43 protein-coding genes (2 of these 43 only partly in view) are annotated in these 57,671 nt (G+C 68.0%); 26 read left to right on the top strand and 17 right to left on the bottom strand.

The window, feature by feature from the left end:
- Nucleotides 1-535, top strand: partial view of an L-idonate 5-dehydrogenase gene (locus ACN9MV_RS24690; protein WP_093058588.1) — the 3' portion only. Its footprint begins 539 nt before the window's first position; only the last 535 of its 1,074 coding nucleotides appear in the window; the start codon falls outside the window, past its left edge; it ends in the stop codon at nucleotides 533-535.
- A 26-nt stretch (nucleotides 536-561) separates the two neighbouring features.
- Here the strand turns inward: ACN9MV_RS24690 and ACN9MV_RS24685 are convergent, their stop codons facing one another.
- Nucleotides 562-2,889 carry an ATP-binding protein gene (locus ACN9MV_RS24685; protein WP_426389920.1) on the bottom strand — a complete coding sequence of 776 codons (2,328 nt, stop codon included), beginning with the start codon at nucleotides 2,887-2,889 and terminating at the stop codon, nucleotides 562-564.
- Between the two features lie 18 nt (nucleotides 2,890-2,907).
- Entirely contained in the window at nucleotides 2,908-3,759 is an 852-nt protein-coding gene (locus ACN9MV_RS24680; RefSeq protein WP_426389918.1) for a helix-turn-helix domain-containing protein, read from the bottom strand.
- Between the two features lie 224 nt (nucleotides 3,760-3,983).
- Between ACN9MV_RS24680 and ACN9MV_RS24675 the strand changes: the two genes are divergently transcribed.
- From ACN9MV_RS24675 to ACN9MV_RS24665, 3 genes are read left to right on the top strand one after another with little or no spacing between them, the layout of a single operon-like run.
- Nucleotides 3,984-12,050 carry an SdrD B-like domain-containing protein gene (locus tag ACN9MV_RS24675; RefSeq protein ID WP_426389917.1) on the top strand — a complete coding sequence of 2,689 codons (8,067 nt, stop codon included), beginning with the start codon at nucleotides 3,984-3,986 and terminating at the stop codon, nucleotides 12,048-12,050.
- Nucleotides 12,047-16,321: an OmpA family protein gene (locus ACN9MV_RS24670; protein ID WP_426389916.1), complete on the top strand. Its 4,275-nt coding sequence runs from the start codon at nucleotides 12,047-12,049 to the stop codon at nucleotides 16,319-16,321. The genes ACN9MV_RS24675 and ACN9MV_RS24670 overlap by 4 nt, the downstream gene beginning before the upstream one ends.
- A 13-nt stretch (nucleotides 16,322-16,334) precedes the next feature.
- Nucleotides 16,335-16,637 carry a hypothetical protein gene (locus ACN9MV_RS24665; protein ID WP_093058593.1) on the top strand — a complete coding sequence of 101 codons (303 nt, stop codon included), beginning with the start codon at nucleotides 16,335-16,337 and terminating at the stop codon, nucleotides 16,635-16,637.
- 19 nt (nucleotides 16,638-16,656) lie between these two features.
- Here ACN9MV_RS24665 and ACN9MV_RS24660 read toward each other — a convergent pair whose 3' ends face one another.
- The gene (locus ACN9MV_RS24660; RefSeq protein ID WP_093077247.1) at nucleotides 16,657-17,667 is read right to left on the bottom strand and encodes a LacI family DNA-binding transcriptional regulator; all 1,011 of its coding nucleotides are present in this window, start codon (nucleotides 17,665-17,667) and stop codon (nucleotides 16,657-16,659) included.
- A 278-nt stretch (nucleotides 17,668-17,945) separates the two neighbouring features.
- Between ACN9MV_RS24660 and ACN9MV_RS24655 the strand changes: the two genes are divergently transcribed.
- The 4 genes from ACN9MV_RS24655 to ACN9MV_RS24640 are packed head-to-tail and all read left to right on the top strand — an operon-like array spanning nucleotide 17,946 to nucleotide 22,621.
- The gene (locus ACN9MV_RS24655; protein WP_426389914.1) at nucleotides 17,946-18,869 is read left to right on the top strand and encodes an SMP-30/gluconolactonase/LRE family protein; all 924 of its coding nucleotides are present in this window, start codon (nucleotides 17,946-17,948) and stop codon (nucleotides 18,867-18,869) included.
- Nucleotides 18,866-20,392, top strand: a complete 1,527-nt coding sequence (locus ACN9MV_RS24650; RefSeq protein WP_426389912.1) for a sugar ABC transporter ATP-binding protein — start codon at nucleotides 18,866-18,868, stop codon at nucleotides 20,390-20,392. The genes ACN9MV_RS24655 and ACN9MV_RS24650 overlap by 4 nt, the downstream gene beginning before the upstream one ends.
- Complete coding sequence (locus tag ACN9MV_RS24645) at nucleotides 20,389-21,477, top strand: ABC transporter permease (protein ID WP_426389911.1); 1,089 nt, start codon at nucleotides 20,389-20,391, stop codon at nucleotides 21,475-21,477. The genes ACN9MV_RS24650 and ACN9MV_RS24645 overlap by 4 nt, the downstream gene beginning before the upstream one ends.
- 28 nt (nucleotides 21,478-21,505) lie before the next feature.
- Nucleotides 21,506-22,621, top strand: a complete 1,116-nt coding sequence (locus tag ACN9MV_RS24640) for an ABC transporter substrate-binding protein (protein ID WP_093077244.1) — start codon at nucleotides 21,506-21,508, stop codon at nucleotides 22,619-22,621.
- Nucleotides 22,622-22,657: 36 nt separating this feature from the next.
- Here ACN9MV_RS24640 and ACN9MV_RS24635 read toward each other — a convergent pair whose 3' ends face one another.
- From ACN9MV_RS24635 to ACN9MV_RS24625, 3 genes are all read right to left on the bottom strand, one after another.
- Nucleotides 22,658-23,602, bottom strand: coding sequence for an alkaline phosphatase D family protein (locus ACN9MV_RS24635; protein WP_093077243.1), 945 nt, complete (start codon nucleotides 23,600-23,602; stop codon nucleotides 22,658-22,660).
- A gap of 117 nt (nucleotides 23,603-23,719) precedes the next feature.
- Nucleotides 23,720-24,121 (bottom strand): phage holin family protein, encoded by a 402-nt coding sequence (locus ACN9MV_RS24630; protein ID WP_093058600.1) that lies wholly within the window; start codon nucleotides 24,119-24,121, stop codon nucleotides 23,720-23,722.
- Entirely contained in the window at nucleotides 24,115-24,513 is a 399-nt protein-coding gene (locus ACN9MV_RS24625; RefSeq protein WP_093077241.1) for a VOC family protein, read from the bottom strand. The genes ACN9MV_RS24630 and ACN9MV_RS24625 overlap by 7 nt, the downstream gene beginning before the upstream one ends.
- Before the next feature lie 101 nt (nucleotides 24,514-24,614).
- On the opposite strand from ACN9MV_RS24625, the gene shkS reads away from it, so the two are divergent.
- Nucleotides 24,615-26,030, top strand: a complete 1,416-nt coding sequence (shkS, locus tag ACN9MV_RS24620; RefSeq protein ID WP_093058602.1) for a surface-behavior sensor histidine kinase ShkS — start codon at nucleotides 24,615-24,617, stop codon at nucleotides 26,028-26,030.
- 148 nt (nucleotides 26,031-26,178) lie between these two features.
- On the opposite strand, the gene ACN9MV_RS24615 is transcribed toward shkS, so the two are convergent.
- The 8 genes from ACN9MV_RS24615 to ACN9MV_RS24580 all read right to left on the bottom strand — a co-directional run bounded on the left by ACN9MV_RS24615 (nucleotide 26,179) and on the right by ACN9MV_RS24580 (nucleotide 34,193).
- Nucleotides 26,179-26,781, bottom strand: coding sequence for a LuxR C-terminal-related transcriptional regulator (locus ACN9MV_RS24615; protein WP_093058637.1), 603 nt, complete (start codon nucleotides 26,779-26,781; stop codon nucleotides 26,179-26,181).
- A 74-nt stretch (nucleotides 26,782-26,855) separates the two neighbouring features.
- Nucleotides 26,856-28,187, bottom strand: coding sequence for a tryptophan--tRNA ligase (locus ACN9MV_RS24610; RefSeq protein ID WP_093058603.1), 1,332 nt, complete (start codon nucleotides 28,185-28,187; stop codon nucleotides 26,856-26,858).
- A gap of 18 nt (nucleotides 28,188-28,205) precedes the next feature.
- On the bottom strand, nucleotides 28,206-28,877 hold the full coding sequence (locus tag ACN9MV_RS24605) for a site-2 protease family protein (protein WP_093077238.1): 672 nt from the start codon (nucleotides 28,875-28,877) through the stop codon (nucleotides 28,206-28,208).
- Nucleotides 28,878-28,918: 41 nt separating this feature from the next.
- Nucleotides 28,919-29,554 carry an L-threonylcarbamoyladenylate synthase gene (locus ACN9MV_RS24600; protein WP_093058605.1) on the bottom strand — a complete coding sequence of 212 codons (636 nt, stop codon included), beginning with the start codon at nucleotides 29,552-29,554 and terminating at the stop codon, nucleotides 28,919-28,921.
- Nucleotides 29,555-29,570: 16 nt separating this feature from the next.
- Nucleotides 29,571-30,548: a DMT family transporter gene (locus ACN9MV_RS24595; protein ID WP_097198390.1), complete on the bottom strand. Its 978-nt coding sequence runs from the start codon at nucleotides 30,546-30,548 to the stop codon at nucleotides 29,571-29,573.
- Nucleotides 30,545-31,402: a 3',5'-nucleoside bisphosphate phosphatase gene (locus ACN9MV_RS24590; protein WP_093058607.1), complete on the bottom strand. Its 858-nt coding sequence runs from the start codon at nucleotides 31,400-31,402 to the stop codon at nucleotides 30,545-30,547. Before ACN9MV_RS24590 ends, ACN9MV_RS24595 begins: the two co-directional genes overlap by 4 nt.
- Nucleotides 31,403-31,499: 97 nt before the next feature.
- Complete coding sequence (locus tag ACN9MV_RS24585; protein ID WP_093077234.1) at nucleotides 31,500-32,552, bottom strand: transporter; 1,053 nt, start codon at nucleotides 32,550-32,552, stop codon at nucleotides 31,500-31,502.
- Nucleotides 32,553-32,561: 9 nt separating this feature from the next.
- On the bottom strand, nucleotides 32,562-34,193 hold the full coding sequence (locus ACN9MV_RS24580) for an inorganic phosphate transporter (protein ID WP_093077232.1): 1,632 nt from the start codon (nucleotides 34,191-34,193) through the stop codon (nucleotides 32,562-32,564).
- Between the two features lie 146 nt (nucleotides 34,194-34,339).
- On the opposite strand from ACN9MV_RS24580, the gene ppk2 reads away from it, so the two are divergent.
- Both ppk2 and ACN9MV_RS24570 read left to right on the top strand, forming a co-directional pair.
- A complete protein-coding gene (ppk2, locus tag ACN9MV_RS24575; RefSeq protein WP_093077231.1) occupies nucleotides 34,340-35,266 on the top strand; it encodes a polyphosphate kinase 2 in 927 nt (308 codons plus the stop codon).
- A gap of 77 nt (nucleotides 35,267-35,343) precedes the next feature.
- A complete protein-coding gene (locus ACN9MV_RS24570; protein WP_426389909.1) occupies nucleotides 35,344-36,387 on the top strand; it encodes an extracellular catalytic domain type 1 short-chain-length polyhydroxyalkanoate depolymerase in 1,044 nt (347 codons plus the stop codon).
- Nucleotides 36,388-36,399: 12 nt separating this feature from the next.
- Here the strand turns inward: ACN9MV_RS24570 and ACN9MV_RS24565 are convergent, their stop codons facing one another.
- On the bottom strand, nucleotides 36,400-37,329 hold the full coding sequence (locus tag ACN9MV_RS24565; protein ID WP_093058612.1) for an AraC family transcriptional regulator: 930 nt from the start codon (nucleotides 37,327-37,329) through the stop codon (nucleotides 36,400-36,402).
- Nucleotides 37,330-37,453: 124 nt separating this feature from the next.
- Here ACN9MV_RS24565 and ACN9MV_RS24560 point away from each other — a divergent pair, with 124 nt between their 5' ends.
- The 9 genes from ACN9MV_RS24560 to ACN9MV_RS24520 all read left to right on the top strand — a co-directional run bounded on the left by ACN9MV_RS24560 (nucleotide 37,454) and on the right by ACN9MV_RS24520 (nucleotide 46,957).
- Nucleotides 37,454-37,840: a hypothetical protein gene (locus ACN9MV_RS24560; RefSeq protein WP_426389908.1), complete on the top strand. Its 387-nt coding sequence runs from the start codon at nucleotides 37,454-37,456 to the stop codon at nucleotides 37,838-37,840.
- Between the two features lie 64 nt (nucleotides 37,841-37,904).
- A complete protein-coding gene (locus ACN9MV_RS24555) occupies nucleotides 37,905-39,368 on the top strand; it encodes an MFS transporter (protein WP_426389907.1) in 1,464 nt (487 codons plus the stop codon).
- A gap of 53 nt (nucleotides 39,369-39,421) precedes the next feature.
- Nucleotides 39,422-39,745, top strand: a complete 324-nt coding sequence (locus ACN9MV_RS24550) for a nucleotide pyrophosphohydrolase (protein WP_426389906.1) — start codon at nucleotides 39,422-39,424, stop codon at nucleotides 39,743-39,745.
- A 123-nt stretch (nucleotides 39,746-39,868) separates the two neighbouring features.
- Nucleotides 39,869-41,137 (top strand): urea ABC transporter substrate-binding protein, encoded by a 1,269-nt coding sequence (gene urtA, locus ACN9MV_RS24545; protein ID WP_093058616.1) that lies wholly within the window; start codon nucleotides 39,869-39,871, stop codon nucleotides 41,135-41,137.
- Between the two features lie 92 nt (nucleotides 41,138-41,229).
- A complete protein-coding gene (gene urtB, locus ACN9MV_RS24540) occupies nucleotides 41,230-42,777 on the top strand; it encodes an urea ABC transporter permease subunit UrtB (RefSeq protein ID WP_093077223.1) in 1,548 nt (515 codons plus the stop codon).
- The gene (gene urtC / locus ACN9MV_RS24535) at nucleotides 42,774-43,997 is read left to right on the top strand and encodes an urea ABC transporter permease subunit UrtC (RefSeq protein ID WP_426389905.1); all 1,224 of its coding nucleotides are present in this window, start codon (nucleotides 42,774-42,776) and stop codon (nucleotides 43,995-43,997) included. The genes urtB and urtC overlap by 4 nt, the downstream gene beginning before the upstream one ends.
- Nucleotides 43,994-44,872, top strand: a complete 879-nt coding sequence (urtD, locus tag ACN9MV_RS24530; protein ID WP_093058619.1) for an urea ABC transporter ATP-binding protein UrtD — start codon at nucleotides 43,994-43,996, stop codon at nucleotides 44,870-44,872. The genes urtC and urtD overlap by 4 nt, the downstream gene beginning before the upstream one ends.
- Before the next feature lie 12 nt (nucleotides 44,873-44,884).
- Complete coding sequence (urtE, locus tag ACN9MV_RS24525) at nucleotides 44,885-45,577, top strand: urea ABC transporter ATP-binding subunit UrtE (RefSeq protein WP_015866784.1); 693 nt, start codon at nucleotides 44,885-44,887, stop codon at nucleotides 45,575-45,577.
- Nucleotides 45,578-45,709: 132 nt separating this feature from the next.
- A complete protein-coding gene (locus ACN9MV_RS24520; protein WP_093178114.1) occupies nucleotides 45,710-46,957 on the top strand; it encodes an MFS transporter in 1,248 nt (415 codons plus the stop codon).
- Here ACN9MV_RS24520 and ACN9MV_RS24515 read toward each other — a convergent pair.
- Together ACN9MV_RS24515 and ACN9MV_RS24510 are read right to left on the bottom strand one after the other, a co-directional pair.
- Entirely contained in the window at nucleotides 46,947-47,615 is a 669-nt protein-coding gene (locus tag ACN9MV_RS24515) for an anti-sigma factor family protein (protein ID WP_426389903.1), read from the bottom strand. The genes ACN9MV_RS24520 and ACN9MV_RS24515 overlap by 11 nt on opposite strands.
- On the bottom strand, nucleotides 47,602-48,183 hold the full coding sequence (locus ACN9MV_RS24510; RefSeq protein ID WP_426389902.1) for a sigma-70 family RNA polymerase sigma factor: 582 nt from the start codon (nucleotides 48,181-48,183) through the stop codon (nucleotides 47,602-47,604). The genes ACN9MV_RS24515 and ACN9MV_RS24510 overlap by 14 nt, the downstream gene beginning before the upstream one ends.
- Before the next feature lie 147 nt (nucleotides 48,184-48,330).
- Here ACN9MV_RS24510 and ACN9MV_RS24505 point away from each other — a divergent pair, with 147 nt between their 5' ends.
- The 6 genes from ACN9MV_RS24505 to ACN9MV_RS24480 all read left to right on the top strand — a co-directional run.
- Nucleotides 48,331-49,587, top strand: a complete 1,257-nt coding sequence (locus ACN9MV_RS24505) for a plastocyanin/azurin family copper-binding protein (RefSeq protein WP_426389901.1) — start codon at nucleotides 48,331-48,333, stop codon at nucleotides 49,585-49,587.
- A 60-nt stretch (nucleotides 49,588-49,647) separates the two neighbouring features.
- Nucleotides 49,648-51,207: an alkaline phosphatase D family protein gene (locus ACN9MV_RS24500; RefSeq protein ID WP_426389900.1), complete on the top strand. Its 1,560-nt coding sequence runs from the start codon at nucleotides 49,648-49,650 to the stop codon at nucleotides 51,205-51,207.
- Between the two features lie 112 nt (nucleotides 51,208-51,319).
- Nucleotides 51,320-52,330 carry an aldo/keto reductase gene (locus tag ACN9MV_RS24495; protein WP_426389899.1) on the top strand — a complete coding sequence of 337 codons (1,011 nt, stop codon included), beginning with the start codon at nucleotides 51,320-51,322 and terminating at the stop codon, nucleotides 52,328-52,330.
- Nucleotides 52,331-52,402: 72 nt separating this feature from the next.
- Entirely contained in the window at nucleotides 52,403-53,887 is a 1,485-nt protein-coding gene (locus ACN9MV_RS24490) for an efflux transporter outer membrane subunit (protein WP_426389898.1), read from the top strand.
- Between the two features lie 4 nt (nucleotides 53,888-53,891).
- A complete protein-coding gene (locus tag ACN9MV_RS24485) occupies nucleotides 53,892-55,118 on the top strand; it encodes an efflux RND transporter periplasmic adaptor subunit (RefSeq protein WP_093077211.1) in 1,227 nt (408 codons plus the stop codon).
- Nucleotides 55,115-57,671, top strand: partial view of an efflux RND transporter permease subunit gene (locus ACN9MV_RS24480; protein WP_093058626.1) — the 5' portion only. 614 nt of this gene lie beyond the right edge of the window; 2,557 of the gene's 3,171 nt are visible here — the first part of the coding sequence; its start codon is at nucleotides 55,115-55,117; the stop codon falls past the right edge of the window. Before ACN9MV_RS24485 ends, ACN9MV_RS24480 begins: the two co-directional genes overlap by 4 nt.

Genomic DNA, 57,671 nt, shown 5'->3' with positions numbered 1-57,671 from the left:
CTGCGGACCCATCGGCGTGCTGGCCATTGCGGCGGCGCGCGCGCATGGCGCGGCAGAGATCACCGCCACCGATGTGGTCGACGAGCCGCTGGCCATCGCGCGTGCCATGGGCGCCGACAACGTCATCAACGTCGCGCAGGACAAGACCTGGGTGTCGCGCTATTCGGCCGACAAGGGCACCTTCGACGTGATGCTCGAATGCTCCGGCAACGAGCGCGCACTGCGCGACGGGCTGGAGGTGATGCGCCCGCGCGGCGTGGTCGTGCAACTGGGCCTGGGCGGCGACGTGAGCATTCCGCAGAACATGGTGGTGGCGAAAGAGCTCAGCATCTGCGGCTCGTTCCGCTTCCACGCGGAGTTCGCGCTCGCGGTGCGGCTCATCAACGAAGGGCGTGTGGATCTGTCGCCCGTGGTGACGCACACCTTCCCGATGCTGCAGGCGCGGCAGGCCTTCGAGCTGGCGAGCGACCGTCAGAAGGCGATGAAGGTGCTGATCGACTTCGCGGATGTGGGCGCGGAGGCTGTTGCGGCCTGACGGGTTTTCCGCAGACGCCCGCAGCGTCATTGGCTCGCGTTAGGCGTTGCGCGCGCCAGCAGGCGGATGTGTTCGAAGTCCAGCATGTCCAGCGCATGCCGCACCGCGTCGACCAGCGCCCCGTGGCGCGCGTCGGCCGCGAGCCGGTCGGCCCATTCGTGCAGGTCGCTCCAACGGCCGTCGCGCGCGAGCGTTTCGAGTTCGTCGCGCACCGATGCGGGTAGCGGCGCGATCGCGGGCACCGGTGGACGTCTCACCCTGTGGCCCGGTACGGGCACGGGCGGTGCATGGCGCGGCTGCTGCGGCTGCTGTGACTTGGTGGCCAGGGGCAGCAATTCTTTCGGCGCGTCCTTCACGATCACCGAGAAGTGCACACGCGTTCCCAGGTTGCGGTGGCTCTCCAGCAGCAGGCGCCCGCCCATGTGCTGCACGATGCGCCGCGCGATCGCCAGCCCGAGCCCGTGGCCGTTGGCGCTGGGCGCGCCCTGCGCGATGGCCTGGACGATGCGGGCCTGCTCTTCCTTGCCGATGCCGATGCCGCTGTCCCACACGTCGAACCTGAGCCGCCACGAGTCCGCGCGCGGCCGGGCCTGCACGCGCAGGCCGATCTTGCCGTCGCGCGTGAACTTCGCGGCGTTCGACAGCAAGTTCAGCAGCAGTTGCTGGAAGCGCTTGCTGTCGAGGTACACCGCGACCGGCAGTGCGCCCAGCACCTCCAGCTCGAACCGGTTGTGCTGCCGTTGCGCGAGCGTGTCTGCGTACTGCGCGATGTCGTCGATCAGCGCGCGCAGGTGCACCGGCCGGGGCTCGAAGGCGAAGGGCAGCAGCTCGCTCTTCGCGTAGTCGAGCAGGTCGTCGATCAGCGCGAGCTGGTAGGCCACGCTGCGCTCGATGGCCTGCAGCCGCTCGGGCGGCGGCGAGCTGTCGCCATGCAGCAGGCGCGCGTTGCCGATGATGGTCGACAGCGGTGCGCGCAGGTCGTGGCTGATGTAGGCCAGCAGCTGTGTCTGCTCGCGCGCCTGGTGCTCGGCCTGCTCCAGCGCCGCGTTCAGCGCGTGCGTCTTGCGCTTCACTTCTTCCTGCAGCCGTTGCTGTTCCTCGGCCTGCCAGTGCACCAGCGTGCGCTGCGCGACGCGCTGCTGCCGCGACAGGTGGTGCGCCCACGCCGCCAGCGCCACCAGGCCGACCAGCATGCCCGGGAAGCCCAGCGCATAGGCGTCGAAGCCGGGGATCGTGTGCGCCGGCATCGCGAGTTCGGTGAGCCGCAGGCACACCCCGACGGTGACGATGCTCATCACCGGAAAGGCCAGCCGCCCGCCCGGCCCCGCGCGCCGCATGTAGATGAAGGTGCCGACGGTCAATGCGAGAACCACCACCGGCGCGCTCAGCGTGCCGGCCAGCGCGAAAGGCGCGTACGGCCCCAGCAGCGTGCCCAGCACCACGACGCATTGCCCTGCCGCGAGCACCGCGAAGAGCGACAGTCCGGGCGCGCGCACCGGGCTGCGCCGCGACACCGCGTACAGGTAGAACATCAGCGAGAGCACGCAGCAGCCCGCGGTGACGCCGGCCGCGCGGTAGCTCCATTCGAGGCTGTCGGGCCACAGCGCCAGCCGTGCATGGCCGCGGTAGGCGCCCTCGTAGAGTGCCACGAGCGCGAAGCCCAGGCTCTGCAGCGCCGTTGCCAGGTCGCGCGAGATGAACCACAGCGCCAGCGAATACACGGAGAGCACCAGCAGCCCGCCGATCAGCAGGCCGTCGAGCAGTGCATGGCCGCTTTCTGCTTCGCGCCAGGCGTCGGCCGAATACAGCGCCGGCGCGAGCTTGACGCTGCTGTTCGTCTGAACCCGCACCAGCACGCGAGCCTGCTCGCCGGGCTGCAGGTCGAGGGCCAGCGTCGGTACGCGCTCGCGGTCCCGTCCGGTGCGTGATCGCACCGACACGCCGGTTTGCTCATGTGTCCACGTGGCCCAGCCCGCCAGCTCGCGGCGCGCATGGAAATCAACGTGCTGCAGCCACGTGGCGTCGAGCACCAGCCGAAGCGGCTGGATCGCGCCGGTGTCGTTCACCAGCGTGAGCCGCAGCCAGAAGGCCGAACGCGAAAAGCCCGGCCGCATGCGCGCTGCGTTGCCGGGCTGGAAGCCGCCGGTCACGCCGCTTTCCAGGGCATCGATTTCGTCGAGCGACAGCCGTGTGCTGGTGTCTTCGAACACCTCGGCGCGCGTGTCGAGCGCCACCGGCCAGCGGGTCGCGTCGTCGACGCGCAGCATGCCCGCCTGCGCTGTGGCCGACCCCGCCAGCCAGAAGGCGCAGCACAGCAGCAACGTGCGGATGCCGCGCAGGGCCGGGGTGGTCACCGCCTTCTCAACGCCGCATCAGGCCGACGGCACCGATGGCGGAGAGGTCGAGGCGGCAGGCGCCTGGCGAAACGCCGTGGGCGTGCGGCCGAAGCGCTCGCGGAACGCGGTCGAGAAGTTGGCCGCGCTGGAGAAGCCCACGGCCAGCGCGACTTCTTCCACGCTGAGCGCCGACTCCGCGAGCAGCCGCTGCGCCTCGGCGAGGCGCGCCTCGCGTGCGAACTCGAAGACCGTGCGGCCCGTCTGTTCGCGGAACACGCGCGACAACCGCTTTTCGTGCGTGCCCACGCGCGCCGCCAATTCGGGCAGGGTGGGCACGTTCGCCAGGTCGGCGCGCACCAGGCGCTCGACGGCCTGCGCGAGCACGCGGTCGGTGTGGTCGGCGCCCGGGGTGTTGGTGCCGCGTTCCCGTTTCGCGTTTTCCACTGCGCTCTCGGCCTGCGCGATGCAGGCCTGCGCCTGCTGCCGGCTGCTTGACAGCGCAAGGTGCACTGCCACGCGCGCCAGTACTTCCGCGGGCTCGAAGGGCTTCAGGATGTAGTCGACCGCGCCTTCGCGCAGGCCGGTGAGCCGCTCTTGCACCGAACTCGACGAGGTCACGAAGATCACCGGGATGCGTGTCGTCGCGCGGTCGGCCTTCAGCAGCCGGCAGGTCGCGAAGCCGTCGGTGGCACCCATGCGCACGTCCAGCAGTATCAGGTCGGGCTGCAGCGCCGTGGCCCTGCGGTAGCCCTCCAGCGCGTTGAACGCCAGGCTGATGCGGTGCCCGGCTTCGCGCAGTACTCCCAGCAGCAACTGCAGTTCTTCGACGTTGTCGTCGATGACGAGGATGTGCGCGCGCCGGGGTGGCGTGGTCGACCAGTAAGACATGGACGTCGAGCGTAGGAGTGCGTCGCCGAAACGCTGTGTGATTTAGTTCACATTATGTTGCATTCGTAAACAAATGTCATTAACAGCAAAGCTTTTGTCCTGAATGCCAAAAGTGCACCGGTGAGTGGGGTCCAAGAATCGCGCCCTTTCCGGAGCACCCCGCCGCATCGAGCGGCGACAAAAGAAACGGTGCCCGGTCCATCAGAGCAATCACGAGGGACGGGATGTTCAGGACCCCAACGAATCTGTCGCACGCGTCGGCGCGTCGCGACGTGCCTTCCAACGCCGCGCGCTTGCGCCGCTGCCTGACGCGCGTGGCCGCGCCTCTGGCGGGGCTGCTGTTCGCCGCGGCCGCGCATGCCGTGCCGCAGGTGTCGAGCCTTGTTCATTCGCCCGACATCCTTCCCGCCGGCGGCACGGTGACCAGCACCATCACCATCGCCGAGACCGACAGCCTGCCGATCGGTGCGCCGGGCGCCTCCTTCACCTACACGATCCCCCTGAACACCATCTACATGGGTACCGGCACGGTTCCCGTGGGCAGCTGTTCGGCCGACGTGGTTGTAGGCGCAGCCGGCCCGGGCACGCTGACCTGCTCGGGCATCACGTTGGGTGCGAACCAGTTGCGCGATTTCCAGGTACTGCTGCGCACCACCGTCCAGGGCACGCTGAGCGTCACCGCCGCGATCAGCGGGGGCAGCTCGAGCGAAACCAAGATCATCACGGTGAACCAGGGCGCCGACGTGTCGGTGGCCATCAACGCACCGGCCACCGCGCCGAGCGGCAGCACGGTGCCGATCGTCTTCACGCTCACCAACAACGGCCCCGACACCAGCTCGGGCTCGACGCTGACCTATTCCATTCCCACGGGGTTGTCGGTCTCGGGCTCCGGCCTGCCTTCGGGCTGCTCGATCAGCGGCAGCCTGCTGACCTGCAACGTGCCGGCCACGCCGGCCACCACGGGCAGCAACACGCGCACCTTCACCGTCAACGGCGTGGTCACCGCGGGCGCGGGCTCCACCATCACGCACCAGCCGGCCGTGGTGTCGGCGGGTTCGATCGGCGATGGCGTTTCCACCAACAACAGCGCCACCGCCAACACCACCGTGACGGCGGGCTACGTGCTCGCGCTCGCCAAGAGCCATGACGGCGGCCAGCTGCTGGTGGGGCAGCGCTTCAACTTCCGCCTGAGCCCGAGCTTCAGCGGCACCGCTCCCACGGGCGTCACGCTGAGCGACACGCTGCCGGCCAACTTCACGATCCAGCCGTTCTCCGCGGGCGGCGGCTGGACCTGCTCGGTCGCCGGCCAGACGGTCAGCTGCACGCGCACCGACATCGGCGGCACCGGCGGCGCCAACGTGGCGCTCGGCGACATCCTCATCCCCGTGATCGCCTCGTCTGCCGGCACCGGCGTCGTCAACCAGGCCACCGTGAGCGCGACCGGGCCCATCGCCAACTCCGCCACGGGCAGCGTGCCCGCCGACGTGGCGGTCTCCGCCACCGACTTCCGCGCCGACAAGCGACGCGGCTGGCCGCAGAACAACGTGCCGCTGGGCCAGGCCTTCGACTACCAGGTCGGCAGCACCAACCTCGGCAGCACGCGCCTGCTGGCGGGCAGCACCATCCAGCTGGTGGACGACCTGCCGGCCGGCGTGCAGATCAACAGCGTCACGCAGCGCGACGGCTACACCTGCACGGTGACCCAGGGCGGCACCACCGTCGTCCCGACGCCCGCCACGCCGGTGCCCGGCCCCGCGACCGTGACCTGCACGCGCACGCTCGCCGCCGACATCGATGTCGACCTGTCGAACGGTGCCAGCGCGCGCAACGGCGGCTACATCATCGTGAACGCCACCATCCCGGCGCTGCCGTCGGGCGGCGGCCAGATCGTCAACAGGATGTGCGTGAACGTGGCGTTGCCCGCGAGCGCGCCCACGCTCGGCACCGACCCGGACGCCAACACCGGCAACGACTGCGTGAACCTCGGCACCGGCGTGGACGACGTCGCCACCGCCGCTGACGTGAAAGTGCTCAAGCGCGTGGTGGGCATCGGCGACAGCGCCGGCAACCGCCAGATCGCGGGCCAGCCCGTCACGTGGGAAATCGAGGTGGTCAACACCGGTCCTTCCGAAGCGCAGAACGTGGTCGTCACCGACGCCTTCGCGCAGGTGATCGGCGCCGGCAACGTCACGCAGACCGCCAACGGCGGCACCTTCGCAGGCTCCTGCGCGCTGCCGGCCAACGGAGGCGGCTTCGGCCAGGCATCGCTGTCCAACTGCACGCTGTCGACCCTGCCGGTATGCCGCGCGAGCACCGACGCCGCCAGCGCGCTGCCGCTGTGCCCGGTGATACGCGTCGTTGCGTCGCACTACGGCGACGGCCGCTCGGCCACCGACCACGGCTTCGAGATCAACAACACGGCGAACGCACTGGCGGTCACGCCGGCCGACCCGAACCTGGCCAACAACGACGGCAGCACCATTGCCTACCTCGTGGCGCGCAGCGACGTGACGGTCACCAAGTCGGCCAGCCCGGCCTCGGTGCCGGTCGGCCAGCTGCTCACCTACACACTGACCGTCGTCAACCGGAACGTACCGGACAGCCTGAGCCGTGCATACGCCGTGAGCGTGACCGACACGTTGCCGGCCAACCTGATGTTCCTCACGGCCGTCGCCTCCGGCGGAGGCACTTGCGGTACGACACCGGTCACCACGCAGCCCACGGGCACCGGCACCACCAACAACCAACTCGTGTGCAGCTGGAGCTCGCTCAACCGCAACGTGCAGCAGACCGTCACGGTGCGCGTGCGGCCGCTGTACGCGCTCAACGGCACCGCGGTGACCAACGGCGCGCACGTTGCCACCGACACGCCCGAGCTGCTCAGCACCAACAACGACGCCGCCGTGCCCGCGACCGTCACCGCGCCGGTGTACGACCTGGTCGTGACCAAGCGCGACGACGCCGACCCGGTGAACGTGGGCGACGACGTGGGCTACACCATCACCGTGTCGAACAACAGCGCGTCGACGGCGGAAGACGTGCGCCTGATCGACACGCTGCCGCTGCCCGGTCCCGGCGGCGAGACACCGCCCACGCTGGTGTCGGTGAGTATTCCGTCGAATGCCCCGACGGGCACCAGCTTCGCGCTGGCCGGCGGCGCAGCCATCGGCTCGGCCGGCGGGCAGATCGTGTTCACCATCCCGACGCTGGGCGGCACGGGCCCCACGTCCACCGGCGAGCTCAGTTCGCTGCAGTTCCGCGTGGTGCTCAGGGGCACGTCGCGCGGCACTTTCCAGAACAACGCGAAGGTCGACTTCTTCGACGCCACGCGCAATGCCTTCGACACCGTGCAGGGCAACAACGCGGTGGCAGAGAACACCACCTTCCGCTTCAAGGCCGACGTACAGGTGGTCTCCAAGGCCGCCGTCACGACCGGCACCGCCACGCCGCTGGCCACCGTGTCGTCGGCCCAGACCTTCGACTGGCTCGTGCAGCTGCGCAACAACGGCCCCGACAGCGCCGAGACCACCAGCTTCACCGACACGCTGCCCGCGCCGCTGGTGCTGACGGGCACGCCGGTGTTCACCGTCACGAGCGGCGCCTTCACGCCCGCCGCGCCCACCTGCACCGGCGTTGCCGGCGGCACGGCCGTGAGTTGCGCCATCACCTCGATGCCGGCCAACGGCACGGCCACCGTGCGCATTCCGGTGCGCTTCAGCGGCGCCGCGCCAGCCAACGGCACCGTGCTCACGAACCGCGCGCACATCGTCACTACCGGCTCGGGCGACACCAACGGCGGTGCCGATCCGGACGCCGGCAACAACTTCAACGACGGCCAGATCACGGTGCAGAACAGCGCGCTGTCCGGCCGCGTGTACGAAGACCTGAACGGCAACGGCCTGATCGACAGCGGCGAGCCCGGCATCGCCGGCGTGACCATGCGGTTGAGCGGCACCGACAGCTCGGGCAACGCGGTCGTCATGACCACCACCACAGACGCCAACGGCAACTGGGGCTTCACCGTGCCGGCGGGCACCTACAGCGTGGTGGAAGACCAGCCAGCGGCCTACCAGCCCGGCATCACGCGCGCGGGCACCGTCAGCGGCGTGGGCAGCACGGTAGGCACGGTCCCGCCCGGCACCAGCAACGGCCCGAACGGCTCCAATGCCAACCGCATCGACAACATCGTGCTCGGCACGGGCGGCGCTTCCACGGCCAACAACTTCGGCGAGGTACGCGCATCCAGCCTGGCCGGCCGCGTCTACCAGGACGCCGACTACAACAACGCCGCCAGCGCGGGCGACCCCGGCATCGCCGGCGTGACCGTCACGCTCACCGGCACCGACATGTTCGGCAACCCGGTGTCGCTGACAACCACCACGGCCACGACCACCGGCAACTATGCCTTCAACAACCTCACGCCCGGCAGCTACACGCTGACTGAAACACAGCCCGCAGCCTTCGCCGACGGCAGCGACGCGGCCGGCACCGCCGGCGGCACCGCAGGCAACGACGTGGTGAGCGCGATCGCGCTGCGCTCCAACGTCACGGGTACCGGCTACGACTTCGGCGAGCTGCTCACCCGCATCACGACGCGCGTGTTCGTCGACGCCAACAACGACGGCGTGCCGCAGGCCGGCGACACCGGCATCCCGAACGTCGAGCTGCGCCTCACGGGCACCGACGCCGCGGGCAACGCGGTGAACATCCTGGCCGTGCCCACCGGCACGGTCGGCAGCTACGAGTTCCGCAACGTGCCCCCGTCGGGCGCGGGCGGCTACACCATCACCGAGACGCAGCCGGCCAACTACGCGCCGGGCAAGGCCAACAACAACGGCCAACCCGGCACGCCGCAAGGCGGCGGCAACGTCATCACCGGCGTGACCGTCTCGGGCACCAGCGTGCCGACCACGCAGGGCGAATACTGGTTCGGCGAGCTGCTGCCCGGCGGCATCTCGGGCCGCGTGTACTACGACCGCGACGGCAGCGGCGCGCAGGGCGCGCCGGCCACCGAGCCGGGCTTGGCGGGCGTGACGATCACGCTCACGGGCACCGACGTCAACGGCCAGACGGTGTCGCGCACCACCACCACCGACGCCAGCGGCGACTACAGCTTCCCGAACCTCGCGCCCGGCAGCTACACCGTGACCGAGACGCGGCCCACGGGCTACCTGCCCGGCATCACGCGCGCCGGCAACGTCAGCGGCGCGGGCAGCACGCCCGGCGCCGTGCCGACCGGCGGCACCGGCGTGACCAACGGCCCCAACGGCTCGACGGCCAACGTCATCCAGAACATCGTGCTTGGCGCCGCGGGCTCGGGCTCGGCCGGCAACAACTTCTCGGCGGTGAAGCCCGCGAGCCTCTCGGGCTACGTGTACGCCGACGTGGCGCCGTCCAACGGCACCAAGGACAGCGGCGAGCCCGGCATCGCCGGCACCACCGTGCGCGTCACCGGCACCGACTTCCAGGGCAACGCCGTCGATCGCACGGTGCAGACCGCTGCCGACGGCCGCTACCTGGTCGACGCGCTGACGCCCGGCATCTACCAGATCGACGAGACGCAACCCGCCGGCGTGGCCGACGGCCCCGAGTCGCTCGGCACTGTTGGCGGCGCCGCGCGCGGCACCGTCAACCCCGGCGGCACCAACGACCGCTTCGGCGGCCTCGCACTGGTCTCGGAAGACGTGGGCATCGACTACAACTTCGGCGAGCGCGGCGGCCAGATCGCCGGCTGGGTGTACGTCGACACCAACAACGACGGCGTTCGCCAGCCCACCGAGGCCGGCATTCCCGGCGTGACGCTCACGCTCACCGGCCGCTCGGCCAGCGGCCTGGTGGTGAACGCCACCGTGGTCACCGACGCCAGCGGCCGCTACGTCTTCACCGGCCTGCTGCCGGCCGACGCCGCGGGCTACACCATCCGCGAGACGCAGCCCGTGACCTATGCCGACGGCCTCGACGCCGTGGGCACGGTCGAGGGCGCGGCCACCGGCACGCTGGGCAACGACGTCATCGGCGCCATCGCGTACCGCGGCGGCAACGGCGACAACTACAACTTCGGCGAACGCGGCGCATCGCTGGCGGGCACCGTCTACAACGACGCCAACCGCAACGGCACGCGCGAGCCGCAGGACTTGCCGATCCCGGGCGTGACCATCACGCTCACCGGCACCGATGCCGCGGGCCAGCCGGTGACGCGCACCGCCGTCACCGACGCCAACGGCCGCTACGAACTGCCCGGCCTGCCGTTGCCCGGCAGCGGCGGCTACACCGTCACCGAGACGCAGCCCACGGGCTACGACGAAGGCATTGCCGTGCCCGGCACGCTGGGCGGCACCGCGCAGGGACCGAACCAGATTCGCGTGAACTTCACCGGTCTGGACGCCCACGGCACCGGCTACGACTTCAACGAGCACAGCAACCAGCCCGCCTCGCTCACCGGCACCGTGTGGTTCGACCAGAACCACAACCGCACCCGCGAGTCGGGCGAGGGCCAGGGCGAAGGCTGGACGGTCGAGCTGCTGCGCTGCGCCGACGGCGGCAACGCCTGCGCGGAAACCGCGGCCACCGTGCTCTACACCGTGACCACGAGCGCCAACGGCAGCTACCGCTTCGGCGACCTCGTGCCCGGCGAATACCGCGTGCGCTTCCGCGCGCCCGACGGCCGCGTCGTGGGCGGCGTATGGCCGACCGATGCGTCGCAGAACGGCGCGGGCGGCCCGTATCCCACGCCCGCTGCGAGCGATCCGCGCTTCACCATCAAGGTGCGCGTGAACGCGGGCGCCAACGTGCAGAAGCAGGACCTGCCGTACGACCCGGGCGGCGTGGTGTACGACAGCGTCAGCGGCACGCCGGTGCCGGGCGCCGTGGTGCGCCTGGTCGGCCCGCCCGGCTTCGATCCCGCGCAGCACCTGCTGGACGGGCGCGACACCTACACGACCGGCCCCAACGGCTACTACGACTTCTTCCTGCTGCCGGGCGCACCGGCCGGCGACTACCGCCTGGCCATCACGCCGCCGGGCGCCTACCTGCCGTCGTCGATGTACCCGGCCGCGGCCGGTGCGCTGGGCACGCAGTCGTGCGCGGCGCCCGCCAACGGCCCGGCACCCGCGCAGACCAACCCCTGCGTGGTGAGCCCCGGCGCGGCGCTGGTCACCGGCGCGGGCTACTACCTGATGTTCAAGATGCCGGGCGGCGGCGGCCAGCACGTGGTGGCCAACAACATCCCGCTCGACCCGTCGGACGCCACGCTCATCGAGCTGCGCAAGACGACATCGAAGCTCACCGTGAAGAAGGGCGAGCTGCTGCCTTACCGCATCACGGCGCGCAACACGCGCGGCAACCCCGTGCCGGGCGTGGCCGTGGTCGACACGCTGCCGCCGGGCTTCCGCTACATCCAGGGCTCGCTCACCGTGCGCACCATGCCCGGCGGCGTGGCGCTGCCGGTGGTGCCGCAGATCAACGGCCGCCAGGTTGTGGTGCCCGGCCAGAACTTCGCGCCCAACGAGACCAAGGAATACCTGATGGTCGCGGGCGTGGGGGTCGGCGTGGGCGAGGGCGAGTTCGTCAACCAGGTCGTCGCCCTGCAGGGCGTGGGCGGTCGCACGCTGTCGAACCTTGCCACGGCCACCGTGCGCGTGGTGCCCGATGCGCTGTTCGACTGCACCGACGTGATCGGCAAGGTCTACGACGACAAGAACGCCAACGGCTACCAGGACGACGGCGAACCCGGCCTTGCCAACGTGCGCATCGCAACGGTCAACGGCGTGCTGGCCACCACCGACGCCGAAGGCCGCTACCACATCGCCTGCGCCGCCATTCCGAAGGAAGGCACCGGCAGCAACCTGGTGCTCAAGCTCGACGAGCGCACGCTGCCCTCGGGCTATCGCACCACCAGCGAGAACCCGGCGGCCGAGCGCGCCACGCGCGGCAAGGTGCTGAAGATCAACTTCGGCGCCACCGTGCACCGCGTGGTGCGCCTCGCGCTGCAGGGCGCGGCCTTCGAAGACGGCAACAGCGCGCTGCGCGCCGGCTTCGCGGGCGAGCTCGACCGCACCGTGAGCGTGCTGGCCGAAAAGACGGCAGTGCTGCGGCTGGCCTACAAGGCCGCTCCGGGCGAGCCCGCATCGCTGGGCCGCCAGCGCACCGACGCGGTGAAGGCCGCGGTGCTCGCGCGCTGGAAGCAGCTCGGCGAACAACGCGCCGGGCGCAACGAGCCGCCGCTTTTCAACCTGGACATCGAGGTCGAGCTGGTGCCTGCCACCGCCGCCTCGGACGAGGCGAAGCCATGACCCGCCCACAGACACCGAACCCGATCCAGCGAGCCGACATGAGAAGAAGAAAGACGCTTCCGAAGCGCATGGCCCTTGCAGGCGCCGTGACCGCCGCCTGCCTGAACATGGGGCTGGCCGCCGCGCAGGAGACCGCGGTGCGCGGCCGCATGCTCGACCAGGCCACGGCCGACCCGCGCGCCGTGGATATCGACGGCGCACGCCGCCTGCCGCGCAGCAGTGAGCGCGAGCTGCCCAAGGCCACCTTCGTGCTCGGCGATGCGGTCGAGCCCCGCGCGGCGACGGCCGCCGTGGCCGCATCGCCCGCCGAACGCAGCAACACCAGCACGCCGCATTTCGACTCCGGCGCAGACGGCCTGCTGCCCGCCGACCGCGCGCAGCTCGACCGCATCGCCGACCAGGTGAAGGGCCGCGACGGCCTGCGCTTCGAGATCGTCGGCCACACCGACACGCAGCCCCTGAGCGCGAAGTCGCGCGAGCGCTTTGCCGACAACCACGCGCTGGGCCTGGCCCGCGCGCAGCAGGCCGGTCGCTACCTCACGCAGCGCCTGGGCCTGCCGGAGGCCGCGGCCTCCGCCACGTCGCGCGGCCCCGATGCACCCGTGGCCACGCCTGCAACTGACCCCGCCAACTGGGCCGCCAACCGGCGCGTGGAAGTGCGCGTGTACTGGCGCGATGCTGTCGTTGCGCCGGCACCCGCACCAGCCGACCCCGGCGTGTGCCGCACCTTCACCGCCTTCGGCACCGACGACGCGCCGCTGCGCCTGAGCGTGGACGGCCAGCTGCTGTCCGCAGACGGCAAGCTCCCGTCCGCCGAAGGCACGACGAGTGCCGACCGCCAGCGCTGCGTCGACGTGCAGCTGGAGCGCAACCAGCTGCGCCTGCAGTACGACAACCTCTCGCAGCCGCGCCGCCTGAGCGCCAGCGCATGGCCCACCACCGTGGTGGCGGGCGACACCGTGCGCTTCGCCGGCTACAGCAACTACCTGCTGTTCACCAGCAAGGCAGAACTGCGCGTGTTCACCGCCAACGACGTGATGCAGCGCCGCCTCGTCGCAACCGTGCCGCTGGACGCCGCATTGCGCGGCGAATGGCAGGTGCCCGAAGGGCTGCTGAACCGCCTCGCCGAAGGCGCGAGCGGCAAGCTGTACTACCGCGTGCGCGTGTACGACCGCCAGGGCCGCTTCGACGAAACCGACGACCTCTCGCTCACGCTGGCCCAGCGCCACAAGCCCGAGACCGGCACGCCGCCCGACCCGGTGCGCGAGCTGCTGCGCGGCTATGGCCAGAACAACATCGCCATCGCCAACATTCCGTTGAGCGCGGGCACCGTTACCGCCAGCGGCGCGGCCATTCGCCCCGGCGAGAGCGTGCGCGCGCTCGGCTTTGCGGTGCCGGTGGACGAGAGCGGCCGCTTCGTGTTCCAGCAGCTGGTGCCGCGCCGCGTGCAGACCGGCGAGATCGCCGTTACCGACGCTCAGGGCGCCACGCGTGCCTACCGCCGCGACTTCGAACTGCCCGCGAGTGACTGGTTCTTCGTGGGCCAGGCCGACCTCACCGTGGGCAGCAACAGCGTGAGCGGCCCGGCCGCGATCATGACCAACGACAAGAACCGCTACGGCGGTGGCGGCTGGAGCGAAGGTCGCATTGCCGGCTATGCGAAGGGCCAGCTCAACGACCGCTGGACGCTCACGGCCAGCGTCGACACCGAAGAGCGCCCGCTGAAGGAGCTGTTCCGCAACCTCGACCGCAAGGACCCGACTTCGCTGTTCCGCCGCTTCGACCCCGAGGATTCGTGGAGCACCTTCGGCGACGACTCCACCACCATCGAGGACGCGCCCACGCAGGGCCGCTTCTACCTGCGCGTGGACGACGGCCGCTCGCAGGCCATGTGGGGCAACTTCAAGCTCAACTTCGGCGACACCGAACTCACCCGCGTGAGCCGCGGCCTCTACGGCTTTCATGGCCGCTACCTGGGCGAGGAGTCGACCGCCTTCGGCGAGGCGCGCCTGAAGGTCGACGCCTTCGCGGCCGAGCCCGGCACGCTGGCCGCGCGCGAGGAATTCCGCGGCACCGGCGGATCGCTCTACTACCTGCGCAACCAGGACATCACGCGCGGCGCCGAGCGCGTGACGCTGGAGATCCGCGACAAGGACTCCGGCTTCGTGCTCAAGCGCACGCAGCTCGTGCCGAGTTCCGACTACGAGATCGACTACCTGCAGGGCCGCGTGCTGCTGTCGGCGCCGCTGCCCAGCCTGTCGGACGACGGCTCGCTGGTGCGCGCCGGCGGCTTCACCGGCATGCCGACCTACCTGGTGGTGGACTACGAATACACGCCGCTGACTTCCTCGCTCGACACGCTCGCCGTGGGCGGCCGCGTGTCGTGGTGGGTCAACGACCACGTGGGCGTGGGCGTGACGGCGTCGCGGCAGGACCAGATCGGCGGCGACCAGCGCCTGGCCGGCGCCGACATCACGCTGCGCAAGACCGAGAACACCTACTTCAAGGGCGAGTTCGCGCGCAGCAAGGGCCCGGGCACCAGCCAGCTCGACTCGCTGGACGGCGGCTTCAGCTTCACGGGGCGCAACGGTGCCATCGGCAACACGCTGGGCAACGGACCCACCGGCAACGCAAACGCATGGCGCCTCGAAGGCCAGGCCGACCTGGGCGACTTCGACATCCGCGGCGGTGGGCGCGTGAGCGCCTACGCGCAGTCGCGCGACGCGGGCTTCTCGGCACCGGGCCAGTACGCGAGCAACGCCACGCGCCAGACCGGCGTGCAGGCCACCGTGCCCTTCGGCGAGAAGGGCCAGAGCGGCGCAGGCGAGCTGCGCCTGAAGGCCGACCGCCGCGACGAGCGCGACGGCTACAACAGCAGCGTGCTCGACGCGCAGTACGCCCTGACCCTGTCGCCCGAGTGGAAGCTCGGCCTCGGCCTGCGCTACGACGACAAGACCGGCGACGCGCTCATCACCAGCCCGTCGCTGCCGACCACGCAGGCGGTGTCGGGCGAGCGCGCCGACGCAGCCGTGCAGCTCGAATACACCGGCAGCGACCGCTGGAGCGCCTACGGCTTCGCGCAGAAGACGCTGCGGCGCACCGGCACGCGGCTGGAGAACGACCGGCTGGGCTTCGGCGGGCGCTACCGCGTCAACGACAAGCTCGCGCTGCGCGGCGAGGTCTCCACCGGCGACGGCGGACTGGCCGGCAAGGCCGGCGTCGACTACCAGTACGACGACCGCTCCAACCTCTACATGACCTACGTGGCCGACACCGGCCGCACCGACGAGAACCTCATCGGCCGCGGCGGCAGTCTCGTGACCGGCGTGCGCTCCCGCGTGGGCGACGGCCTCACCATGTTCACCGAGCATCGCCAGGCCACCGGCACGCAGCCGGGCCTCACGCATGCCTACGGCGTGCAGTACGCGCCCGACACGCGCTGGACCTTCGGCGTCAACTTCGAGAACGGCTGGATCGGCGCCGAGACCCTGGGCGCCACGCGCCGCGAGGCCGTGGCCTTCACCACCGGCTATTCGAGCGAGCGCATGAAGTACAGCGGCGGCCTCGAATACCGCAAGGACCGCACCACGGCCGAGACACGTACCAGCTGGCTGGTGAAGAACTCCTTCAGCTGGAAGGTGGACGACGACGCGCGCTGGGTCGGCAAGTTCAACTGGGCCGACAGCGACAGCACCACCGGCACGCTGGCCGCCGCCAAGTACACCGAAGCCATGCTCGGTTACGCGCTGCGCCCGGCGCTGAACGACCGGCTGAACCTGCTCTTCAAGTACACCTACCTGTACGACCTGTCGTCTCCGGGCCAGGTGGTGTCGGGCGGGGTCGACTCGAGCCTGGGCACCGTGTCGACCACCGGCATCGACTACCAGCAGCGCAGCCATGTGTTCGCGATCGACGCCACCTACGACATCGACCCGCGCTGGACCCTCGGCGGCAAGTACGCCTGGCGCCGCGGCGAACTGCGCGCGAGCCGCGACAACTCGTCGCCGTGGTTCAAGAGCTCGGCCGAGCTTGCCGTGCTGCGTGTCGACTGGAAGCTGGTGCGCAACTGGGACTGGATGCTCGAGTGGCGCACGCTGCGCGCCAAGGAACTCAAGGACCGCAAGAGCGGCTGGGTCACCGCCGCGTACTACCACGTCAACGAGAACCTGAAGGTGGGCGTGGGCTACAACTTCACCGACTACTCAGACAACCTCACCGACATGAGCTACCGCAGCAAGGGGTGGTTCCTGAACGTGCTCGGCAAGTTCTGACGAAGCCCGTGCCATGCGCGAAGGACACGACATGCCCATCACGGTTCCGCTGGTCGACATCGCGCAGGCGCTGGCGCGGGCGGGCTGCCCCGGCAACCGTTGCGACCGCTACCGGCTCTACGAGGAGTGGGCACGCGATTTCCAGGCCGACTTCGAGGCCCGCGCCGCGGCAGGGCGCAAGCCAGGGCGCACCTACCTGCACGACGTGACGGCCTTCGCGCTGCGCCGGGCGGCGGCCTACGGGTTCGACGTGCGCTGCGAAGACTTCGGCGCGCGGCTGTGCAGCGAGGCGCGGCTGGTTGCCGGCGTTCGCTGACCCTGGAAGAACCCGGTACCTAGGAGCTTTCGCGCTGCTCGATGCGGAACGGGATCATCACCGTCTCTGCGGGCGGCCGGTGCCCTTCGCGCGCACCGTCGATCACACGCAGCAGCAGTTCGCCCGCCGCCTTGCCGATGCCCACGCAATCCACCGCCACGGTGGTGATGCGCGGGTGGCAGGCACGCGCCACTTCGAAGTCGCCGAAGCCCGCGATCGCGATGCGGCCCGGCACGTTCCAGCCGCGGCGCTGGCATTCCATCAGCGCACCGAAGGCCGAGAGGTCGGACACGCAGATCACCGCATCCACGTCGGGCCACTGCCGCACCAGCTGCACCACCGCTTCGCCGCCTTGCGCCATCGAGATCGGCGGCTGGCCGAAGCTGATGACGCGGCCGTCGGGCAGGCCCAGTTCGCGGATCGCCTCCGCATAGCCGCGTTGGCGGTCCGCGCCGCGCGTGTCGCGGTTCGAGGTGCCGCCGATGAAGGCGATGCGCCGGTAGCCCTTGCCGTGCAGGTGCCGCACCATCGCGGCCGCGGCCTCAGCGTTCGAGAAGCCGACCGTGTGTTCGATGGGCGTGGCGGGCAGGTCCCAGGTCTCGACCACCGGCACGCCGGCGGCCTGCAGCATCGAGCGCGCGGCGGGTGTGTGCGAGCCGCCCGTGAGGATCACGCCTTCGGGCCGGCGCGCGAGCATGGCGCGCAGCAGGCGCTCTTCGGTTTCCACGCGGTAGTCGGTGTAGCCCAGCAGCAGCTGCAGGCCGCGTGCTTCCACCGCCGCGGTGATGCCCTGCGCGGTTTCCGAGAAGTTGGAGTTGTTGAGCGACGGAATCAGCACCGCGATGAAGCCCGAACGCTTGCTGGAGAAGGTGCGTGCCGTCTGGTCGATGACGTAGCCCATCTCCTCGCAGGCCTGCAGGATGCGTTGGCGCAGCGCCTCGGAGGTCACGCGGTCGCTGCTCGCGCCGCGGTTGAGCGCGCGCGACACCGTCATCTTCGACACGCCGACGCGCGCGGCCACGTCGGCCATCGTCGCGGGGCGGGTGAGGGGGGCGGCAGCAGCGGTGGCTTTGTTTGGAGGCAAGGGCTTCTTTCTCTCTCGGAAATGCGGGTTCGAGGATATGCGACGCGGGGTCAGATACCGATAACCTGTAAATCGCCGATTTAGGTATGTAAAGAATACAGCGATTGATTCTTTTACAAGAATGAAAAATAGCGCAATCAGCGTACGGGAAAAGCCTAAGTTACCGGTATCTTTTCCAGTGCCACACTGCAAACCCCAAGTTCAGGGAAACCAGCGCCGTGGCCATGACCATCGAAGTCTTCGATTCCCGTTTCGCCCCCGTCGCCCGCGATGCCGGTCCGCTCGAGCGCCTGTGCACCGGCGCCGCCTGGAGCGAAGGCCCGGTGTGGATGCACGAAGACGGCGCGGTGCTGTGGAGCGACATTCCCAACAACCGCATGCTGCGCTGGCATGCCGAAGGCGGCATGAGCGTGTGGCGCGAGGGCGTGGAGTTCACCAACGGCCACACCCGCGAGGCCGACGGCGCTTTGCTGCATTGCTCGCACGGCCAGCGCGCCATCGTGCGCACGCGCTTCGGCCCGGGCCTGCTGCCGCTGGCCGACGAGGTGGTGGTCGACCGCTATCAGGGCCGCCGGCTCAACTCGCCCAACGACATCGTCGTGAAGCGCGACGGCAGCATCTGGTTCACCGATCCGCCGTACGGCATCGTGTCCGACCATGAAGGGCACAAGGCCCAGAGCGAACTGGGCCGCAACCATGTGTTCCGCTTCGACCCCGCAAGCGGCGCGTTGCGCTCGGTAAGCGATTTCGTCGAAGAGCCCAACGGGCTGGCCTTCTCGCCCGACGAAAGCATCCTCTATGTGAGCGACACATCGGCCGCCTTGCGCACCGACGGCTCGGGGCATCACCATATCGTCGCCTTCGAGGTGATCGGCGGGCAGGACCTTGCCAGCCCGCGCGTGTTCGCGGTCGTGAACCCGGGGCTTGCGGATGGCTTTCGCATCGACGTGCACGGCTTCGTCTACACAAGCAGCGCCGACAGCGTGCAGGTCTATCACCCTGACGGCACGCGCATGGCGCGCATCGCGGTGCCGGAGAAGGTGGGCAACCTGACCTTCGGTGGCAATGACGGCAACGAGCTGTTCGTGTGCGCCTCGACATCGCTCTACCGCATTCGCCTGAACACCCGCGGGGCGGTGCGCGCATGAACGCCGCTTCTGCCTTGCTGCAGTTCCAGGGCATCAGCAAACGCTTCGGCGGCACGCAGGCGGTCGACAACGTCACGCTCGACGTGCGCGCCGGAGAAATCCTCGCGCTGCTCGGCGAGAACGGTGCGGGCAAGTCCACGCTCATCAAGCTGCTCGCGGGTATCTATCCCGCGGACCAGGGCGAGATTCTTTTCGACGGCCGACCGCAAGCCGACTGGCGGCGCAGCGACCGGCGCGAGCAGCCGGTTGCGTTCATCCACCAGGACCTGGGCCTTGTCGAATGGATGACGGTTGCCGAGAACGTGGGTCTGGGCACCGGTTATCCGCGCCGCTTCGGCCTCATCGACTGGTCCGCCGCGAACGACACGGCGCGCCGCGTGATGGCGCGCGTGGGCTGCGACATCGATCCAGGCCGCCGCGTGTTCTCGCTCACGCGCGCCGAGAAGTCGCTGCTGGCCATCGGCCGCGCGCTTGAAGTGAAGGCGCGGCTGCTGGTGCTCGACGAGCCCTCGGCCAGCCTTCCGATGAGCGACGTGGAGCGCATGTTCGGCGTGCTGCGCGAATTGCGCCGGCAAGGCATGGCAATGCTGTACGTGTCGCACCGGCTCGACGAGGTGTTGGCCATTTCCGACCGCGCGGCCGTGATGCGCGACGGCAAGCTGGTGGCGGTGAAGGACACGGCGCAGACGAACGAGGGCGAACTCGTCGGGCTGATCGTGGGCAAGGCGCTGTCGGCTTCGGTGCAGAAGGCGAAGGCACCTGAACCCGGGAGCGGCGAGCCTGTGCTGCAGCTCGACGGCGCGGCCAGCGGCAACGCCGGCCCGTTGAGCCTCGCCGTGCACCGCGGCGAAGTGCTGGGCCTCGTCGGCCTGCGCGGCGCGGGCCACGAGGCCATCAGCCGCGCGATCTTCGGCCGCGAGCCGCTGTCGGCCGGCCGCATGCGACTGCTCGGCAACGCATGCGCCTTCACGTGTTCCGCCGACGCCATCCGCGCCGGCGTGGCCTACGTTGCCGGCGAGCGCCTTGAAGAAAACCTTGCCGGTTCGATGACCGTGCTGGAGAACCTCTTTCCCAACGCCGCATTGCATGGCGACCGCGGCCTTGCCTTCGACCGCCCGCGCCGGGAGAACGACCAGGCACTCGCGCTCATCCGGCGCTTCGACGTCAATCCGCCCGCGCCGTCCGCCGAAGTGCAGCAGCTCTCCGGCGGCAACCAGCAGAAGGTGGTGCTGGCGCGCTGGTTCCACCTGGACAAGCCGCTGGTAGTGCTCGAAGAGCCCACCGCAGGCGTGGACGTTGGCGCCAAGCGGCAGATCTACGGCGTGCTGCGTGAGCGCGCCGAGGCTGGCACGGCGCTGGTCGTGGTCTCCACCGACTTCGAGGAAATCGCGACCGTGTGTACCCGCGTGCTCGTGTTCCGCGACGGCCTGATCGCGGCCGAACTCACGGGCGACGCGATCACGGTCGAAAAGCTATTGGCATTGGCAGCAGGCGCGGCAACGCGCGAGGAGATTCACGCATGAGCAGTTCCATCCGGTCCACGGCGCTGGAGCCCGACAAGTCCCTCGACGGCGAGGCCATTTCCCTGGCGCAGAGCATCGGCCGCGCAATGCCGGTCTACGGGCTCGTGGTGCTGATGGCGGCGCTGGCGCTGCTGTTCTCGCTGCTGCTGCCCGACACCTTTCCGACGCTGTTCAACCTGCGCGCGATCCTGGCCGACAAGTCGGTGATTGCACTGCTGGCACTGGCCGCGACCATCCCGATGATCACCGGCAAGATCGATCTCACGGTGGGCTACGGCATTGTGCTGTGGCACATCCTCGCGATCAGCCTGCAGACGCAGCTCGGCCTGCCGTGGCCGGCGGCAGTGCTGGTGGTACTGGCGTGCGCGGCGCTGTTCGGCGTGCTCAACGGACTGCTGGTCGAACTGGCGCAGATCGATTCGTTCATCGCCACGCTGGGTACGGGCACCGTGATCTACGCGGTGGCCATGTGGCACAGCGGCGGGCGGCAGGTGGTGGGCGAGTTGCCCGACGGTTTTGTCGGCATCGCGGGCGGCAACCTGCTGGGGCTGCCGGTGGGCGCGTTCTATGTGCTTGCGGTGAGCGTCACGCTGTGGGGCGTCACCGAGTTCACGCCGCTGGGCCGCGCGCTGTACGTCATTGGCGCGAACCCGAAGGCGGCGCAGCTCAACGGCATTTCGGTGCGCAGGCATGTGATGGGCGCGTTCGTCGCGTCGGGGCTGCTGTCGGGCTTTGCGGGCGTGCTGCTGGCTTCGCGGCTGCAGATCGGGCAGGCGAGCGTGGGGCTCGAATTCCTGCTGCCTGCGCTGGTGGGTGCGTTCCTTGGTTCGACCACCATCCGGCCCGGCCGCGTGAACGTGTGGGGCACGCTGGTTGGCGTGGCGATTCTTGCCATCGGCATCTCGGGCATCCAGCAGTTCGGCGGCGCCTTCTATGTGGAGCCGCTTTTCAACGGCCTGACGCTGCTGGTGTCCATCGGCATCGCGGGCTGGGCGCAACAGCGGCGCAACCGTTCGATCAAGCGGCGCATTGCCGAGCGGCAGCTCGATCACGCGCAACCCGTTCCCTCAACGCCGTCGGAATGACGGCTCATCACAACGACTGGAGACAAGCATGAAGAAGAGTGTTCCCGCACGCACCGTCGCCGCTGCCGTGCTGGCCCTGTGCGCCGCCACGCTGGCACCCAAGGCCATGGCCGATGACTTTCTCGATGTTGCGAAGAAGAAAGTCGAGATCGCGACCATGACCAAGGAAAAGTGGGACGGCCCCACCACCGGCCCCAAGGCCAGCGCCGGAAAGACCATTGTCTTCGTCGCGGGCGACATGAAGAACGGCGGCATCGTCGGCGTCAGCAAGGGCGTGGAAGAAGCAGCCCGCGCCATCGGCTGGACGGTGCGCGTCATCGACGGGCAGGGCACCGTGAGCGGGCGCACCGCCGCGCTCAATCAGGCGCTGGCCGTCAAGCCGGCGGGCATCGTGGTCGGCGGCTTCGACACCACCGAGCAGAAGGCTGCGTTCGCGGGCGCCGCGAAGTCGGGCATTCCGCTGGTCGGCTGGCACTCGGGCGAGCAGCCGGGCCCGAACGACAAGGCGGGCCTGTACGCCAACGTGACCACCGTGACCGACGACGTGGCCGACGTCGCCGCCTCGTGGGTGGTGGCCGATTCGGGCGGCAAGGCCGGCGTGGTGATCTTCACCGACTCGCAGTACGCCATTGCGCTGTACAAGGCGCGCGCCATGGAGGCCGTCATCAAGAAGTGCGGCGGCTGCACCGTGCTGAGCTTCGAGGACAGCCCCATCGCCGAAAGCTCCACCCGCATGCCGCAGCTCACCACCTCGCTGCTGCAGCGCTTCGGCGACAAGTGGACGCACTCGCTGGCCATCAACGACCTGTACTTCGACTTCATGGGCCCCTCGCTCACGGCGGCAGGCAAGAAGGGCGACGGCTCGCCCAAGGCCGTGTCGGCCGGCGACGGCTCCGAGGCGGCCTACCAGCGCATCCGCACGCAGCGCTTCCAGGCCGGCACGGTGCCGGAGCCGCTGAACATGCAGGGCTGGCAGATCGTGGACGAACTCAACCGCGCCTTCGCCAAGGAGAAGTGGTCGGGCTACGTGCCCAAGGTGCATCTGGTGACGGTGGGCAACGTAGGCAAGGACGGCGGGCCGAAGAACGTGTTCGACCCGGACAACGGCTATCGCACGCAGTACAAGACCGTGTGGGGCAAGTGACTGCCGCAAGGGTGCCGAGAGGCACCCCAGGTGCCTTCACCGGATCTCCTTGTGCACGAAGGTGGCGTTGTCGATGACGTTGTGCCTTCCGAGCCCGCGCTTGTCGAACAGCTTGATGTCGGTGCTCGCTGGCGAGTATTCGAGGATGCCGAAGTTCTCGCGCTCGCCGGTGTAGTAGTACTTGGTGACGAAGGCGCCCGAGGAGACGACCTCGAACATCTTCGTCTCGCCGGCCGGCGGCAGGAACGCGTTCTCGTGGATGTCGCCGGTCAGGAAGATCACGTTGCGCTTGTAGATGATCTCGCGGAACTTCGCGTAGTCGTCGCGGTAGCGCATCCAGCCGTTGCCGGTTGCGCGGATCGGCATGCCGGCGCAGATCAGCACGTAGCCTTGCTCGTTGGCCAGTTCCTGCTTGAGGTAGTCGAGCTGCTTCTGCCCAAGCAGCGGGCTCGCGTCGCCGGGGTCTTTGCTGTACCAGCGGGTGTCGAGAAAAATCGCCTTGCCGATGCGCTGCTGCTGGTGCATCAGGGGCACCGAGTAATAGATGCCGTCGATCTTGGGGTCGAGGTGCGCGGGGTTGCGCAGCTGCTCGATCTCCATGTATTTGGTGAACAGCCGGCGGGTTTCCTGCTTCACCGGCGCCTTGACGTCCGAGCCGTGCGCGTTGTTCCAGGCGAAGTCGTGGTCGTCCCAGGTGCCGTACACGCCGCCGCCGTTGTCCTGCCGCTGGCGCAGCGCGGTTCGCAGTGCCTTGAAATTCGGCACGTTCCATTGCGCTTCGTACTTTCCCTGCATCACGTCGGCGAACTTGGCGGCGTCCCACTTGGACGGTTCGCCCAGGTCGGGAAAGAAATCCATGTAGATCTGGTCGCCCAGCAGGAACAGGTAGTCCGGCTGCTCCTGCGCGATGCGGTCCCAGACGTGCTGGTAGCCGTCGGGGCCGGACTTGAAGTTCATGCACGACGTGAAGGCGATCTTCATGGGGGCTCCTCATTCACCGGTCTGTATGCCGGGTGAGGCGGATCATAGGCAGCCCTTGCGCGTTGTCTCTCCGCAAAACATGGGATGGCGCCGTGTGCTCAGGCGTGCGCGCTCAGTTCAGAGCCAGTTGCCGCTCTGCGGCATCTGCACCTTCTCGGCCGGGTCGTCGCTCGTCACGAACGAGCCGATGGCGATGCTCAGCAGCGAGATGAAGATGCTCGCGAACAGCGCGGTCCAGAAGCCCGACACCTTGAAGCCTTTCACCAGCGCCGCCACCAGCAGGATCATCAGCGCGTTGATGACCAGCAGGAACAGCCCGAAGGTCACCAGCGTCAGCGGCAGCGTGAGCACGATCAGCAGCGGCTTGACGACGGCGTTGGCCAGGCCCAGCAGCAGCGCCGAGACCACCAGCGCGCCGGTGCTGTCGAACTTGAGTCCGCGAAACAGGTGGCTGGCCACCCACAGCGAGATGGCGGTGATGGCCCAGTGGATGAGGAAGGGAGTCAGGTTGTTCAGCATGGGTTTGGTGTGTGGCAGCAGACGCAGAGTTTGTTTCCGTCCGGATCGCGGAAGTAGGCGCCATAGTAGTCCGGGTGGTAGTGCGGCCTGAGGCCGGGCGGGCCTTCGCACACGCCGCCGTGCGCGAGGGCGGTGGCATGGGCGCGGTCCACCGTGGCCCGGTCGGCGGCCATCAGCGCCACCATCTGTCCGTTGCCGGGCGAGGCGGCCTGGTCGTCGTACGGGGTACCCACCAGGAAGAGCGGGCGGGGCGCATCAGGGCTTTGCCAGCCGGCCCAGGGCTTGCCGTCATCGCGAAACCTCAGCTTGAGGCCGAGCTCGCCCATGAGCGCCGAATAGAAAGAAAAGGCGCGTTCGAAATCGTTCGCGCCGATGTAGACATGGGAAAGCATGCGAGTGAATTCTTCCTGGTTAGCGTTTGAATTGTTGAACGCTGTTTTCGATTGTTACCCTAGGAAACAATGGCGAGGACGCCGTTAAGATCGCCGCTCTTATGGCCAACGCGTCTATCGCCAGCATGACCCCCGCCCCGGCTTCGGCCGACGAGGCCGAATCGTGGGTGCGCGGCGAACTCATCCGCAGCCTGATGCGCTCCGCGCGGGGCTCGTATTTTGTCTCGGCCGCGCTCATGCCCGCGATGGTCGGCCTGAACTGGGCCTATGTGCCCCGCTGGGAGCTGCTCACGTGGCTCGTAGCCGGCCTCATCGCCACCGCGTGCCGCGCATGGGGCGCGCGGGTCTATGCGGTGCGCTATGCCGGGCGCAGCGCGGCGGCGCAGCAGCAGTTCACCGAGCGCTACGGCTTCGTCTGGAGCACCAGCGCGGTGGTGTGGGGCTTGTCGGTGCTGCTGTTCTTCGAGCGCACGCCGCAGGTCAACCAGTTCATGAGCTGGCTCATCGTGGCCGGTGTGGGCACCTTCCCGCTCAACGGGCTGGCGCTGCATCCGCCGCTGCTCAAGCGCTACGTCAACACGCTGTTCATCACGATGCTGGGCGCGGTGGTGATACGCCTGGCGTCGATCGCGCTGCACCATCCGCAGTTCCAGTACGGCTACCTGATGCCGATCCTGCCGATCCTTCACTGGTTCCTGCTGCTGCGGGCGGGGCGGCACATTCACGAGACGGCGCGCAACAGCCTGGAGCTGCTGTTCCACAACCACATCCTGATCAAGTCGCTGACCCAGCAGCGTCAGGCAGCGGTGTCGGCCGTGGCCATGAAGAACCGCTTCCTGGCCAGCGCCGCGCACGACATGCGCCAGCCGGTGCTGGCACTTTCGTTGTACGCCGATTGGCTGCGCAACGAGCCTGAGCTGGTGCTGGAGCTCGCGCCGAAGATCGTGCGCGCCACGCATGCGGTGAATGCGCTGTTCGACTCCATGTTCGACCTGGCGCGCATCGACTCGGGCCAGGTGCGCCTGCATGTGGAGCGCGTCGACGTGCCCGAGCTGCTGCACGACCTCGAACTGCAGTACCGCCCGGTGGCCGAGAGCCGCGGCCTCGACTTCCGCGTGCACGTGTGCGAGGGCTCGTTCCTGACCGACCCGATCCGCGTGCGCCGCATGATCGGCAACCTGCTGGCCAACGCCATCAAGTACACAGCCGAAGGCGGCGTGCTGCTGGCGGCGCGACAGACACGCGACGGTCTGCGCGTGGAAGTGTGGGACACCGGCATCGGCATCGCGCCCGAGCATCTGCGCGACGTGTTCCTGGAGTTCTACAAGGTAGCGGACCATGCCGGCACCTCCGACGGCTTCGGCCTGGGCCTTGCCATCGTCGCGCGGCTGTCGCACGTGCTGGGCCATCCCGTCAGCGTGCGTTCGCGCCTGGGCAGCGGCAGCGTGTTCCGCGTGGCGCTGCACGACGCCGACGAAGCGGTAGCGCAAGCCCGCGTGAGCGCCTCGGGCGGCTGAGAGCCCTCATAAAAAAACCGCGCTCATGCGCGGTTTTTTAAATTCCAGAAACACCGAGGAGCCGGCTTTGCCGGGCCTCAGGTGTTGCCCCCTGCAAGGGGGGAGGCGAAGCGACACGAAGTGCGCGAAGCCTGGGGGTTAGCCAGAGTTATCCCGACAGCAAACCGTTGGTGCGCGCGTAGTGCAGAGCTTGGGTACGGCTCTTCACGCCGAGCCTGCGGAACAGGCGCCACAGGTGCACCTTCACCGTGTGCTCGCTGATCTCCAGGTCGGTGGCGATGTCGCGGTTGCTCATGCCCTTGTCGAGCATGGCGATCAGCTGCGTCTGCCGCTTCGACAGCTTGCCGCTGTTGGCGGCTGGCATCTCGTCGGCTTCATCTTCCGAGCCTGCCATCAGCAGGCCGCGCAAGGCAGCCGCCAGCTCGTTGGAACTGGCCGACTTCTCGATATAGGTGTCTGCGCCGGCTTCGATGCAGGCGTCCTCCATGTCCGCGGAAGGTGCTGCCGAATACACGGCAATGGGCACGTTCGGATAGACCTGCTTGACCGCGATCACGCCCGACACGCCATTGGTGTCCGGGAGCTTCAGGTCCAGGCAGAAGAGGGTGGGCGCACCACGCTGCTGCACCGAGCTCGCGAGCTTGTCGAGGCGCTCGAGCTCGACGATGTTCTCGGCCGGACGCAATCGCCGCAAGACCATCACGATCGCGTCGCGCATCAGGGGGTGGTCGTCGATGACATAAATGCTCATGTTTTCTTCCTTTGTGATCGCACCGTCTTCTCTCTTCCTGCTCATCGGCGGATAAGCCGATGGGCTTTGCCGGATCAACTCCCGCTCGTTGTGGGTGTTGCCTCCGTCAGGGCCTCCAGCGCCTCGGTGACGGCGCGTGTTCCTTCTGTGTCGATGGGTTCCAGCTGGCTGGCCAGCGTGGTCAATGCTTCGCCGCGCTGCGCCTGCAAGATCGCGATGGTACGGCCCGCTTCCTGCGGCGACGTGAATCCACGGCTTTGCAGCAGGGTTTCGCCGCGCGCATCCAACAGCTTGAAATAGAAAAGCCCGTCCGCCTTTTCGCGGTACTGCTTGAAACTTGGCTTCGCGACCTTGGCCGCCTTGGCTGCGCCCTTGTCCTTGCCGGCCGCGAGATTGCGCAGGCCGACCGCGTGGCGCAGGCTGGCCATGAACGGCTTCGACAGGGCCTGCGCCTTCTCGGCGCCGATGAGCAGGATGCGCTCGATCTCTGCCGGGTCGTTCATCAGCGCGTCGTAGCGCGCGCGCAGCGGCGCCACTTCATGGTCGATGCGCTCGAACAGCAACTGCTTGGCATCACCCCAACTAATGCCATTGGCGTACTCCTTGCGCAGCGACTCGGTTTCTTCGGCGCTGGCAAAGGCCTGGTAGATCTGGAACAGGGCCGAGCCCTCGGTGTCCTTGGGCTCGCCGGGCGCGCGCGAGTCGGTCACGATGCTGGAGATCTGCTTTTGCAGCTGCGCGCGCGGCGCGAACAGCGGGATCGTGTTGCCGTAGCTCTTGCTCATCTTGCGGCCGTCGAGGCCGGGCAGGGTGGCCACGGCGTCGTCGATCTCGGCCTCGGGCAGCGTGAAGTGATCACCGTACAGGTGGTTGAAGCGCTGCGCCATGTCGCGCGCCATCTCGATGTGCTGTACCTGGTCGCGGCCCACGGGCACCTTGTGGGCGTTGAACATCAGGATGTCGGCGCCCATGAGCACCGGATACATGAAGAGGCCGGCCGTCACGTCGGCATCGGGGTCCTCGCCCTTGGCCACGTTCTTGTCGAGCTGTGCCTTGTATGCATGCGCGCGGTTGAGCACGCCCTTGCCGGTGACGCAGGTGAGGAACCAGGTCAGCTCGGGGATCTCGACGATGTCCGACTGGCGATAGAAGGTGACGCGCTCGGGGTCGAGCCCGCAGGCCAGCCAGCTGGCGGCAATCTCGAGCGTGGAGCGCTGGATGAGTGCCGGCTCCTGCACCTTGATGAGCGCGTGGTAGTCGGCCAGGAAGAAGAAGCTCTGCACACCGGGCGCGACGCTTTGCCGCACCGAATGGCGGATCGAACCGACGTAGTTGCCGAGGTGAGGCGTGCCCGACGGCGTGATGCCGGTCAGGACGCGCAGGGGAGCTTGAGGAGACGGAGCCATGGGACGAAGAAAGAAGACTTAGAGCAGCAACGCCTTGAGCGGGGTGATGATCAGGTTGATGACGAAGTAGCCCACGTCCATCAGCGGTCGCAGCCAGTATGTGCTGACGACGCCCGCAATGACGAGGCCCATCACGATGAAGAAGCCGTACGGTTCGATGCGTGCCAGGAACATCTGCGCCTGTCCGTTGGGCAGCAGGCCAGCCAGTACGCGGCCGCCGTCGAGCGGGGGCAGCGGGAACAGGTTGAAGGCCCACATCACGAGGTTGACGAGGATGCCGCCCTGCGCCATCTTGATGAAAAAGGATTCACTCACGCCAGCGGCAACAAGCGCCACCAGCACCAGCGCCCACAAGATCGCCTGCACGAAATTGGAGGCCGGCCCGGCCAGCGCGACCCACACCATGTCGCGCTTCGGATGACGCAGCCGCCCGAAGTTGACCGGCACCGGCTTGGCATAGCCGAACAGGAACGCACCCGAGGTCGCGAAGTACAGCATCAGCGGCATCAGGATGGTCCCGATGGGGTCGATGTGCTTCATCGGGTTGAGGGTGACGCGCCCCATGACCTCGGCCGTGTTGTCGCCGAAATGGCGAGCCACATAGCCGTGCGCTGCCTCGTGCACGGTGATCGCGAAGATCACGGGCAGCGCGTAGATCAGTACGGTCTGTATCAGGTTGGAAATATCCACTGGGCGATTGTGTCAGACGGGAGTGGTTCTCAGCCCCGATTTCAGAGGCCGAGCACAGCCAATGCACCGCGTCCCTGGCGCACCACGACCGGCTCGTCGCCAGTGCCCATGGGCGTGAGGTCGACCACCGTGGTCGGCTGCGACGGGCAGGCACCTGCGTCGATGACGCCGGCGATCTGCTTCTCGAAGCGCTCGCGGATGATCTGCGCGTCGTTCAGTGCCTCGGTCTCGCCCGGTGCGATCAGCGTGGTGGCCAGCAGCGGCGCGCCGTGCAGCGACAGCAGCTCCAGCAGCACCTTGTGATCAGGCACGCGCAGGCCGATGGTCTTGCGTTGCGGATGGCTCACGCGGCGCGGTACTTCCTTGGTGGCTTCGAGCAGGAATGTGTAGGGGCCGGGCGTGGCCGCCTTCAGCAGGCGGTATTGCTTGTTGTCGACGCGCGCGTAGTTGGCCAGCTCGCTCAGGTCGCGGCACAGCAGCGTGAGGTGGTGCTTCTCGTCGACCTGGCGGATGCGGCGCAACTGGTCGACCGCGTCCTTGTCGTCGAGGTGGCAGGCCAGCGCATAGCTGGAGTCGGTGGGCACCGCAATGATCTCGCCGCGCTCGAGCAGCGTGACGGCCTGCTTCAGCAGCCGCTGCTGCGGGTTCTCGGGGTGGACTTCGAAGTACTGGGCCATGAAAAAAAACTCCGGATCAGGATTCGGCGGGCTCGATAGGTACGCGGCGCTCGCGCACCGTAAGCCACGCACCGGCCGCACCGCAGACCGCGATCATCGCCATGCCGATGAGCGAGTAACGGTCGGGCAGTTGGGAAAAGATGAGCCAGCCGCCGAGCATGGCAAAAGCGATCTGGGCATAAAGATAAGGCGTGAGCGTGGATGCCGGCGCGCGCTGGTAGGCCAGGATCAGGATGAAGTGACCCACCGTGCCCATGAAGCCCATCAGGCACAGCAGCGCCCACCAATGCCACGACTCCAGCTCGGTCCACACGAAGGGCACTGCGAGCGATGCAATCAGCGCGCCGACCCAGCCGGTATAGAAATGCATCGTGAGCGGGTTCTCGGTTTGCGCGAGCTTGCTCGTGAGCACCTGGAACCACGCATTGGTCAGCACCAGCCCGATCGGCAGCAGGATGGCCCAGCTGAAGGCCTCGCCGCCCGGTCGCAGGATGACCAGCGTGCCGATGAAGCCGCCCGCCACCAGCACCCAGCGCAGCGGCGACACATATTCCTTGAGCGTGGTGGCGGCCAGCAGCGTGATCACCAGCGGCGCAATCAGCACGATCGACGTGAACTCGGCCAGCGGCATGTAGCGCAGGCTAAGGAAGGCCAGCGTGCTCGACACCAGCAGCAGCGCACCGCGCAGCAACTGGTAGCGCGGGTGCCGCGTGCGCAGCAGCGCCGTGCCATGCAGCGGCAGGAGCACGGCCGTGGTGGCCACGGCCTGGAATGCGTAGCGGAACCACACGCCCATGAGGATGGGCACGCCCGCGGTGGATGCTTTGGTTGCGGTGTCGAGCGTGGCGAAGCAGGCCACGGCCACCAGCACAAGGCCGATACCTGCGAGGATGCGGCCCGATTCGGTGTCGCGTGCCTTTTGCGCCGCAAGGCGCGCATTCGCCAGCGCAACGGTTGCCGCGTTGTCGATGCCGGTCCCGGGGTTCTGGCTCACTGCTGGATGCGGTCGCCGAGCAGTTCCCACACAGGAGTGAGCGCGCCAGGCAACGGCGGCAGCTTGCCGAGATCGCAATGACTCTCGTCGGGGCTGTGGAAATCGCTGCCGCGCGAGGCGGCGAAATCGAATTCGAGCGCCTTGTCGGCGTACTCGACATATTCGGCCGGCGTGTGGCTGCCGGTGACGACCTCGATCGCCTTGCCGCCATGCGCCTTGAATTCGAGGAACAGCGCGTATTCCTCGTTGGCCGTGAACTTGTAGCGGCCCGGGTGAGCGATCACGGCCATGCCCTTGGCTGCGGTGATCCAGTGCACGGCGTCCTTCAGCGAGGCCCAGCGGTGCGGCACGTAGCCGGGCTTGCCTTCGGTGAGGAACTTGCGGAACACCTCGGGCGTGTCGCGGCAGTGGCCCTGCTCGACGAGAAAGCGCGCGAAGTGCGTGCGCGAAATGAGTTCGGGGTTGCCGACGAACCTGAGCGCGCCTTCGTATGCACCGTGGATGCCGACCTTGGCCAGACCTTCGGACATTTCCTGCGCGCGCTTGCCGCGGCCGCCGCGTGTGTCGTAGAGGCCTTGCGACATCGCTGCGTCGTTGGCATCGAAGCCCAGGCCGACGATGTGCACCGTTTCGCCCGCGAAGGTCACCGAGATCTCGGTGCCGGTGAGGTAGCGCATGCCGTTTGCACGCGCTGCTGCTGCTGCGCGGTGTTGGCCGCCGACCTCGTCGTGGTCGGTGAGGGCCCAGAGCTCGACCCCGTTGGCAGCCGCGCGCGCGGCCAATTCTTCGGGCGTCAGTGTGCCGTCGGAGACCACGGAGTGGCAGTGAAGATCGGCATTGAGAATGGAGGACACCCTCGCATTCTATGGGGTCTGGAACATCGATGCGGGCGCATGGATGCTGTGCAAGTTGCTATTAAATAAATAGCATTACTGTGCCGCTGCATGCGGCTCAGCGCTTCTTGCGAAAAGCCGCCCAGGCCGCCACCGCGGTGAAGCTTGCGACGATTGCCACCACGATCCAGAAGCCGTGCTTGTGGTCGGCCAGCGGAATGCCGCCCACGTTCATGCCGAACAGGCCGGCAAGGATGTTGATCGGCAGCGCCAGCACCGTGACCACCGTCAGCACGAACAGGCTGCGGTTGTTGTCCTCGTTCACGTTGGCGGCTATTTCTTCCTGCAGCAGCTTGATGCGCTCCTGCAGCGCCTGCATGTCGCGCAGCACCACCGAGAACTCCTCGGTCGAGCCGCGCAACGCCTGCGCGTCGGGCTCAGCCATCCAGGCGGGAGGCCCTTGCAGCAGGCGGAACAGGGCGGCAGGCTCGGGCGCGAGCAGTCGCTGCAGCCGCACCAGCAGCCGCCGCAGCACGCCCAGCCGAGCGCGCTTGTGGTCGAGGCGGCCGGCGAGCAGTTCGTCTTCGATGCGGTCGATGCGCGAGGTGACGCCGCGCACGATCTTCACCAGCACGTCGGCCTGCGCGCGCAGCAGGTGTTCGAGCAGCTCGGTGCTCGAACGCGGCGCGTCGCCGGCCTTCACGGCCGTGCGCAGCGTGTCGACCGAGCGCAGCGGCTTGGTGCGCGCCGTGACCACGAGGCGCGGGCCCACGCTGATCCACAGCGTGGAGATGTCGGAGGGCTCGAAGCTGAATTCGAAGTGCACGTCGTTGATGACGGCGATCAGCGAATCGTCGGCGCGCTCGATGCGCGTGGAGGGCAGGCCTTCGTGCAGCGTCTCGTAGAAGGTGTCCGGGAGGTTCGCGTGCCGCACCAGCCAGCGCTCGGCATGCGCATGGCTCAGGTTGAAGTGCAGCCAGACGTAGGAGGGATTCTCTTCGCCGCTGCCTTCATCGCCTTTGTCGCGTTGTTCGACCAGCCATGCCGCCGCCTGCGCGGAGTCGATGACCCGCGCTGGCTCGGGTGCGGAGGCGTCGAACAGGTAGCCGGAGATCAGTCCGGCTTCGTCACCTCCGTAAGACTGGGAGGCGAGGTCATGGAATGCCGACAAGATGCGTGATCAGAAAATGCGGGTGAACAACCAGTAGAGCGACCCCGACAGCAGCATCGCCACCGGCAGCGTCAGCACCCAGGCCAGCGCGAGGTTGCGCAGCGTGGACATCTGCAGGCCCGAGCCGCTGGCCGTCATGGTGCCGGCCACGCCGGACGACAGCACGTGCGTGGTCGACACAGGCAGCCCATACATGTCTGCTGCGCCGATGGTGATCATTGCCACCACTTCGGCCGAGGCGCCCTGCGCGTAGCTCAGGTGCGTCTTGCCGATCTTCTCGCCCACGGTGACCACGATGCGCTTCCAGCCGATCATCGTGCCCAGGCCCAGTGCGATGGCCACCGCGACCTTGACCCACAGCGGAATGAAGCGCGTGGCGCTGTCCAGTTCCTGGCGGAACGTGTTGACGCGCAGTTTTGTCTCGTCGTCGAACTTGGCCGCGCCGCTCTTGTCGAGGTGGCGGATGGCTTCGGAGGCCAGGTACATGTCATTGCGCACGTTGGCAACGGCATCCGCGGGGACGCCGGCCAGCGAGCCGTGCTCGCGCACCTGCCGTCCGATGCTGCCGGCGGTCGCTGCCAGCGCGGGCACCACCGAGGGACTGAACTCGCGGGTGCGCACATAGGTGGAGAGCGTGTCGCGCGCCGCGGCGGGCTCCAGCGCGGGCAGCGAGGTCGGCGCGCTGCGGGTCAATGCGGTCTGCGCCATCTCGGCCACGGCCGCGAACTTCACGGTCTCGTTGGCGGGCATCGCACGGTTCAGCGCGTAGGCCATAGGCACCGTGCCCACGAGGATCAGCATGATCAGCCCCATGCCCTTCTGACCGTCGTTGGAACCATGCGCGAACGACACGCCCGTGCAGGTCAGGATCAGCAGGCCGCGGATCCACCATGGCGGCGGCTCGGCGCCCTTGGGTTCTTCATACAGTGCGCGGTTCTTCACGAAGGCCCGCAGCGCCAGCAGCAGCAGCGCGGCGCAGCCGAAGCCGACCATCGGCGACAGCAGCAGCGAGTAGCCCACCTTGGTGGCCTGCGCCCAGTCGACGCCGCTGGTGCCGTCGCGGCCGTGCATCAGCGCATTGGCCACGCCCACGCCGATGATCGAGCCGATCAGCGTGTGCGACGAAGAAGCCGGCAGCCCCAGCCACCACGTGCCCAAGTTCCAGATGATGGCGGCGATCAGCAGCGCGAACACCATCGCGAAGCCTGCGCCCGAACCCACCTGAAGAATGAGCTCCACCGGCAGCAGCGCGATGATGCCGAAGGCCACCGCGCCGCTGGACACCAGCACGCCCAGGAAGTTGAAGAAGCCAGACCACACCACAGCGAAGTTGGGCGGCAGTGAATGGGTATAGATGACGGTCGCCACGGCGTTGGCCGTGTCATGGAAGCCGTTGACGAACTCGAAGCCCAGCGCAATCAGCAGCGCCACGCCAAGAAGCATGTAGGGCACCCAGGTGGTGACGGGCGCCCCGGAGGACGTCACGTCGCCCACCAGGCTCCAGGCCGTGAAGAGCAGGCCGGCGGCCAGCAGCCCCACGAAGGTGATCAGCGTGAGCGGACCGGGCTTGGAGTCGAGCTTGGGCCGTTGCGCGGCGGGCGCGGACGGCAACTCGGCATGCGGGGCTGCAAGCGTGTTCATGGGCGTTTCTGGGGTGTTGGAATAGCTGCAGATGGTGTTCGCGGTGTGTGACAACTCCGTGTCAACGGGGTCAAAACCGTCACGCAGCCGTCATATACGGCGAGCAGCATGCTTTTTCCTGCCCCTTTCACTCTTTCCGCCCCACCATGCCGACCAGTGCACTTCCCGACCACGAAGACCTGATGCAACGCATCGCCCGTGACCTGATCGACAGCTACGACGAAGAGCTCGAGCTGGAGATCGAAGACCGCAACATCGACGGCCTCGACCCCGCCTTGGCAACGCCGACCTCCGCCGACAAGGCCGCCCGCCAGGCCTACTTCAAGGAGCTGTTCCGCCTGCAGGGCGAGCTCGTCAAGCTGCAGGACTGGGTGCAGCACAGCAAGCAGAAAGTCGTCATCCTGTTCGAAGGCCGCGACGCGGCGGGCAAGGGCGGCGTCATCAAGCGCATCACACAGCGCCTGAATCCGCGCGTGGCCCGCGTGGCCGCTCTGCCGGCGCCCAACGACCGCGAACGCACGCAGTGGTACTTCCAGCGCTATGCCGCGCACCTGCCGGCAGCGGGCGAAATGGTGCTGTTCGACCGCAGCTGGTACAACCGCGCCGGCGTCGAGCGCGTGATGGGCTTCTGCACCGACGAAGAGTACGAAGAGTTCTTCCGCACCGTGCCCGAGTTCGAGAAGATGCTCGTGCGCTCCGGCATCAAGCTCATCAAATACTGGTTCTCCATCACCGACGACGAGCAGCACATGCGCTTCCTCGGCCGCATCCACGATCCGCTCAAGCAGTGGAAGCTCAGCCCGATGGACCTCGAAAGCCGCCGCCGCTGGGAGGAATACACCAAGGCGAAGGAAATCATGCTGGAGCGCACCCACATCCCCGAGGCGCCGTGGTGGGTGGTGCAGGCGGTCGACAAGAAGAAGGCGCGGCTGAACTGCATCAGCCATCTGCTGGGCCAGATGCCGTACCAGGAAGTGGCGCATCCGCCGGTCGAGCTGCCCGCGCGCGTGCGGCACGACGACTATCTGCGCCAGCCTGTTCCGGCCAACATGATCGTTCCGGAAATCTACTGATGCGTGCCGGGGCGGTAAGGCCGCCCCTTGTCGGGTGTTGTTAGGCCGGCCGGCGCTTTGCGTTCACACTGCGCGCCATGGCCCGTTCTTCCACCGCTTCCGTCTTTGCCCGCGCCTACGAGCGCAACCTGCGCGCGCTCACCAAGGCCACGCTGAGCAACAGCAAGCGCATCGCGGGGCAGGTCCAGCGCGCCACCGCCAAGCGGCTCAAGCCGCCGCCCGGCAAAGGCGACTGGCTCAGCGGCATGGCGATGGGCCCGGGCGGCGCGCGCGGCTATCACCTGTTCCGGCCGGCCGGCTTGCAGCTGAAGCCGGGCGAGCGGCTGCCGCTCATGGTCATGCTGCACGGCTGCGGCCAGACCGGGCGCGACTTTGCCGCGAGCACGCGCATGAACGCGCTGGCCGTGCGCCAGCGCTTCCTGGTGCTCTATCTCGAGCAAGACCGGCTTGCCCACCCGCAGGGCTGCTGGAACTGGTACGAGCGTCGCTCCGGCAAGGCCGACGCCGAAGCCGCGACGCTGATGGCCGCCATCGATCAGGCCTGCATGCTGTACCCCGCGGACCGCGATCGCGTGGCGCTGGCGGGGCTCTCGGCCGGCGCGAGCATGGCGGCGTTGCTGGCCACGCGCTACCCGAATCGCTTCCGCGCCGTCGTCATGCATTCGGGCGTGGCGCCCGGCGCGGCGAAATCGCCGGCCACGGCCCTTGGCGCAATGCGCGGACAGAACGTGCCGCCGATGCCCTCCACGGCAGTCGGCAAGGCGATGGGCGCCGCGGCTGTCTTCGCCACCTTGCCGCCGATGCTGGTGCTGCACGGCGATGCCGACGCAGTCGTTGCGCCGAGCAATGCAGTCAACAGCGCCGCGGTGTGGGCCACCGCGCTGGGCGCGAAGCCCGGGCTGTCGCGCAACATGCAGCGCGGCAAGCGCCGTTCGATGCGCGTGACCGACTTCAAGCGCAAGGGCCGCACGCTCGTCACGCTGTGCGAGATCGCGGGGCTGGGCCATTCGTGGAGCGGCGGCGCATCGAAGCTGCTGTTCAGCGACCCCGAGGGGCCTGACGCCACGCGCATGACATGGGCCTTCGCGGCCGCGCAGTTCAAGGCCGCGGCGAAGGCCTGAAGAGAAGGGCGGCTATGCAGCGACAGCGCCTTCGCGCGCCGCTGCCCGCCAGGCACCGGGCGCCATCCCTTTCTCTCGCTTGAAGGCTTTGCTGAACGCCGCCTCCGACTCGTAGCCCACCGCCCCTGCGATCGCGCCCAGGGCAGCGTGGCCTTGCCCCAGCATGTTGCCGGCTTTGAACATGCGCCACTGCGTGAGGTACTCCAGCGGCGCCTGCCCCACCCGCTCGCGAAAACGCTGCGCGAAGGCCGAGCGCGACAGGCTCGCGACGGAAGCAAGAGCCTCTACCGTCCAGTCGCGCGCGATGTCCTTGTGCATCGCACGCAAGGCCGGGCCAATGCGCGCGTCGGCCAGCGCGGCGAGCCAGCCCGTCTGAGATTCGCCGTTGGCCGCGACGTGCGCGCGCACGGCCTGCACGAACACGATGTCGGCCAGCCGGCTCACGAGCAGGCTGGAGCCCAGGCCCGGCTCGCCGGTTTCCATGGCCAGCAGCTGCAGCGTGCCTTGCAGCGCAAGGGCCCGGGCCTGCTCCATCTTCACGTGCAGCAGCACCGGCAGCAGATCGAGCAGCGGCCGCGCGGCGCGCTGGTCGAAGTGGAACCAGCCGCAGATCACCGATGCCGCCGTGCCCGTGCCGCCGAGTTCCACCAGCCCGCCGATGCGGTCGCGCACGACGGAGGCACAGCTTACCGTCGGCGTGTTCGGATGGTCGCGCAGGATGTAGGGCGTGCCATGCGCCAGCACATAGCAGTCGCCCGTCGCCAGCGCCACCGGCTGCGCCATGCCCTCGATCTCCAGCAGGCAGCCGCCGCGCACCACCAGCCCGAAGCGCGCACTCTCGCCGCCCGCCAGGCTCACGCCCCAGGGAGCGCCGGCTTCGAGGCGGGCATACAGGGCGCTGCGCACGCGCATGGCGGCAAAGACGTCGTCGAGCGGATCCATGAAGACTCCTGTGGCGGTGGACGAATGGACAAGATTGTCGGCTTCCCAGTCATTCACTGTCCACCGGCGGAGGCAGAAACTGCAGCCTCACTCTTCCCAGACACAGAAACAACAGGAGCAGACCATGAACGCCAGAACCGAATTTGCCGAACTCGCCGACCGCTACGTCGCCGTCTGGAACGAACCCGATGCCGATGCGCGCCGCGCCGCCATCGCCAGCCTCTGGATGTCCGACGGCGAGCACTACGTGCGCACGTTGCAAGCCAAGGGCTACGAGGCGCTGCAGCAGCGCGTTACCGGCTCGCACGAGAAGAACGTGCGCGACGCCGGCTTCCGCTTCGTCTCCGCAGGCGACGCCCAATTCCTGCACGACGCGGTGATGTTCCATTGGCACATGGTCCCGGCCGCCGGTGGTCCGGTGGCCGCGCTCGGGCTGGAGTTCCTGGTGCTGGCCGAGGACGGCCGCATCGCCGCGGACTACCAGTTCATCCTGCCGACGCCCGTTGTCTGAATCCCGGCGATGACCTCCGGGGTCATTGCCGCCGTATCGCTTGCTCCCAACACTCGAGCCCATCATGACGCAGTCAAACATCGCTGCTTCGGCAGCATCGCTTTCTTCCACAGGAAGCCAGAACACGGGCGCGACGAAGCCCGGGCGGCTGGGCCTGTGGGTCATGCTCAGCGGCACCTTCCTGGTGGTGCTGGACTTCTTCATCGTCAACGTCGCGCTGCCGTCGATGCAGCGCGAGCTGCTGGCGAGCGCGGGCACCCTGCAACTGGTGGTGGCCGGCTACGGCCTGGCCACCGCTGCGGGCCTCATCACCGGCGGCCGGCTCGGCGACCTGTTCGGTCGCCGCCGCATGTTCATGCTGGGCCTGCTGCTGTTCACGCTGGCTTCGGCCGCCTGCGGCTTTGCGCCAAACGCTGAACTGCTGGTGGCGGCGCGCGTGCTGCAGGGGCTGGCCGGCGCGCTGCTGCAGCCGCAGGTGCTGGCGATGATCGGCTTGGCCTATGCCGGCGAAGACCGGGCGCGCGCCTTCGCGGCGTACGGGCTCACGCTGGGGCTGGGTGCCACGCTCGGGCAGCTGGTCGGCGGCTTGCTGATCCATGCCGATGTGGCGGGTCTGGGCTGGCGCAGTTGCTTCCTCATCAACGTGCCGATCGGCCTGCTGGCGCTGATGCTTGCACCGCGCGTCATTCCGCCGCTGGCGAACAGCGGCAACAGCAAGCTCGACCTCCTCGGCATGCTGCTGGTGGCCGCGGGCTCGGTGGCCGTGGTGCTGCCGCTGGTGGAAGGCCGCGAACAGGGCTGGCCACTGTGGAGCTGGGTGTGCCTTGCAGCGGCGCTGCCGCTGCTCGCAGCCTTTGCATATCAACAGCGCCGGCTCGCTGCACGCGGCGGTGCGCCGCTCGTGGCACCAGCGTTGCTGGCCAACGGCCGCTTCGTCACGGGCCTGCTCACCACGCTGGCCTTCTATGTGGGCAATGCCTCGCTGTACTTTGTGCTCGCGCTGTACCTGCAGCAGGGCCTGGCGCTCGATGCGCTCACCTCGGGCGTCGTCTTCACGTCGCTGGCGATCGGCTTCTTCGCGACGTCGATGGCGGGTGCGCGCCTCGCGCGGCGCTTCGGAGGCAAGCCGCCCATCGCGCTCGGTGCGCTGGTGCTTGCTGCAGGGCATGCATTGCAGTTTGTCAACGTGGCGGGCTGGGCGGGGCATTCGCACGTCGTGGCGTGGATGGTGCCGTTGCTGCTGGTGCAGGGCGCGGGGCTCGGCATGGTGATGGCGCCGCTGGTGTCGACCGTGCTGGCCGGGCTGCCGCCGCAGCATGCGGGCGTGGCCTCGGGCGTGCTGTCGATGGTGCAGCAGGCGAGCAATGCGCTGGGGGTGGCGTTGATCGGCATCCTCTTCTACGGGCGGCTGGGTCATGGGGCCGATGCGGCGGGGTATGCGAGCGCGTTCGGGGCGGCTCTGATCTATCTGACGGTTTCAGCGCTGCTCGTGGCTGCGCTCCACCATCGCGGAAGCCGGCGGGCCTGATCGGGCGCGGCGGTGGCCGTGCCAAACTCTCCTGTCCTCACGACAGGACAGACATGGCCACCGATATCCAGCAACTGACCCAAGACCTGCGCGACTTCGCCCAGGTGCGCCAATGGGAGATGTTCCACTCCCCCAAAAATCTGGCCTCCGCGCTTTCCGTGGAGGCCGCCGAACTGCTTGAACACTTCCAGTGGATGAGTGAAGCCAAGAGCCGCAATCTGACCGCCGCCAAGCGCGCCGAGATCGGCACAGAGATCGCCGACGTCTTCCTCTACCTGCTGCAGCTCGCCGACAAGCTCGATATCGACGTGATCGAGGCAGCAAAGAGCAAGATGCTCGTCAACGCCAGCAAGTACCCCGTGCCGCCGCCTGCCTGAGCCCTGAGTACCTCCGTGTACGCCACCCGGCGTATTTCCCCTTCCTGGTGCATTCCGCAGACTCCCTCCCACGCCAGCAAAGCGCTGGCGACAAGGTTCAACCAACCCGGAGCAGGAGTCCACATGCAACGTCGTTTCACACTCAAGGCGCTCACCGCCGCCGTCGCGCTGGCCAGCATTTCTGCTGCGCCCGCTTTCGCTGCCGACACCATCAAGGTCGGCGTGCTGCACTCGCTGTCGGGCACGATGGCCATTTCCGAAACCGTGCTGAAAGACACGGTGCTGATGGCCATCGACGACATCAACAAGAAGGGCGGCGTGCTGGGCAAGCAGCTCGAGCCCGTGGTGGTCGACCCGGCCTCCAACTGGCCCCTGTTCGCTGAAAAGACCAAGCAGCTGCTCGGCCAGGACAAGGTGTCGGTGATCTTCGGCTGCTGGACTTCGGTGTCGCGCAAGTCGGTGCTGCCGGTGGTCGAGGAAATGAACGGCCTGCTGTTCTACCCGGTGCAGTACGAGGGTGAAGAACTCTCGAAGAACGTGTTCTACACGGGCGCCGCGCCCAACCAGCAAGCCATTCCGGCCGTCGACTACCTGATGAGCAAGGAAGGCGGCGGCGCCAAGCGCTGGGTGCTGCTGGGCACCGACTACGTGTACCCCCGCACCACCAACAAGATCCTGCGCGCCTACCTCAAGAGCAAGGGCGTGAAGGACACCGACATCGACGAGAAGTACACCCCCTTCGGCCACAGCGACTACCAGACCATCGTTGCCGACATCAAGAAGTTCTCGGCCGGCGGCAAGACTGCAGTGGTGTCGACCATCAACGGCGACTCCAACGTGCCCTTCTACAAGGAACTCGGCAACGCCGGCCTGAAGGCCAAGGACGTGCCCGTGGTTGCCTTCTCGGTGGGCGAAGAAGAGCTGCGCGGCGTGGACACCAAGCCGCTGGTCGGTCACCTGGCCGCATGGAACTACTTCATGTCGATCAAGAACCCGACCAACACGGCGTTCATCAAGCAGTGGAGCGACTACGCCAAGGCCAAGAACATCGCCGGCCACAAGGACAAGCCGCTCACCAACGACCCGATGGAAGCCACCTGGATCGGCATCCACATGTGGAAGCAGGCGGTCGAGAAGGCCAAGTCGACCGACACCGACAAGGTGATCGCAGCCATGGCCGGCCAGACCTTCACGGCTCCCTCGGGCATCGTGTCGAAGATGGACGAGAAGAACCATCACCTGCACAAGAGCGTGTTCATCGGCGAAATCAAGGCCGATGGCCAGTTCAACGTGGTGTGGAAGACGCCGGGTCCTGTGAAGGCCAAGCCGTGGAGCCCGTACATCGAAGGCAACGACAAGAAGCCTGACTACCCCGCTGGCAAGTCGATGTAAATGTGTTTCTCCCTCCCCCGCTGGGGGAGGGAGCCAACCCAATTTCCATTCTCATGATGCTTCGACGAACCCTTCACTGCGCACTCGCCGCCATGCTGCTCATGGCATCGGCCGCCCACGCGTTGACCGCCGACGAAGCCCGGGCCATCGCCTCCGGCGAATCCGAAGCCCGCATCGCCGCACTCAACAAGGCCGTGCTCACGGCCGACGACAAGACCACCGCCTTCATCCAGGCCATGTCCGACGACGCGGTCAAGTACACCGAAGACAAGGTCTTCGTGATGAAGGACGACAAGGGCTACGACCCCGTCACCGGCGCCGAGCTGAAGGTGCCCGACACCGCCGAAGACGTCGTCAACAACAACCTCATGCGCGGCGCGCTCGATGCCGCGCAGGCTGCTCTCAAGCTCACGAGCAAGGACGACGCGGTGCGCGCCGAAGCCGCGCAGGCGCTCTTCAAGGAGCCCGACGAATCGCGCGTGCCCATGGTCGAGAAGGCGCTGGCCGCCGAGACCAATCCGAAGATCAAGGCGCAGCTCGAACTGGTGCGCGCCGCCAGCATGCTTACCAGCGCCGACAAGGCCAAGCGCCTCATCGCCGCCAAGGAGCTGGGCAACAACCGCAACCCCGACACCAAACTGCTGCTCAACCAGCGCCTGGCCGACGAAACCGAGGCGGACGTCAAGGCCGCCATCGTCGCTTCCATTGCCAGCATCGACGGCGCGCTGGTCTGGGGAGACCGCATCAACGCCGTGTTCAGCGGCATCAGCCTGGGCTCGGTGCTGCTGCTGGCCGCGCTCGGCTTGGCCATCACCTACGGGCTGATGGGCGTGATCAACATGGCGCACGGCGAGCTGATGATGATCGGCGCCTACGCCACCTACGTGATGCAGGGCATCTTCCAGAAGTACGTGCCCGAGGCGGCCTTCGGCTTGTACCTGGTCGCTGCCATTCCGGTCTCGTTCCTCGCGTCGGCGCTCGTGGGCGCAGTGCTGGAGCGCGGCGTGATCCGTTTCCTGTACGGCCGACCGCTCGAGACGCTGCTCGCCACCTGGGGCATCAGCCTGATGCTGCAGCAGCTCGTGCGCACGCTGTTCGGCGCGCAGAACGTCGGCGTCGAAAACCCCGGCTGGATGAGCGGCGGCTTCACCATGCTGAGCAACGTCACACTGCCGTGGAACCGCATCTGCATCATCATCTTCGCCGCTCTGGTATTGCTTGCGATGGGCTGGCTCATCGGCAAGACGCGCCTGGGCCTGTTCGTGCGCGGCGTTACGCAGAACCGCCCGATCGCCTCGTGCATGGGCGTGAACACCGCGCGCATCGACACCTACGCCTTCGCGCTCGGCTCCGGCATAGCGGGCCTTGCCGGCTGCGCGCTGAGCCAGATCGGCAACGTCGGCCCCGACCTGGGCCAGAGCTACATCGTCGACAGCTTCATGGTGGTCGTGATGGGCGGCGTCGGCCAGCTTGCGGGCACCGTGTATGCGGCGCTGGGGCTGGGCATTCTCAACAAGTTCATCGAAGGCTGGGCGGGCGCGGTGCTCGCGAAGATCGCGGTGCTTGTCTTCATCATCATCTTCATCCAGAAGCGGCCGCAGGGCATCTTCGCAATGAAAGGCCGGAGCGCTGAGGCATGAGCAAGGTCGTACTTCCAACCAAGGGGCCGCTGCTGAGCGGCAAGGGCTGGACGGCCTTCTTCGTCGCGCTGATCGTGGTGTGCGCCGTGGCACCGGTGCTCAACATCTGGGTGCCGGTAGACAGCCCGCTGCACATGAGCGACTACGCGGTGGCGCTGGTCGGCAAGATCATGTGCTACGCCATCTGCGCGCTGGCCATGGACCTGATCTGGGGCTACACCGGCATCCTCTCGCTGGGCCATGGCCTGTTCTTCGCGCTCGGCGGCTACATGATGGGCATGTACCTCATGCGCCAGATCGGCCGCGACGGCAATTACAAGAGCGACCTGCCGGACTTCATGGTGTTCCTCGACTGGAAGACGCTGCCCTGGCACTGGACCTTCAGCGACAGCTTCATCGCCACGCTGATTTTGATCGTCGCGGTGCCGGGCCTCATCGCCTTCGTGTTCGGCTTCTTCGCCTTCCGCTCGCGCATCAAGGGCGTGTACTTCTCGATCATCACGCAGGCCATGACCTTTGCGGCCATGCTGCTGTTCTTCCGCAACGAGACGGGCTTCGGCGGCAACAACGGCTTCACCGACTTCAAGCGCATCCTGAATATTCCGATCGCCACGCAGGAAATGCGAATGACGCTGTTCGCGCTCACCGGCGCCACGCTGCTGGGCTTCTTCCTGTTCGCCAAGTGGCTCATCGGCAGCAAGTTCGGCCGTGTGCTGCAGGCCATTCGCGACGCCGAAACGCGCGTGATGTTCTCGGGCTACAACCCGCTGCCGTACAAGCTCACGATCTGGGTCATCTCCGCCATCATGTGTGGCGTGGCCGGCGCGCTGTACGTGCCGCAGGTCGGCATCATCAACCCGGGCGAGATGAGCGCGGCCAACTCCATCGAGATCGCCATCTGGGCCGCCGTGGGCGGACGCGCGACGCTGATCGGCCCCATCATCGGCGCCTTCATCGTCAATGGCGCGAAGAGCTGGCTCACCGTGGCCTACCCCGAGTACTGGCTGTACTTCCTGGGTGCCTTGTTCATTGCTGTCACGCTGTTCCTGCCGAACGGCATCGTGGGGTTGGTGCGCAAGTGGGTGTCGAGGGAGAAGAAGCCGGTGTCGCCCGAGCCCGTGCAGGATGCTGCTGCACGGCGCTCGGTTGCGGTGGAGCAGGGCGTCGAGCCCGATGCGCTGGGCTCGCTGCCCGTGGACGCGAAGGGAGCACGCGCATGACGCCCGACCTGATGGAAGCCGGCGCCGAGCGCGCGGCACGCGCCAGCGGCATTCACTACGCGAGCGGCAGCACCGAATCGGGCGGCCGCGCCGCCGACTTCGGCCGCCACGTCACACCGGGCGAAGTCGACGTCACGCACGGCCGCATCCTCTACCTCGAAGACGTCAGCGTGAGCTTCGACGGCTTCAAGGCCATCAACAAGCTCTCGCTCGACATCGCGCCAGGTGAGCTGCGCTGCATCATCGGCCCCAACGGCGCGGGCAAGACCACGATGATGGACATCATCACCGGCAAGACGCGGCCCGATTCGGGCACCGTGTTCTTCGGCAGCACCATCGACCTGCTGCGCCACCGCGAAGCGGACATCGCGCAACTGGGCATCGGCCGCAAGTTCCAGAAGCCGACAGTGTTCGAGCACCTGACCGTGTTCGAGAACCTCGAGCTCGCGCTGAAGACTAACAAGGGCGTGCGTGCCTCGATGCTCTTCAGGCTCGACTCGGCACAAAGCGACCGCCTGGCCGAGGTGCTGGAAACCATTCACCTCGCCGACAGCGTGTCGCGCCTGGCCGGCAACCTGAGCCATGGCCAGAAGCAGTGGCTCGAAATCGGCATGCTGCTGATGCAAGACCCCAAGCTGCTGCTGCTCGACGAGCCCGTCGCAGGCATGACCGATGAAGAGACGGCGCGCACCGCCGAGCTGTTCCTCACCCTCAAGGGCAAGCATTCGCTGATGGTGGTGGAGCACGACATGAGCTTCATCCGCACCATCTCCGAGATCGTCACCGTGCTGTGCGACGGCTCCGTGCTGGCGCAAGGCACGCTGGACGAAGTGCAAGCCGATGAGCGCGTGATCGAGGTCTATCTGGGCCGCTGAGGAACCGAACCCATGCTGACAGTCAAGAACATCCACCAGTACTACGGCGGCTCCCACATCCTCCGGGACGTGAGCTTCGAGGCAACGCTCGGCAAGGTCACGGTATTGCTGGGCCGCAACGGCGTAGGCAAGACCACGCTGCTGAAGTCCCTCATGGGCCTGGTGCCCATCAAGAGCGGCAGCATCGAACTCGAAGGCAAGCCCATCCACAAGGCCACGCCGTACGACAGGGCAAGAGCCGGCATCGGCTTCGTCCCGCAGGGCCGCGAGATCTTCGCGCGGCTCACGGTCGAGGAAAACCTGCGCATGGGCCTGGCCTACAAGAGCGGCAGCACGCCCATTCCGTCGGAGCTGTTCGACCTGTTCCCCGTGCTCAAGCAGATGATCAACAGAAGAGGCGGCGACCTCTCCGGCGGGCAGCAGCAGCAGCTTGCGATCGCCCGGGCCCTCGCGCCCAAGCCCAAGCTGCTGATCCTCGACGAGCCTACCGAAGGCATCCAGCCCAGCATCATCAAGGACATCGGCCGCGTCATCCGCATGCTGGCCGACCGCGGCGACATGGCCATCGTGCTGTGCGAGCAGTACTACGACTTCGCCCAGGAACTGGCCGACGACTACCTCGTGATGGAGCGGGGCGAAGTCATTGCCCGCGGCCTTGGCAAGGACATGGAAGCCCAGGGCGTGCGCCAGCTCGTCGCCATCTGAACCCCTTGGGCAGGGCTTCGAAGCCCTGCCAGTACAGGGCCTTGGGCAACTGCGTATCGGCAGGAATTCAGGGTTTACCCTAAAATCCGGCTTCTGCCCGCGGCCGCCGGGCACCTTCCCAGGAGCCTGGCCTTGAACGCCTCCCCACCCGCGCTGGACAGCGCGGACACCGATATTTCCGTTTCTTCTTCTCCCGCCGCGCCCGTCAATTTCCTGCGCGCGGTGCTCGCACTTGGCGTCGGCGGCTTTGCCATCGGCACCGGCGAATTCGTCATCATGGGCCTGTTGCCCGAAGTGGCGAAGGACATCGACGTCAGCATCCCGCAGGCAGGCCACGTCATCAGTGCCTACGCGCTCGGCGTGGTCATCGGCGCGCCCGTGCTCGCTGTGCTGGCCGCAGGCTGGCGCCGCCGCGCGCTGCTGATCGCGCTCATGGCCGTGTTCGCGGCCGGCAACTTCGCCAGCGCCGCGGCCCCCAACTATTTACTGCTGAACCTGCTGCGCTTTGCCACCGGCCTGCCGCACGGCACCTACTTCGGCGTGGCCGCGCTCGTGGCCGCCACGCTCGCGCCACCTGGGCGCCGCGCGCGGGCCGTGGGGCTCGTCATGCTGGGGCTCACCGGCGCCACGCTGGTCGGCGTGCCCATCGCCGCCTGGCTGGGCCAGATCTTCGGCTGGCGCGCCGCCTTCGTGTTCGTCGGCGTGATCGCGCTGGTGGCCATCGCGCTGCTGCGCCGCGACATCCCCGACCTCGCAGCGCCCGCAGGCGCCAGCCCTTGGCGCGAACTCGGCGCGCTCAAGCGCAAGCAGGTGTGGTTCACGCTCGGCATCGGCGCCATCGGCTTCGGCGGCATGTTCTCGGTGTTCAGCTACATCAAGCCCACGCTCATCGAAGTGGCTGGCATGCCCATGGGCGGCGTGCCCTTCGTGCTGGCGCTGTTCGGCCTGGGCATGGTCACCGGCAACCTCGTGGGCTCGCGCCTGGCCGACAAGTCGCTCATGCGCACTATCGGCGGCCTGCTGGTCTATGCGGCGCTGGTGCTCGCGATGTTCACCTTCGCGGCGCACAACGTCTTTACCGCGGCGTTCAACGTGTTCCTGATCGGCACCACCGTGGCCATCGGCCCGGCGCTGCAGATCCGCCTGATGGACGTGGCCGGCGATGCGCAGACGCTCGCTGCCGCACTCAACCACTCGGCCTTCAACATGGCCAACGCGCTCGGCGCGTGGCTCGGCGGCGTGGCCATTGCCGCGGGCCTGGGCTGGACCTCGACCGGCTGGGTCGGCGCCTTGCTGGCGCTGGCGGGCATGGGCGTGTTCGGTTGGGCGATTGCGAGCGCGCGTGCCGAAGCGCGCCGGCCCGAAACGGTTACTTGCTGAGGGCTGCGCCGCGTTCGCGCAGCAGCGACGCGAAGCGGCGAAGCTCCGCCGCGTTCAGGTCCGACACCGCCCACGCCTGCATGCCGCCCTGGGCCCATCGCGCCAGCTGGTAGCCCTGGCGCGTGGAGAACACGGGGCCCTGTGCCTTCGCATCGGCCGCCGGCCAGACGAACACATTGATCACATGCGGCCCTGAGCGATACACCAGCGCTGCCACGGTGCGCCCATCGAGGTAGTCGAGCCGCCCGCCAGTCAACGGAAAGCCTTCCGCAGCCAGGTCGATCACCGGCGGTGAAAAGTCGAGCTTGCCGGCGAACCACGGCTTCACCGTGTGCTGGTCGGACGAGGCCACGTCGGCCAGGTGCGAGGCCATCAGCGAGCGCACGTGGTTGGCGGTGACGGCTTCGGCGAGCGCGTCCTGCGGCGGCACCGGCGTCGCGAGCAGCATCAGCGCAAGGCCCCAGGCCGTTGCCGCGCCCGTGCCGAACCATGCCAGGCCTTGCCACAAGCCGCGACGAGGCTGCTGCACCGGCGTGGGTGCGGTCACCGCCTCGGCGCGCACCGCCTGCCCGATGCGCTCGGCCAGCCCATCCGGTGGCGTGTGCCGCACGGCATGACGCCGGATCAAGGTTCCCAGTTCTTCTTCAGACATTGACATGGTGGATCTTTCCTCCAGCGTCGCCAGCGGGCCGTTCGTCGCGCAGGCTGTCGCGCAGCAAGGCCCGTGCGCGCGACAGCCGCGACATCACCGTGCCCAGCGGCACGCCGGCGATGCGTGCGATGTCCTCGTAGCGCATCTCTTCGAGTTCGCGCAGCACGATCACTTCGCGGTACACCGGCGGCAGTGCGTCGATGGCGGCATTGATGCGCTCGCCCTGTGCACGCTGCTCCCATTGCCGGGCCGGATCGCCGGCCTGCGCTGAAGAGTGGCCATCAGCCGCCTCGCTGTCGCGCAGTTCGTCGAACTCGACCTGGTCGGCCAACTGCCGGTTCTGCCGCATCCAGTCGTAGCAGGCATTGCGCACGATGCCCAGAAGCCATGGCCGCGCGCTCTCGCCGCGCAGCCCGTCGAAAAACCGGAACGCACGCAGGTACGCCTCCTGCACCGCATCGTCGGCCAGTTGGTCGTCGCGCAACAACCAGCGCGCAAGATTCCACGCCGCATCGAGATGCGGCAGCGCTGCGGCTTCGAACTGGCGTGTGCGATGGGTCGTCAACAGGCTCAATGGGCTCCTTCTTCCTGCATGACGGAGTGGCCCGGCGCTTTATTCCATCTTTTTTACCGACCCGCGTGGAATAAGCAGGGCACGCCATGCGTCATGCCCTGTGCGGATTCTGCTTGCTTCCGTTCAATTCCCCAGGAGGTTTTCACCATGCTCGCCATTCCCGGTTTCGCACGCATCCTCGTACTGCTCTCGGCCCTGGCCGCCTCGGCCGCCTCCGCCCTGGCCGCCGGGCCCAAGGCCTACGTCGGCAACTTCAAGGACAGCACCGTCAGCGTGATCGACACCGGCACCGAGCGCGTCGTCGCCACCGTGCCGGTGGCAGCCGGGCCGGACGGCATCATCGTCGCGCCGGGCGGGCGCAGTGTGTTCGTCAGCGGCTCCAGTGCTTCGACTGTGAGCGAGATCGATGCCGCCACCGACCACGTCGCGCGCAACATCGACGTCGGCAAAGGCCCGCAGGGCCTGGCCATGACGGCGGACGGCAAGTGGCTGCTGGTGGCCGTCAACGGCGACGACCGCGTGGCCTTCGTCGACACCACGGCCCACGGCGTGAGCGCCACCGTGCCGGTGCCCAAGCCGCACACCATCGCCATCCGGCCCGACGGGCGTCAGGCCTACGTCGCGTCGCAGGAGCCCGGCCATTTCGCGCTGGTCGTGATCGACATGACCACCCGCAGCGTGGTCACCGAGATCCCGCTCGACAAGCCACCGCGCGACCTGGAGTTCGGCCACGACGGCAAGGCGCTCTACCTCACGCTGGCTGGCGTGCCCGCGGTGCAGGTGCTCGACCCCGCCACCAACCAGTGGAGCGCGCCGGTTCCCACGGGCGTGTCGCCGCACATCGCACAGCACTTCGCCGGAATGGCCAGCGGCGTGGTGGTAGTGCAGGGACCGGGCGAAGTCATGCTGTTCGACCCGGCCACGCGTGCGGCGGTGCGCAGCATCGGCGTGGGCAAGCAGCCGCATTGGCTCGACCTGTCGGCGGACGGCAAGAAGCTGTGGGTGAGCAACGAAGGCTCGAACGACGTCAGCGTGGTCGATCTTGCGGGTGGGCCGGTGCACACGGTGGCGGTGGGCAACGCGCCGCGCAAGGTCGCGGTGCAGCGCGTCGCGGCCGCCGAAGCCGCGCATGCCGGTAGCTCCAACCACGTGACTATCCGCAACTTCGCCTTCGAGCCCGCGCAGATCACGGTCAAGGCCGGTCAGCGCGTGAGCTGGCAGAACGACGACGGCGCGCCGCACGGCGTTGTCTTCAAGGACGGCGGCACCGGCATCGACCTGCTGCTGCCCGGCAAGACCTTCGCCCGCACCTTCGACAAGCCGGGCACCTACGACTACGTGTGTTCGGTGCATCCGTACATGACGGCACGGGTCACGGTGGTGGGCTCGCAGCCAGGGTCCTGACTATCGGCTTTCATCCGGCCCGATTGACAGGGGCGAGCGAACCAGGGGACATTGCCCCGGATGAAGGAAGAAAGAATCTCGCGCCGACGCCTGCTGTGCGGCGGGCTGGCCGCCGCTTCGCTGGGCCATCCGTTCCTGCGGCTGAATGCGCAGCCGGCCACGGCGTCGCGCGATCCGTTCACGCTGGGCGTGGCCTCGGGCGTGCCGCGCGCCGACGGCTTCGTGCTCTGGACACGCCTGGCGCCAGAGCCGCTGCAGGGCGGCGGCATGGGCGATGCGCCCGTCGAAGTGCGATGGGAAGTCGCCGACGACGAGGGCTTCAGGCGCGTCGTGGCGAAGGGCTCGGCCATCGCTACGGCCGAGCTTGCGCATTCGGTGCATGTCGAAGTACAGGGGCTGTCGCCGGGCCGCCCTTACTGGTATCGCTTCACGGTCGGCGGCGCACGCAGCCCGATTGGACGCACGCGCACCACGCCCACCGAGGACGACGGGACGCAGCAGCCGCTGCGCTTCGCCTTCGCCTCCTGCCAGCAGTACGAGCAGGGCTACTACGCCGCCTACCGCGACATGGCCGCGCAGCCGCTGGACTTCGTGGTGCACCTGGGCGACTACATCTACGAGAGCTCCTGGGGCTCGCGCCACGTGCGGCGCCATGAGGGCGGCACTCCCACGCAGCTGCCCGAGTTCCGCAACCGCTACGCGCTCTACAAGACCGATCCGCACCTGCAGGCCGCGCACGCCGCCTTTCCCTGGCTCGTGACCTGGGACGACCACGAGGTGGCCAACGACTACACGAACGACATGTCGCCGCGCACCTCGGACCCCGCGCAGTTCCTCGCGATCCGCGCCGCCGCCTACCAGGCGTGGTACGAGCACATGCCGGTGCCCGCCAGCATGCGCCCGCGCGGCGCCGATGCGCTCATCTACGGCCACCACCGCTTCGGCCGCATGCTCGACGTGCTGCTGACCGACGGGCGCCAGTACCGCTCGCACCACGCCTGTCTTTCGGGGCGCAGCGCCTCGCCGCTGGCCGACTGCGCCGACAGGCTCGCACCGCAGCGCAGCTTCTTCGGCGCGCAGCAGGAAGCCTGGCTGGCGCGCGAGCTGGCTGCGCCACCCGCGCGCTGGACCGTGCTCGCCCAGCCCACGCTGCTCGCCGAGGCCGACCGCAAGCGCGGCCCAGAGCACGGCTACTGGATGGACGGCTGGGACGGCTACGCCGCGGCCCGCGCCCGCCTGCTCGATGCGCTGGCCGCGCACAAGGCGCGCGGCGGCAATGCGCTGGTCGCCAGCGGCGACGTGCACGCCTTCTGGGCCGCCGACCTGCGGCGCGGCGACGCGCAGCAGGGCCCGGTGGTCGCCACCGAGTTCGTCGGCGGCGCCATTACCTCCGAGGGGCCCAGCGCCGCCAGCGTGGCGAACATGCTCGCGAAGAACCCGCAACTGCGCTATGGCCGGGCGGACAGGCGTGGCTATACGCTCGCGACCCTCGACGCGCGTGGCTGCTCGATCGAGTTCCGCGTGGCGGACGACGAGAAGACGGCCGATTCGCCTGTCAGCCCCATGGCCCGCTTCTCGGTCGAGCTCGGCGCGCCCGGCGTGCACGCCGAGAGCACCTGAGTCGTAAACGCCCGGCGCCTGCAGGATTGCGCGGCCGTGCCTATGATGGCCGCCGCCGCGCAAGCCCCGTCTGCGTCTCTTTCACCCTTCCCTGAAGCGAGAACCGAACACCATGAGCATTCCCTCCACCCGCCTCGGCCGCACGGGCCTTACCGTGTCCCGCCTTGCCCTCGGCACCATGACCTTCGGCCTGCAGACCGACGAGACGGTGTCGCACCAGATCCTCGACAAGGCTGCCGAAGGCGGCATCAACTTCCTCGACACCGCCGACGTGTACCCGCTCGGCGGCACCGTCGAGACCACCGGCCGTACCGAGGAAATCATCGGCCGCTGGCTGCAGAAGCAGGGCCCCACGGGCCGCCGCCGTTTCGTCGTCGCCACCAAGGCGGTCGGCAAGGTCGGCTCCAACAGCTGGGACCAGGGCGCGTCGCGCAAGCACCTGTTGGACGCCATCGACGCCTCGCTCAAGCGGCTGCAGACCGACCACGTCGACCTGTACCAGCTGCACAGCGACGACCGCGAGACGCCGCTCGAAGAAAGCCTGGAGGCGCTCGACGTCATCGTGAAGTCGGGGCGGGCGCGCTACATCGGCGTGTCGAACTTCCTGGCCTACCGGCTGGCGCGCGCGTTGGGCAAGGCCGAGCTGCACAAGCTCACGCGCTATGTGTCGGTTCAGCCGCGCTACAGCCTGCTGTTCCGCGAGATCGAGCGCGAGCTGCTGCCGCTGGTTGGCGAAGAGGGGCTGGGCGTGATTCCCTACAACCCCCTGGCGGGTGGCCTGCTGACCGGCAAGTACAAGCCCGGTGCCAAGCCCGAGGAAAACACCCGCTTCACGCTCGGCACCGCTGGCAACATGTACCAGGACCGCTACTGGAACGAGCGCAGCTTCAACACCGTGACGCAGCTGCACAAGCTGGCCGACGAGGCGGGCGTGCCGCTGGCAACGCTGGCCGTGGCGTGGGTGATGGCGAATCCGCTGATCACCGCGCCGCTGCTCGGCGCGAGCCGGCCCGACCAGCTCGACGCGACGCTGGCCGCCGCCGAATACAAGCTCGATCCGGCGCTCAAGCAGAAGCTCGACGAGCTGACTGCCGAGTACCGCAAGGGCGATGCCCCGCGCTGACGCTGAAACTGTCAGAACTGTCAGTTAGTCGACAGCGAGGGGTTTGATGAGGGTGCCTAGAGTGCCCTCATCATGGTTCTTTCCGACGTACCTCCTCTCTCGCGCGCGGCCCTCGCGCTGGCCGTCATGGTCCTCGCAGGCTGCGCTGTCGGCCCCGACTACGTCCGCCCGCAGATGGACGTGCCGGTCGCCTACAAGGAAACAGGCGGCCCCTGGAAAACCGCTGCCCCGCAGACCATCGACGCCAGCCACCCCTGGTGGGATGCCTACGGCGACAGCACACTCAGCGCGCTGATCGTGCAGGCCAACGCGGCCAACCAGAACATCCGCGTCGCCGAGGCGCAGTACCGCGAGGCGCAGGCCATCACCGCGGCAGCGCGCGCCAACTTCTTCCCGACCGTCGGCATCAACGCCGGTGCCACCCGTGCACAAAGCAACAGCACCGGCACCGTCGAGCTAGGCACCACCGACACCCTCGGCCTCGCCGCCAGCTGGGAGCCCGATATCTGGGGCGCAGTGCGCCGCTCGGTCGAGGCCGGCAGCGCGAGCGAACAGGCCAGCGCCGACGACCTGGCCGGCGCGCGGCTCAGCATCCAGACCACGCTCGCGCAAGACTATTTGCAGATCCGCGTGATCGACCTGCAACGCGACCTGTACGCCAGCACCACCACCGCCTACGCCAAGGCGCTCGAACTCACGCAGCACCAATACGCGGCCGGCACCGTGTTGCGCTCCGACGTGGCGCTGGCAGAAAGCCAGCTCAAGACGGCGCAGGCCCAGGCCGTGGACCTCGACGCCCAGCGCGCCCAGCTCGAACACGCCATCGCGGTGCTGACGGGGCAGGCGCCCGCGTCGTTCTCGCTGCCGCCGCTCGAATCGTCGTCGCAGCCGCCCACGGCCGAAACGCTTTCTTCGGCCGCTGCACTGCGCGTGCAGCTCCCGGTCACGCCCACGGGCCTGCCTTCGGAGCTGCTCGAACGCCGCCCCGACATCGCCGGCGCCGAGCGCCGCGTGCAGGCAGCGAACGCCAACATCGGCGTGGCCAAGGCCGCGTACTTCCCGCAGATCGTGCTCAGCGCCAGCGGCGGCTTCAGCGCTGCCAGCCTGTCCACGCTCTTCAACACGCCCAGCCGCGTGTGGTCGCTCGGCGCGGCGCTGGCGCAGACCGTGTTCGACGGCGGCTTGCGCAAGGCGCACACCGATCAGGCCGTGGCCACCTACGACGCCTCGGTCGCGCAATACAAGCAGACCGTGCTCGGCGGCTTCCAGCAGGTGGAAGACAACCTTGCCACCCTGCGCGTGCTCGACAACGAATCCGCCCTGCAGGCCGATGCCGTGCGCGCCGCGCAACTCGCCGAGCGCCTGGCCCTGAGCCAGTACCGCGCCGGCACCGCCACCTACCTCAGCGTGGTGACGGCGCAGACGCTCTCGCTCACCAACCAGCGCACGGCCGCGCAGGTGCTCGGCCGCCAGCTGGCAGCCAGCGTCTCGCTGATCGCGGCCACGGGCGGCGGCTGGAACGCCGCCGATGCCGCACAAAAGACTTCCGGAAATTGACGCCATGACGACGACCGCAGACACCACCACAACGCACCCCCTGTTCCAACGCCGCTCCACCTGGCTCGCGGCCGCCACGCTCGTGGTCGTGCTGGGCGGCGGCGCCTGGGCGCTCACCCACCACGCGGCCAATGCAGCCAAGCCCGATGCGCCGAAGACGCCGCCGGTGCAGGTGACCACCGCACGCGTCACGCCGCAGACCGTGCAGGTCTATCGCTCGGGCATCGGCACCGTCGCCTCGATGGCCACCGTTACCGTCAAGGCGCGCATCGATGGCCAGCTCGACAAGGTCGGCTTCGTCGAAGGGCAGGACGTGAAGGCCGGCCAGCTGCTCGCGCAGCTCGACCCGCGCACGCTGCAAGCCCAGCTCGCGCAGGCGCAGGCCACCAAGGCGAAGGACCAGGCCACGCTCGTCAATGCGCGCGCCGACCTCAAGCGCTACACCACGCTGCTCTCGCAAGACGCCGCCACGCAGCAGCAGGTCGACACGCAGAAGGCCCTCGTCAACCAGCTCGAAGCCACCGTGCAGAACGACGCCGCGCAGGTGCAATTCGCCGAGGTGCAACTGAGCTTCACGCGCATCTCCTCGCCCATGAACGGCCGCGTCGGCGCGCGGCTGGTGGACCCGGGCAACATCGTTCACGCGACCGACACCAGCGGCCTCGTCGTCATCAACCAGATCGACCCCATCGCCGTGCAGTTCACGCTGCCCGAAGACGCGGTGCAGGACATCAACCGCGTGCAGCAGCAAAGCGCGCAGCCGCTCTCCGTGGTGGCCTTTGACCGCAGCGGCGCGCAGATGCTGGGCACCGGCAAGCTGATCTTGCTGAACAACCAGATCGATACCACCAGCGGCACCGTGCAGCTCAAGGGCAGCTTCGCCAACCCGCAGCACACGCTGTGGCCCGGCCAGTACGTCAACGTGCGGCTGCAGCTAGACCGCAGGCCCGATTCGCTCACCGTGCCCGCCGCCGCCATCCAGCGCGGACAGGACAACACCTACGTCTGGGCCGTCGATGCAGAGAACAAGGCCGAGAACGTGCCCGTGCACGTGGTGCAGATCGCCGACGGCACGGCAGTTGTCGACAAGGGCCTGACGGCCGGCCAGCGCGTGGTGGTCGACGGCCAGTACAAGCTCAAGCCCGGCGCCACCATCGTCGAGCCACCGCCCGCCGCCAAGAATGCAGATGGCAAAGATGGCAAGAAGGCCGCCAGCGGGAGCAGCAATTGAGCATCTCTGCCGCATTCATCAAGCGCCCCATCGGCACCACGCTGCTGGCGCTGGCCATCCTGCTGGTCGGCGCGGCGGTGTTTCCGCTGCTGCCGGTGGCGCCGTTGCCGCAGGTCGACTTTCCGACCATCCAGGTTTCGGCCAACCTGCCGGGCGCCAGTCCCGAGACCATGGCCTCCAACGTTGCGCAGCCGCTGGAGCGGCAGTTCTCGCTGATCGCGGGGCTGTCGCAGATGACGTCCACAAGCGGCCTGGGCTCCACGCAGATCACGCTGCAGTTCGACCTCGACCGCAGCATCGACGCCGCCGCGCTCGACGTGCAGGCCGCCATCAACGCATCCACCGGCCAGCTGCCCGCCAACCTGCCGAGCCCGCCCACCTTCCGCAAGGTGAACCCGGCCGACGCGCCCATCCTGATTCTTTCGGTGCAGTCGAAGACGCTGCCGCTCACCGAGGTGAACGACTACGCCGACAACATCCTCGCGCAGCAGATCTCGCAGATCTCCGGCGTGGGCCTGGTCAACATCGGCGGTGTGCAGAAGCCGGCCGTGCGCATCCAGGTCGACCCGGCCAAGCTCGCGGCGCTGGGCCTGAGTCTTGAAGACGTGCGCACCGTGCTTGCCTCGGCCACCGTCAATGCGCCCAAGGGCACCATCGACGGGCCGAACCAGAGCTTCACCGTCTACACCAACGACCAGTTGCTGAAGGCCCAGCCATGGAACGACGTGGTGCTGGCCTACCGCAACGGCGCGCCCATTCGCGTGCGCGACCTGGGCGTGGCGGTCGATGGCCCCGAGAACGCCAAGATCGCCGGCTGGGCCTACGCAGGCGCCGCCGCGCCCGAAGGCAGCAACGTGCAGAACGGCCGCTCCATCGTGCTCGCCATCACCAAGCAGCCAGGCGCCAACGTCATCGAAACGGTAGACCGCATCAACGCCGCGCTGCCGCGGCTGAAGGCGTCGATTCCGCCGACGGTGGACGTCAACGCCATCATCGACCGCACGCAGACCATTCGCGCCTCGGTGAAAGACGTGGAGTTCACGCTGCTGCTGACCATCGCGCTCGTGGTGGCCGTTATCTTCGTGTTCCTGCGCAACGTGCCGGCCACGCTCATTCCCAGCGTGACCGTGCCGCTCGCGCTGCTGGGCACGGTGGCGGTGATGTACCTGCTGGGCTACAGCCTCGACAACCTCTCGCTCATGGCGCTGACCATCGCGGTCGGCTTCGTGGTGGACGACGCCATCGTGATGCTGGAGAACATCTACCGCTACGTCGAAGAGGGCATGTCGGCCGTCGAGGCGGCCTACAAGGGCGCGAGCGAAATCGGCTTCACCATCATCTCGATCTCGGTGTCGCTTGTGGCGGTGTTCATTCCGCTGCTGCTCATGGGCGGCATCGTTGGGCGCCTCTTCCGCGAGTTTGCGGTAACGGTCACGCTCACCATCGTGGTGAGCGTGGTGATCTCGCTCACGCTCACGCCCATGCTGTGCTCGCGCTTCCTGAAGAACGAGCACGGCAACAAGCACGGGCGCCTGTACCAGCTGTTCGAGCGCGGCTTCGACGCCATGCTCAACGGCTACAAGCGCGGGCTGCACGTGGTGCTCGACCACCAGTTCATCACGCTGATGGTGTTCATTGCCACGGTGGCCGCCACCGGCGTGCTGTTTGCGATCATCCCGAAGGGCTTCTTCCCGCAGCAGGACACCGGCTTCATCTCGGGCTTTGCCGAGTCGGCTCAAGACGCATCCTTCGCGTCGATGAACGCCCGCATGCTCGAGCTGGCCGACGTGGTGCGCAAGGACCCTGACGTGACCGGCTTCGGCATGAACGGCAGCTCGTCCACCTACAACACCGGCAACTTCTTCATCAGCCTGAAGCCCAAGGACGAAGGCCGCACCGCCACCGCCGACGAGATCATCACGCGCCTGCGCCCGCAGCTCGCCAAGGTGCAAGGCGTGAACCTGTTCCTGCAGGCCGGACAAGATATTCGCGTGGGTGGACGCGCCTCGCGCACGCAGTACCAGTACACGGTGACCGACGCCAACCTCGACGAGCTCAACACCTGGGCACCCCAGTTGCTCGCGCGCTTCAAGCAGCTGCCAGAAATTACCGACCTGGCCTCCGACCAGCAGAACGCCGCGGCGTCCGCCGTGCTCACCATCGACCGCGACCGCGCGTCGAGCTTCGGCATTTCTCCCGCCACCATCGACGCCACGCTGTACGACGCCATCGGCCAGCGCCAGGTGGCGCAGTACTTCACGCAGCTCAACAGCTACCACGTGGTGCTGGAGGTAACGCCCGAGCTGCAGCAAGACCCGTCGCTCTTCAGCAAGCTGTACCTCAACTCGCCGCTCACCGGACAGCAGGTGCCGCTGTCGACCTTCGTGAAGGTGGACACCAGCAAGACGGCCTACCTGTCGATCAGCCACCAGGGCCAGTTCCCGGCGGTGACCATCTCGTTCAACCTCGCGCCGGGCCATGCGCTGGGCGACGCGGTGAACGCCATCAACAAGGCGCAGGCCGAGATGGGCCTGCCGCAGTCGCTCACCGGTT

Source organism: Variovorax sp. R-27 (assembly GCF_049913215.1).
Classification (GTDB): Bacteria; Pseudomonadota; Gammaproteobacteria; order Burkholderiales; family Burkholderiaceae_C; genus Variovorax.
Note: the sequence above shows the minus strand (reverse complement) of the source record. Positions and strands in the feature narration are given on the sequence as shown.

Bases quoted from the DNA above. Each gene is read 5' to 3' on its own strand.
- ACN9MV_RS24625 (WP_093077241.1), bottom strand. From the start codon at position 24,513: ATGCTTTCCCATGTCTACATCGGCGCGAACGATTTCGAACGCGCCTTT.
- ppk2 (WP_093077231.1), top strand. From the start codon at position 34,340: ATGCCGACCAGTGCACTTCCCGACCACGAAGACCTGATGCAACGCATC.
- shkS (WP_093058602.1), top strand. From the start codon at position 24,615: ATGGCCAACGCGTCTATCGCCAGCATGACCCCCGCCCCGGCTTCGGCC.
- ACN9MV_RS24670 (WP_426389916.1), top strand. From the start codon at position 12,047: ATGACCCGCCCACAGACACCGAACCCGATCCAGCGAGCCGACATGAGA.
- urtD (WP_093058619.1), top strand. From the start codon at position 43,994: ATGACGCCCGACCTGATGGAAGCCGGCGCCGAGCGCGCGGCACGCGCC.
- ACN9MV_RS24600 (WP_093058605.1), bottom strand. From the start codon at position 29,554: ATGGCCCAGTACTTCGAAGTCCACCCCGAGAACCCGCAGCAGCGGCTG.
- ACN9MV_RS24485 (WP_093077211.1), top strand. From the start codon at position 53,892: ATGACGACGACCGCAGACACCACCACAACGCACCCCCTGTTCCAACGC.
- ACN9MV_RS24495 (WP_426389899.1), top strand. From the start codon at position 51,320: ATGAGCATTCCCTCCACCCGCCTCGGCCGCACGGGCCTTACCGTGTCC.
- urtA (WP_093058616.1), top strand. From the start codon at position 39,869: ATGCAACGTCGTTTCACACTCAAGGCGCTCACCGCCGCCGTCGCGCTG.
- urtC (WP_426389905.1), top strand. From the start codon at position 42,774: ATGAGCAAGGTCGTACTTCCAACCAAGGGGCCGCTGCTGAGCGGCAAG.
- ACN9MV_RS24655 (WP_426389914.1), top strand. From the start codon at position 17,946: ATGACCATCGAAGTCTTCGATTCCCGTTTCGCCCCCGTCGCCCGCGAT.
- urtE (WP_015866784.1), top strand. From the start codon at position 44,885: ATGCTGACAGTCAAGAACATCCACCAGTACTACGGCGGCTCCCACATC.
- ACN9MV_RS24555 (WP_426389907.1), top strand. From the start codon at position 37,905: ATGACGCAGTCAAACATCGCTGCTTCGGCAGCATCGCTTTCTTCCACA.
- ACN9MV_RS24515 (WP_426389903.1), bottom strand. From the start codon at position 47,615: ATGTCAATGTCTGAAGAAGAACTGGGAACCTTGATCCGGCGTCATGCC.
- ACN9MV_RS24560 (WP_426389908.1), top strand. From the start codon at position 37,454: ATGAACGCCAGAACCGAATTTGCCGAACTCGCCGACCGCTACGTCGCC.
- ACN9MV_RS24550 (WP_426389906.1), top strand. From the start codon at position 39,422: ATGGCCACCGATATCCAGCAACTGACCCAAGACCTGCGCGACTTCGCC.
- ACN9MV_RS24665 (WP_093058593.1), top strand. From the start codon at position 16,335: ATGCGCGAAGGACACGACATGCCCATCACGGTTCCGCTGGTCGACATC.
- ACN9MV_RS24660 (WP_093077247.1), bottom strand. From the start codon at position 17,667: ATGGCCGACGTGGCCGCGCGCGTCGGCGTGTCGAAGATGACGGTGTCG.
- ACN9MV_RS24645 (WP_426389911.1), top strand. From the start codon at position 20,389: ATGAGCAGTTCCATCCGGTCCACGGCGCTGGAGCCCGACAAGTCCCTC.
- ACN9MV_RS24570 (WP_426389909.1), top strand. From the start codon at position 35,344: ATGGCCCGTTCTTCCACCGCTTCCGTCTTTGCCCGCGCCTACGAGCGC.
- ACN9MV_RS24615 (WP_093058637.1), bottom strand. From the start codon at position 26,781: ATGAGCATTTATGTCATCGACGACCACCCCCTGATGCGCGACGCGATC.
- ACN9MV_RS24565 (WP_093058612.1), bottom strand. From the start codon at position 37,329: ATGGATCCGCTCGACGACGTCTTTGCCGCCATGCGCGTGCGCAGCGCC.
- urtB (WP_093077223.1), top strand. From the start codon at position 41,230: ATGCTGCTCATGGCATCGGCCGCCCACGCGTTGACCGCCGACGAAGCC.
- ACN9MV_RS24610 (WP_093058603.1), bottom strand. From the start codon at position 28,187: ATGGCTCCGTCTCCTCAAGCTCCCCTGCGCGTCCTGACCGGCATCACG.
- ACN9MV_RS24640 (WP_093077244.1), top strand. From the start codon at position 21,506: ATGAAGAAGAGTGTTCCCGCACGCACCGTCGCCGCTGCCGTGCTGGCC.
- ACN9MV_RS24500 (WP_426389900.1), top strand. From the start codon at position 49,648: ATGAAGGAAGAAAGAATCTCGCGCCGACGCCTGCTGTGCGGCGGGCTG.
- ACN9MV_RS24630 (WP_093058600.1), bottom strand. From the start codon at position 24,121: ATGCTGAACAACCTGACTCCCTTCCTCATCCACTGGGCCATCACCGCC.
- ACN9MV_RS24675 (WP_426389917.1), top strand. From the start codon at position 3,984: ATGTTCAGGACCCCAACGAATCTGTCGCACGCGTCGGCGCGTCGCGAC.
- ACN9MV_RS24490 (WP_426389898.1), top strand. From the start codon at position 52,403: ATGGTTCTTTCCGACGTACCTCCTCTCTCGCGCGCGGCCCTCGCGCTG.
- ACN9MV_RS24505 (WP_426389901.1), top strand. From the start codon at position 48,331: ATGCTCGCCATTCCCGGTTTCGCACGCATCCTCGTACTGCTCTCGGCC.
- ACN9MV_RS24635 (WP_093077243.1), bottom strand. From the start codon at position 23,602: ATGAAGATCGCCTTCACGTCGTGCATGAACTTCAAGTCCGGCCCCGAC.
- ACN9MV_RS24650 (WP_426389912.1), top strand. From the start codon at position 18,866: ATGAACGCCGCTTCTGCCTTGCTGCAGTTCCAGGGCATCAGCAAACGC.
- ACN9MV_RS24580 (WP_093077232.1), bottom strand. From the start codon at position 34,193: ATGAACACGCTTGCAGCCCCGCATGCCGAGTTGCCGTCCGCGCCCGCC.
- ACN9MV_RS24680 (WP_426389918.1), bottom strand. From the start codon at position 3,759: ATGTCTTACTGGTCGACCACGCCACCCCGGCGCGCGCACATCCTCGTC.